Genomic DNA, 57,671 nt, shown 5'->3' on the forward strand with positions numbered 1-57,671 from the left:
ACATTTAGCAGCAGTAATTGCTGGTAAATGGGTGGACCATAGCTGGCAAGGTGAGCGAAAAGCAGTCGATTTCTTCGTGTTAAAAGGAGTTGTCGAAGGATTAATGGAACTCCTTGGACTATCAAAAGAACTTACTTTTGAGCGTGCTATCGTGGACGGATTACATCCAGGACGTACTGCTTCTATAAAACTTGCAGGTGAAGAAATTGGTCTAATCGGTCAATTGCATCCATCTGAGCAAAAAACACGCGACTTGAAAGATACGTATGTAGTGGAATTAAACTTAGCCAAAGTATTGAATAAAGAAGTCGAAGTATTGTATCATGAACCGGTTTCTAAATTCCCTTCGATCTCACGTGATATTGCATTAGTAGTAGATAGCGAAAAAGAAGCTGGCGAACTTCAAGCAATAATCCAGTTATCGGGTGGTAGACTATTAAAAGGTGTGCATCTTTTCGATTTATACGAAGGAGAAAAAATGGAGCCAGGCAAAAAATCGGTTGCTTTCTCTCTAACTTATTTCGATCCAGAGCGTACATTAACAGACGAAGAAGTTGTAAACGCACATAACAAAGTATTAAAAGCACTTGCAGAACAAGCAGGGGCAGAGTTACGCGGATAAGAATATGGAGCAGCACCAATAATGGTGTTGCTCCATTTTTTCTTTTCAACGATTTATTGTTGATTATTATTCTTAGTGATAATAAGTGTTGTCCATATGAAAAGAATGATTTTGTCTATTGAATAATTAGGATAAAAAATGAAACTAATGTAATAGGAATACCTACTCGTTTATTAAATCATATGACAGGTGGATTAGAAAATATTGTAGTTAATATTGGTATAATAGGAGACATAATAAGAGACCGATATTGTATGTATTGGGTGCAAAGAATTTACCTAATAGATATGACAGTAACTTTGCGGACTCAAAAATAAACGAAGCTATGAAACTTGTGTATGAAGAATATTTAAAGCAACAGTATAAAGGAGAATTATCAAATTCTTCTATTAAAAAAGGAAACTTCTAGATTTAGTGAGTTTCCTTTTTTTCGTTATATATTATTTATAGAAAGTTGGCTTTTCAAGATCATGCTTTTTTATATGGTATTGCAAACTTTGGCGAGTAATGCCAAGCTTTTTGGCAGCTTGTGAAACATTCCAATTTGCTAGTTTTAAAGTCGCTTCAATTAGTTGTTTTTCTGTATTATTAAATATTTTTTTTAGTGGCCTTTGTATAATGTCTCCTTGTTCTAAGGAATTAGCAGGAAGAACAGTAACAATTTTTCCACGCATATAAGATGGAAGATGCTCTACTTCCATTTTTTCAGCAGTCTCAGGCACACGGATGATGAGGTTTTCAACCAAATGCTCTAGTTCACGTATGTTTCCTGGCCAAGGATATCGTAACAAACTTTCATGTAACGCATTGGAAATGTCGGGAACGTTTTTGGATAATTTTTCTTGATATGTTGTTAGGAAGTAGCTTATGAAAAAATGAACATCCTCTGTACGTTCTCTCAAAGGCGGGATATAAAGACTCGTATGAGCAATTCGATAAAACAAGTCAAGTCTCATCTTATTTTCTGCAATTAGTTTTTCAGGATCCTCGTTGCACGCACTAATAATCGTACATTTTATAGGTGCGACATCATTTGAGCCTACTTTGCGAACGAGCCGTTCTTGTAGTACCCGCATTAACTTGGATTGCAATGTGATTGGCATAGAGTTAATTTCATCTAAAAAAAGAGTGCCATCTTGAGCATATTCAAACAGTCCTATTTGGTCTGTTGCACCTGTAAATGCACCTTTTACTGTTCCGAATAATGTACTTTCTAGTAAAGTTTCTGGGATTGCAGCACAATTTATCGCTACGAATGGTTTATCTGCTCGAGGACTATGATTATGCATGCTTTGTGTAAACAACTCTTTTCCTGTACCCGTTTCTCCAACAATTAATGTATCTGCATTATGTATCGATACATTTTGTGCTTCTTTTATAAGGTCTAACAGTACTAAGCTTTTTCCCTTAATATCATTAAATGTATAAATGGTTCCATTTTTTGAATGGACTTTCTCTTGAGTTATAACATTTGCTTGCCTTTTTAACTCTATAGTTTGATGAAGACGGTCTTTAAGTCTTGATTCATTTGTACTTATAGAAAAGACAGAGATGGTTTTCCCGTCTTTTTGGATTGGGAATGTACTATAGTTCACATATTTCGGTATCCCGTTAATAGTAGAGTGTGCTCGATACCTTGAGTAAATTGGTTTGCCTGTTTTAAATGTATGTTTGTGCTCTGAATATTGTGGGTTGTAATTATAAACAGACCATAAATGTTTTCCGATAATGTCTTTGCTTGTTAAGCCTTCCATTTTCTCCTGTGCTTCATTGTATAAAGTTATTTCTCCTTCAGAGTTACTCATCATTACTCCTTCATCTAAAGAATCTATAATTTTTTCAAGACAATACAGCCGTTCCTCCGTAATTGATATTTCGTTTTCTCTAATACATAAAAAAATATAATCAACATCACTAGAAAGGACTTTGACTTCTACAGTAAAGTCTTTTTTATTTAAAGAGAGGGGAAATGTTTCGTTATGGATGAAACGAACATTATCACATTCAATGAAACTATTAATAGGAGTACCTTCGACCACTTTTAAAGGAACATCCTCATTTAAATCATGCCAGAGGATTTCATAATGCTCATTTAAGGCGATGACTCCATCCACAAAACTTCTTATGATTGATCCGAATGAAGAAACAGTCAAAGTACTCTTACTCCTTCCGATTATAAAATTATCCATAGTATAGCATAATTCTGATTATTTAGAAGAGTCTGCATGTAAAATTTATCTGCACCGTAAAAGAACCTTTTATCCAAAGGGATTCTATCGTTTTAGTTGAATATTTTGAAAAAATAGAAAATGTTATCTGCGATAATTATTTTTATGAACGTTTGAAAAATTGGTGAAATAGTTTCGTTGAAAATACAAAAACCCAACTAATTGTCGGTGTTACATAGATAATTCGAAAAAAAAGATTTTTCTACTTAATAATTATTAGAATTGGCACGACACTTGCATTATAGAAAAGTGTGAAACCAATTACATTATTTTAGGGGGAATTATCGATGACAACACCAGAAATTTTATATTCCGTAAAAGCGCAAAGAGGACCAGAGCTACGTTGTAAAGGTTGGAGACAAGAGTCAATACTACGAATGCTTGAAAACAATATGGAGAACGCAGAAAAACCGGAAGAGCTTGTAATCTACGGCGGTATCGGGAAAGCAGCACGTAACTGGGAGTCTTACCATGCCATTGTTAAATCGTTAAAAGAGTTAGAAGATGATGAAACATTGGTTGTGCAATCTGGAATGCCAGTAGCGATTTTCAAAACACATAAATACGCACCAACTGTAGTAATGGCGACAACAAATATTATGAAAGCAGACTGGCCGACATTTTATGATTTACAAGACAAAAACTTAACAATCTATGCAAACTATACAGCGGCACCTTGGGAGTATATCGGAACGCAAGGTGTTATCCAAGGAACATTTGAAACACTTTCGGCGATTGCGCGCTTACATTACAACGATTCGCTTGTTGGGAAAATCCTTTTGACTGCAGGTGCAGGAGGGATGGGTGGAAACCAAACACGCGCGATGACAATGCATGGTGGAGTAGCAATTCTTTGCGACTCGAATGTCGAAATCATTCAACGTCGAATTGATAAAGGCTTCATCGATGAGATAGCTGGTTCGTTAGATGAAGCGATTGCAAAAGCGAAAGAATATGCAGCAGCAGGAAAGCCACTTGGAATTGCCGTTGTAGGAAACGCGGCCGACATTTACGAGGAAGTTTTAGAAAAAGGGTGGTTACCTGATATTTCTACTTCGATGACGCCTGGTCATGACCCAATTTCGTACTTGCCAGCTGGATACACAGTGCAAGAAGCAGAAGAACTTCGAGATACGAATCGTGAGTTGTATTTAGAAAAAGCGCGTGAAACGATGGTGCGTGAATTAGAAGCGCTTATTAAATTCATGGATTTAGGGGTTCATTCGTTTGAATACGGCACAAGTCATCGGAAAGAATGTATCGATGCGGGCATGGATGCAACAGAAGCGAAGCGTCTTCCAGGTTTCGTAGCGGAATACATCCGTCCACTATTCTGTGAAGGCCGCGGACCGTTCCGTTGGGTTTGCTTATCAGGAGATGCGGAAGATTTACGAAAAATTGACGATATGATTTTAGAAAAATTCAGCGATGATCACCTTGTAACACGATGGATCAAATTAGCGAAAGAGCATATTCCAATTGAAGCACTTCCTGCACGTATTTGTTATATGGGATTCGGACAGCGTAAAGCATTTGCCCTAGAAGTAAATGACATGATTCGTCGTGGGGAACTATCTGGCCCTGTTGCTTTTTCCCGTGATAACTTAGATTCTGGTTCTATTGTGAACCCAACATTTGAATCAGAAAACATGAAAGATGGCAGTGATTTAATCTCTGACTGGCCGATGTTGAATGGACTTCTGAACGCAGTTGGTATGTGTGACTTGATCGCAATTCAAGCGAACTATTCGATGGGAGAAGCGGTTCATACAGGCGTAACAATGGTTGCGGATGGAACAGCGGAATCCGATATGAGATTAGAAGTAGCCATGACAGTAGACTCCGGAATTGGGGTAGTTCGTCATGCACAAGCGGGCTATGAAACTGCCCAGGACGTTGCAAATGGGAAAGGTAAGCTAACGAAGGAAAGCATCAAAATCCCATTATGGTGGAAGCCGGAAGCTACATTTGGTCCAAAAGATGTGAAGAAAGAAGTTAATGCTTAATTTAGCAATAAAATGACTTAGGAAAGCAGTAGTTTTCAGTTTTTACCAATTTAGATTTCCAATAGTATGGAAAAAATATTAACTATAAGGGGACAATGGAATGAAAAAATTTTCACTTCTAATTATTGTCATGATTCTCTCATTAATTCTAGCAGCTTGTGGTACTAGCAACACTAATGCAGAAGCCGATGGATCAAATGGAGAAAAGAAAAAGTTGAAGATCGCGACAGAAGCAAACTATGCACCTTTTGTCTTTTTGGATCAAGGGAAGATGAAAGGCTTTGACGTTGACTTTATGAATGCAGTGGCAAAAGAAGCAGGTTATGAAATTGAGCTTGTCAATGTAGGTTGGGATCCTTTATTTGTTGAAGTGAAAGATAAGCTTTCTGATTTAGGGATCTGTGCAATTACTATTAATGACGTACGAGAACAAACCTATGATTTTTCCGTTCCATACTATTTATCAACAAACGAAATTTTAGTTCCCGAAGGTAGTGATATTAAAAGTGCTGCTGATTTAAAAGATAAAGTTGTTGCAGTTCTAGGTGGTACGACAGGACAAGAAGCAGTGGAAAGCATTCTTGGAGTAAATCATCCTAATATTAAAAAATTCGACAATAATAATCTAGCTATTTTAGAAATGCTTAACGGTGGAGCAGACGCAGTTGTAGCTGATAATGCAGTTGTGGAAGAATACGCAAAAAATAATGCAGACAAAAAACTTGCAGTGATTAAAGATGATGAAGGATTTGAGAAAGAATTTTACGGCCTTATGTTTCCAAAAGGCAGTGAGTTGAAAGCTGAATTTGATGTGGCTGTTACAAAAGTTCTGGAAAATGGAACATATGCGAAAATCTATGAAGAGTGGTTCGGTTCAGAACCAGATGTAGCAACAATACTTGCGCAACAAAAATAAGTGAATAAATCATATTGCGTAACTCCTATAAAGTAGTTACGCAATTTTGGTTAAGGGGGGAAATCAATGGATTTTAGACTAGACATCTTGGTAGAATATATTCCTTTCTTCTTAAAGGGAACTTTACTAACAATTGGGTTGTCGATAGCAGGAATTATTATAGGAACAGTATTAGGTTTGCTAATCGGACTTGGGAAAATGATGCGTAACAAGCCTATTGCTTTTCTATTTAACTGCTATATTACTTTTTTTCGTGGTACTCCATTATTCGTGCAAATCTTATTAATCCATTTTGGCGTTGTACCTATGTTAATAGGACATACAAACGGCATAGTTGCTAGTATTATTGCGCTGTCATTAATTGCAGGGGCATATATCGCAGAAATTTTCAGGGCAGGGATACAGTCAATTGATAAGGGGCAAATGGAAGCATCACGTTCTTTAGGTATGAATCATGTTCAATCTATGAAAGATGTTATTTTACCCCAAGCTTTTAAAAGAATGATTCCACCTTTGGGAAATGAGTTCATTGTACTTATAAAAGAATCCTCACTGGCAGCAATAGTTGCTACTCCTGAACTTATGTATTATGGGCGAGCGCTTGCAAGCCAGTATTACCGAGTGTGGGAGCCGTACCTTACGGCAGCGCTAATATATCTAGTGTTAACAACTTCTTTAAGCTTCTTATTAAATCGTCTTGAAAGAAGGTTGGCAACTGAATGATCCATGTAAAAAACTTAAAAAAGTCATTTGGCACTAACGAGGTTTTAAAGGATATTAATGCAGTCATTAAACCTCGAGAAGTCGTGGTTGTGATTGGACCATCAGGGTCGGGGAAATCTACATTTCTTAGATGTCTAAATTTACTTGAAACGATTACTGGTGGAAATGTAACTATTGAAGGTACTGATATTACGGACAAAAAAACGGATATTAATAAAGTAAGAACAGAAGTAGGGATGGTGTTTCAACAATTTAATCTATTTCCACATAAAACGGTGATGGAAAATATAATGCTTGCACCTATGAGGGTAAGAAAACTTTCAAATGAAGAAGCAAGGTCAAAAGGTTTGGATCTTCTTCGGAAGGTTGGCCTTGAAGAAAAGGCAAGTGCATATCCTGAATCGTTATCGGGTGGTCAAAAACAGCGGGTTGCCATCGCGAGAGCATTAGCAATGGAACCGAAAATTATGCTTTTTGATGAACCGACCTCTGCACTAGATCCAGAGATGGTAGGAGAAGTGTTGGAAGTTATGAAACAATTAGCCAAAGAAGGAATGACAATGGTTGTCGTAACACATGAGATGGGATTTGCTCGTGAAGTTGGAGACCGAGTTTTGTTTATGGATGGTGGTTATATTGTAGAAGAAAATGAACCGAAAGAATTGTTTGAAAATCCACAGCAAGAAAGAACAAAATCCTTCTTAAGTAAGGTTTTGTAAAAAAACAAGATATGGTGTATTGTTCCACTTTATAAAACAGAAAATTATGTATAATCAGAAATAGATAATCTAATCTTTGAGGTGAAAGAATGAATAATGTTCAGGAAACGATTGATAATCACCAAATTGTCATGGGAGAAAATCAAAGAATTTATCAGTTTCGTAATATATTTAGATTTTTCTTTTTCAGTGCGATCGGAATCTTCATGTTTTTTATTCCAATTGAAATAAACGACAAAAATTCCATTCCGTTAGACCATCTTGTGACGTGGATTCGATCGTTGTCTAGTACGGCGAGTGCCTATTACGCGATGATTCTTGTCATATTAGGAGCAGCTTATCCATTTTATACGAAAAGTTGGAAGAAAAGTAAAGTTGAAATGGTGTTATCCGGATTCAAAATATTAGGTGCAATAGCAGCATTTCTTGTCTTGTTTGAAATCGGTCCATCCTGGTTAATGGCAGAAGATATGGGGCCGTATTGGTTTTACAGTTTGGTTATTCCGATTGGTGTCCTTGTTCCAATTGGTGCCATTTTTTTAGCGATGCTTGTGGGATATGGATTGCTTGAATTTATCGGTATTTTCATGCAACCGATTATGAGACCTATTTGGAAAACTCCAGGACGATCTGCAATTGATGCAGTGGCCTCTTTTGTAGGTAGTTATTCAATAGGTTTGCTAATAACGAACCGTATATATAAAGAAGGAAAGTACACAAAGAAAGAAGCTATTATAATCGCAACAGGTTTTTCGACAGTGTCAGCTACATTTATGATTGTTGTAGCGAAGACGTTAGATTTAATGCATATTTGGAATCTATATTTTTGGCTGACTTTTTTAGTTACATTTCTCGTGACAGCTATTACAGTGAGAATTTGGCCAATTAATAAAATAAGTGATGATTATTACTCAGAAGAAGGTTTTCCAGAAGAAATTATTAAAGAGAAACGAATAAGGCATGCGTGGGAGCAAGCTATGACTACTGCCCATAATGCACCAAAATTAAAAGCTAATATATTCGAGAACGTTAAAGACGGTTTAGTGATGGCTATGGGTATTTTACCTTCCATTATGTCAATTGGTTTACTGGGGCTAATACTTGCCAATCATACACCGGTGTTTGATTATCTTGGCTATATTTTCTATCCGTTAACATGGATACTTCAAATTCCGGAACCACTTTTAGCTGCAAAAGCTGCATCTATTAACTTGATCGATATGTTCTTACCGTCATTAGTCGTACTTAAAGCAAGTTTAGAAACTAGATTTATTATTGGTTCACTTTCGATTTCTACCATATTATTCTTTTCGGCGTTGATACCTTGTATTCTATCAACGGAAATACCGATCAAGATGGGGCATATAATCGTAATCTGGTTTTGGAGAACAGTGTTCACGCTAATTATTGTTACTCCTTTAGCATTTTTGTTCCTTTAAGAGTTACTATGTAAAGTTTCGACATGGAGTCTAGCAATCTTTTAAATGGAGGTATAGGAATGAACGTGGAAACAAAAGTGAAAACAACAGTAGATTTAGTCATATATAATGCTGCAGAAACTATTACTTGTGTTGGAGAAGGTATGACGGAGATAGGGGTCATAGAAAATGCGTGGATTGCAATTAAGGATGACAAAATTGTTGGGGTTGGACCTGAAGAAGAGATAACGAACAAATTCGACTTAGAGAAATCGGTAAGTATTAATGCAACTGGAAAAGTTGTTGCACCGGGGTTTGTCGATTGTCATACACACCTCGTTTTTAATGGATCACGTGTAGAAGAATATGCTGCAAAACTGTCAGGTAATGTAGATGAAAACTTGGAAGAATTAGGAATTACAACTGGACCTAATCGAACAATTGAGTTAACTCGTCATGCATCGGAAGAAGAATTGTTTCAACAAGCGAAAAAAAGAATGTTATCTATGTTAGATTATGGGATTACCACAATAGAGAGTAAGAGTGGCTACGGATTGACGACTGAAAGTGAGATAAAAATACTAGAAGTAGGAAGAAGGCTAGGCAAGGAAACTCCTGTGGATGTATTAAATACATTTTTAGGTGCACATGGTATTCCAAATGGAATGTCGAAAAGCGAATACATTGAAATTCTTATTAAGGAAATGATTCCGGAAGTTGGTGAGCGGAAGCTGGCAGAGTTTTGCGATGCATGGTGTGATGAAGGATACTTTACAGCGGAAGAATCAAAGCAAATCTTACAAGCAGGACTACAATATGGGATGAAATCCAAATTACATGCAGATGCGTATTCATACATCGGGGGTTCTGATTTAGCAGTGGAGATGAACATGGTTTCTGTAGACCATCTGAATTTCACGCCTGTTGAAGTGATGGAAAAGCTTGCAAAATCGGAAGTAACAGGTGTGTTAATGCCAGCATTGGACTTTGCAGTTGGTCATAAGCAACCGTTTGAAGCAAGAAGAATGCTCGATTTAGGAATGAACATAGCACTTGCGACTGACCTTTGCCCTGCATGCTACACAGAGTCTATGCAGTTTGTTATTAACCTTGCTTGTCGATTATATAAATTTACAGTAGAAGAAGCGATAAAAGCTGCCACTTTTGGTGGAGCACGTGCACTGGATTTAGATGATCGTGGAATTATTCAAACTGGTAAACTGGCAGACTTACAGATATGGGATATACCTACGTATAAGCATATAGCATATGAACTTGGAACAAATATTGTAGAGACGGTTATTAAAGATGGGAAAGTAGTAGTTAGTCGATAATTACTCAATAATAGGAGGTTTTACAATGACAAAGAATCAATTGTACAGTACTGCTGTTGAACGATTAAATGAAGAACGCTTGTTAAGCTTATTTCTAGAGCTAGCAAAAATAAATGGTCCGAGTACTAAAGAACAACCTGTAGCTGATTATTTAGTAAATGTATTAACGGAACTTGGATTCACATTCGAATTTGACGAAGCACATAAAAATTTCAATGGAGAAGTAGGTAATTTAATCGCTTGGCGTGAAGGGACAGATTCGTCGATTCCTCCACTGTTCTTTTCCACGCATATGGATACTGTGCTACCAACTGAAGGTTTACAACCAGTTATAAAAGATGGTGTTATCTATTCTGATGGTACAACAATATTAGGTGCTGATGACCGAGCGGCATTGGCAGCCTATTTAGAAGCGGTTCGTGCAATTATTGAAAGTGAAGTTCCGCATGGACCAGTTGAGCTTGTTTTAACGGTTAATGAACAACCAGGTCTTGTTGGAGCTACATATATGGATTATAGCAAAGCCAAAAGTAAAGTTGGCTACATTTTCGATAGTAGCGGAGATGTTGGACAAATAATCTTAAAAGGTCCTTTTAGTAGTAGGATTTGGATGGAAGTTGAGGGAAACGCTGCGCATATCGCGCTAAATGCAGAAGAAGGAAATAGCGCATTTCTTATAGCTGCCGAGGGATTATTGAACATGAATCTTGGCACTATTGATAAAGAGACACTTGCCAATATTGGAATTATCGAAGGCGGTGAATTAACATCGATAATTCCTGGTTCAGTGACGGTTGCAGGTGAAGTTCGTAGTTTTTCGAAAGAAAAAATGGAAAAGCAACTTAAGCATATGGAGGAAGCAATGCAGAAAGCTGCTGAGAGAAAAGGCGGTAAAGTGAATGTTAGAATCGAAAAAAAATATAGTGGATTTGATATTCCAAAAGATCATATTTTAACAAAAACGGTCGAATCAGCAGCTCACAATATTAACGTAAAACCTTTTCTTACAGAAACACTTGGTGGAGCAGATACGAATGTGTTAAATGAAAATGGTTTAACATGTCTTACTTTAGGTAATGGCTTCCAAAATATCCATTCATTTAGAGAATGCATAAGCGTAGAAAATTTAATAAACACAGGTAGACTAACGGTTGGTTTGATCGAACAATGGTATGAAAATCATAAACAAGCTTAACAAATAAAAGGAGTGGTAATAATTGAAGGGTGAAAGAACAGTCGAATTGGATAGACCTCTAGTAAACAACCAAGTTGCACTAGATGGGCTTACTTTAGATAGGTACAAAATAGAAAGTGTAGTTTATGGAAATGCAAAAGTGGTTGTTCCTGAAGATAGTCTATTACGAGTTCGCGCAAGTCGTGAACGCATAGAAAAACAGCTTAAAGATGGAAAGGTCATCTATGGTGTAAATACAGGATTCGGTAAGTTAAGTGATATTGAAATTGAAAAAGAAGATATAGCAAAACTGCAATTGAATTTACTGCGTGCAGATGCAGTAGGTGTTGGAGATCCGTTGCCAAAACCAGTTGTTAGAGCAATGATGGTTCTCCGTGCAAATGCACTGGCAAAAGGATTCTCGGGAATAAAAGAAGATACACTTTTGCTGTTGGTAGAGATGATTAATAAAGGTGTTCATCCAATTGTTCCTTGTAAAGGATCTGTTGGTGCAAGTGGTGATTTAGCACCGTTATCTCATATTGCAATTGTACTAATAGGGGAAGGGAAAGCTGAATATGATGGGGAAATTCTTTCGGGTGGAGAAGCACTGAAACGAGCGGGTTTAAAACCGGTTGTATTGGAAGCAAAAGAAGGTCTTGCCTTAATTAATGGAACACAGGCAATGACTGCGGTGGGGGTAGTAGCTCTAAATGAAGCAGAACGTGTTGGACTAGCTGCAGATATGGCTGCTTGTTTAACGATGGAAGCGTTACAAGGAATTATTTCTGCTTTTGACAGTGAATTATTAGCTGTCCGTCCACATCCTGAACTAGAATTTGTTGCTTCCAGAATGAGAAACTGGTTGGAAGGAAGTAAGCGGATTACACACCAAGGGGAAATTCGAATGCAGGATGCCTATTCAATACGTTGCATACCTCAAGTACACGGAGCATCTTGGCAAGCGTTTAATTACGTAGAAGAAAGACTGAAGATTGAAATTAATTCAGCGACAGACAACCCGATTATTTTAGAAAGCGGAGAAATTATCTCAGGCGGACATTTCCATGGCCAACCGATTGCACTAGCAATGGATTTCTTAAAAGTAGGAGCGGCAGAATGGGCAAATATTTCGGAACGAAGAACGGAACGACTTGTTAATCCACAATTAAGTGGATTGTCGCCTTTCTTAGCAGTAGACCCAGGCTTAGAATGTGGTTTGATGGTAGCACAATATGCAGCAGCTGCACTTGTTTCAGAGAATAAAGTACTTGCACATCCAGCGAGTGTTGACTCCATTCCGACATCTGCAAACCAAGAAGATCATGTTAGTATGGGAACAATCGGATCTCGCCAAGCACGAGAAATTATTCATAACAGTGCGAGAGTAATAGCTATAGAGTTAATATGTGCTTCACAAGCCATTTACTTAGAAAAAGCTGAAAACCAATTGGCTCCAGCGACAAGAGACTATTTAGAAAGAGTAAGAAAAATATGCCCGCCGTTAGAAAGTGACCGAGCTATTTCAGAACAAATGGAAGAACTGGCACAATATATTTTACGTGAAGACGTTTTACAATAGATAGCGATAGGCAGGAGGAATCGAGTAGTGTAATTGAAGTGAGACTTTGATCTTTTCTTATTCAAATTATCTAACGGCTTTAAACTTAAACTAAAGAGGGAAATGGGAAAGGAGGCTATGGAGTGAAATCCATAGCCTCTTTTTTATTTAGCTTAAACACTTATCTCTTTCCGGAGACTGGAAGCAGGAATATTTAGTTCCTCTCGATACTTACTAATCGTTCTTCTAGATATTGTAATTCCTTTTTCCTTATTAAAATAATCTGCAATTTTTTGGTCCGATAAAGGTTTGTATTTGTTTTCTTTCTCGATAAAGCTTTGTAAGAGTTCTTTCACCTCGCTTTGTGATATGGAGTTTCCGTCAACGGTTTCTAGTTTGGATGTAAACAACATTCTAAGATCAAAAGTGCCTCGTGGAGTTTGAATAACTTTATTCATCGTTGCTCTACTTACAGTTGATTCATGCAAATCAATTTCAGCTGCGACTTCTTTTAAAGTTAATGGCTTCAGAGATCCTTCTCTAAAAAATAATTCTTGTTTTGCGACTAGTACTTCTACTATTTTCAATATGGTAATACGCCTTTGTTCAATACTACTTAACAGCCATTTATAGTTAGTGAATTGATTGTTAATATATTTTGATGTTTCATCCTTTTCTTTTAGTAGATTTGAATACTTAGAATTAAAATGGATATCCGGTAAATAGCTTTCATTTAAGAAATAAACTAGATTTCCATCCTTATATTCCACAATGATATCCGGATTTAAATATTCTATTGAAGAATCCGTAATACCAAACCATGGTTTAGGATGAAGGGTCTGAATAAAATCATACAACTCTTTTACTTTCGCTAATGAAATTTTCATGCAACGAGCAATTTCGTTCCACTTTCTATTTGCTAATAAGTCTAGGTGGTTTTCTATTAGATTTTTTGCTAATTTTTCGTCTGGATAATCGTAATTTACTTGTAAAAGCAAACATTCTTTCAAATTTCTTGAGCCGATTCCGATAGGTCCAATCTGTTGAAGAAGATGGATTCCTCTCTCAATATCCGTATTATCAAATGGTTCATATTCTTTTAATTGTAAGTAGCCACTGTCATCCAAATTATGTATAAGGTAGTTAAGCAGTTTTAGATCTCGTTTATCTCTGTATAGAAACTTAGCTTCTTCGAATAATTTTTCTCTCATTCCTATGTCATTACTTTTAACAAAGTCAATGAGCTGCTGAGATGAATTGGTTGATGTTGTTTTTCCACGCATTCTTTCTTCATCAAGAGGTCGTTCTTTCAGTTCTATTAAGGGGTTTTCTAACTCTTGATCTTTTATATATTGGTAAAGATCGTAAGTCGAGTACTGTAGTAATTCAATGGCCTGTCTTAATTGAAAAGTCATGATTAAACTTAGTTCTTGACTTTGCTTGAGAACGAGCTCCATAGTTTTCCTCCTCATTAAACCTTCTAGTTAACTGAAAACGTTTACAAATGATTTTTATTTCCTATTATACTACGTATTTTTATACTTATCGATATAAAGATAGAATATTTAGAATAGAGTGAATTAGGAATTTTTGATATTTTTTTGAATTACTAGAACTTTTAGCCTATGCTTTATTTTTAATAAAATTTATTTATGATACAATGACGTGATTACTATAATACAATTCTACAGAATATGTGAGGAAGAAAACTTTATATGAAAGAACAAAATTCGTTAAAAAGCTTTAATTTTTTGTACTTTGGACTACTTGCTATGTTTATCCCCTTTCTTCCAATATATCTTGCTGAACAGGGATTGGATCCAGGGCAAATTGGCTTTATTATTGGTACTGGAGGTTTTGTGACAATTATTGCACAGCCTTTATGGGGGATGATTAGTGATAAGATTAGGACAATACGTAAAGTATTATTAGTACTACTATTTTTCTCAACTGTAATGGGTTATTTTCTATATGACTCGAGTGGTTATCTCCAACTTATCATATTCGCAATGCTGCTTTATTTCTTTTTAATGCCAATTGATCCTTTAACGGAAAGTCTTAATTTTTCTATATCAGAGGCAAATAAAATTAGTTATGGATCTATTCGTACATACGGTGCATTAGGCTATGCAGTAGTTTCATTACTTACTGGATATGTAATATCTTATTTCGGTGCACATAGTATGGCGTATCTGTTTGTAGGTATTGGAATTGTTAGCCTAATTGTGTGTTGGATGATGCCTGACGCACCAGTTACAGGTAAACCAGTTACATTAAGTAGTCTTAAACAATTTTTAAGAAATAAAGAGACACTTCTATTTTTACTGTTAGTCTTTATCTGTTCTGTACCAGCTAGAATGAATGATGTTTTCCTTGGAGTATATATTCGTGAGCTCGGCGGAGGGGCAGAGTTGTTAGGTCAAGCATGGTTCCTTGCCGCTGGAAGTGAAATTATAGTGTTTGCCCTAAGCTATTGGTGGCTTCGAAAAGGAAAAGAACTAATCATTATTTCATTCGCAACAACGTTTTATTTTATTCGTTTTTTCATTTCCGCTTGGATTACTGATCCTAATCTCCTAGCATATTTGCAAATCATGCAATTGTTAACCTTTCCTATTTTTTACTCAGCTGCTATTCAGTATCTATATCGGATAGTTCCTGTCGAATGGCGAGCTACAGGGCAAACCGTTTTGGCACTATTGTTCTTTGGAGTATCTGGTATCTTTGCGTCGTATTTAGGAGGAGCTGTATACGAATCTTTTGGTGGAAAAATTTTGTATTTATCTATTTCTTCGATGTCTTTTCTCGGATTGATAGTTGGTTTGATTCTATATGGGATATATGGAAGAAAGTCTGTAGATTGAATGCGAATCGCTGTCAAAATAATGTTATTTATCAAGCAATGCCGATGTCTGGTATTGCTTTTTTTAAGCTGATTTTTGGATTTTAACAGCTTTCTTCTAGCGCTTTAGTTCTTTTCCTTAAAAGAAAAAAGGAGATTTCCAACACAAAAGAGAAATTTTAAAAAGATATAATAGGTGGAGGTTGTTTTATGGATAATATTGATAAAAGAAAACGCTTAGAAGATAACCCATTTAGTTATCAAATTACAAAAAATAAGACGGTTTTTCTTGAGTATCATGGAAAGCAAATAAAAATTTTGAAAGGGAAAGATGCGGAGAAATTTTTAGAAAGAATAGAAGAGGCGGAAAATGAAAAAGAAGTACAGTTAATTTTGGCGAAAATAACAGGGAATTTTAAAAGAGGAAATGAACGTAGGAAATAGAGGTTGGGGGGACAAGGATGTTTAGGAGATATGGGGATCGTTCAGAGTGGAAGAGGATTGTTAAAAGAGAGTACGCACAAACTTTCATAGAGTCAAAAGAGTTTACTGGATATATTACACTATTAAAACTAATTCAAGTTACGGAACCGCTATGGGTACTGTACGGAGAAAAAAGGGTTTGTATCGTAGATAATGGTTTTATGTGGCTACAGCATTTCCCAATAGGTAAAAATTATTCGGTAACTACTATGTTTAATGCCAAGGGAGAAATTGTCCAATGGTATATCGATATATGTTACGCAATTGGAATCGAAAACAATATACCTTGGGTGGATGACTTGATACTTGATATTGTGGTGTTGCCTTCAGGAGAAATTATACATTTGGATGAAGATGAGCTGGAGGAGGCACTTGAAAAAGGTAGCATTGATCAGGCGATGTATGATCTAGCTTGGAATGAATCAAATAGAATTACTGCTTGTATTATGGAAGGGAAATTCAATTTGCTTCACTTTTCAAAAGAGCATAAGAATTCTTTAGTAGAAAAACTTCAGTAAAAATTTTAGGAGGATATGGATGCGTAAAGTAGAAGTAGTGGCATTTACAAATGATTGGAAGAAAAGCTTTCTTGAAGAAGTAATTCGGCTTCAAAAGATTTTTGACACAGAGGTAATAGCTATTCACCATATAGGGAGTACTTCTGTAAATGACTTATGTGCAAAGCCGATTATTGATATGTTACCAGTTGTTCGTGATATTCATAAGGTGGATACATTTAACGATGCAATGATTGCTATCGGGTATGAACCAAAAGGAGAAAATGGACTTCCTGGACGTAGGTATTTCCAAAAAGGAGGAGACAAAAGAACACATCATGTGCATATATATGAGGAAGGTAATACAGAAATTGAACGTCATCTTGCCTTTCGGGACTACTTACGAGCACATATGGATGTTGCAAAAGAGTATGGAGAATTGAAAAAAGCATTATCCAAGAAGTTTCCGTTTGATATTGAATCGTATATCAATGGTAAAGAACAATTAGCTTCAGAGATAGAACTAAAAGCAATCGAATGGTATAAAAATCTCGCAAAAGATAAAAAATTTCATCGTGCATTTGGCGTCTATGGTATTTGTGTACAAAACAGCAAGTTACTCGTAGTTAACAAAAACGGTGGTCCTTATATAAATCGGTATGATCTCCCAGGAGGTAGTTTAGAAGATAATGAAAGTTTGGAAACAGGTATAAAAAGAGAGTTTTTGGAGGAGACAGGTTTTGAAGTGGAAGTTGTTAATAAAATTGGGGTAGCTGATTTCATGGTTTCGTCGGACTGGAGGGGTTTAACTGATGTTCATCATATTGCTGTGTACTATTTTGTAAAGCAAACAGGTGGTTCAATAACAGAACCTCTTCAGTTCGAAGGGCAGGACTCACTTGGAGCAGATTGGGTATCAGCAGAAGAAGTTTCTGAAGAAAATGCTTCTCCAATAGTGTTGAAAGCATTTGAATGGTTAAAAACAAATGAATTAGGATTATATGCCGACTATTATTTCGAGTGGAAGGTTAAGAAGAATAAAGAGTGTATATTAACTGAATTGTAAAAATGTAATTATTAAATGTAATGAAAGAGGTGGCGTGAATGCCCGTAAATGCAATGTTAAAAAATATGAAACTGGAAATCCCGATTATTCAAGCCCCAATGGCTGGAGGTATAACAACTTCTAATTTAGTAGCTGCCGTTTCCAATAACGGAGCTCTCGGAATGATTGCAGCTGGTTATATGAGTCCAATTCAATTAAGGGAACAAATCAGAGAAGTGAAGCTGTTAACGACCAATAATTTTGGTGTAAATTTATTTGTTCCAAATGAATTTCATCTTAGCAATACCGAAATGGAATTAGCAAACCAGTTATTGTTACCATATCGGGATGCTTTACATATACACAACGAAAATATGTCCCTACCAAATGTAGATGATGCATTTCAAACTTTCAAAGAGCAAATACAAGTTCTTATAGAAGAAAAAGTTCCTATCTGTTCATTTACATTTGGTGTCCCTACTTTAGATATGATTCAACAGTTAAAACAACAAGGCATTATATTAATAGGAACTGCTACAACAGTTGCAGAAGCAATAGCTATAGAAGACTTAGCAATGGATGCTGTAGTAGTGCAAGGAAGTGAAGCAGGAGGTCATAGAGGAAACTTCCTTGGTAACCATGAGGAAAGTTTAATCGGTTTAATGTCGCTAATCCCACAAGTTGCAAATAATGTTACTATTCCAGTTATTGCAGCAGGTGGGATTATGGATGGAAGAGGACTAATGGCTGCTTTATGTTTAGGAGCAAGTGCTGTCCAAATGGGTACAGCTTTTTTAACTTGTGAAGAAAGCGGAGCACATTCCCTTCATAAAAAGTCTATTATGGAGTCAAAAGGAAATGACACAGTATTAACTAAGGCTTTTTCTGGTAAATGGGCGAGAGGAATTACAAATAAATTTATAGAAGAAATGAAACAACACGAAGAATCTTTTCCAAATTTTCCGGTTCAAAACACTCTTACCCAATCGATTCGAAAAGCCGCTTCAGAGCAAAATAATAAAGATTTCATGTCACTTTGGTCGGGCCAGAGCACAACTCTTGCTAAAAGAGAGACTGTACAATCACTCATTAAGCGAGTTATGGATGAAGCTAGAAATATTAATATACGTGTATAAAGGCAAGGGAGGCCACTGAAAAACTCAAAATTATTATTTTTATAGGAACTATGTGCTGTATTTCATTTAAAGAATTTAGCGCGACGCATGAGACTCCTGCGGGAAAGCGAGACAGACGAGACCCCGCACGAAGCAGAGATGGGCACTGAAAAACTGTCTATTTTAGAATAAATACTTTTTCATTTCTAGAAAATCGTTGAAAAAGGCGACACTCCAGCGGGAATAGTGTTAGTCGAAGACCTCGTAGCGAAGCGAGGAGACTGAGGCAACGCCCGCGGAAAGGGAGGCCACTGAAAAAGTCACTTTTTTTCAAAAAATAAAAACGAAATCCCATAATTCCTTCACTTTTTAGGGTGTTTATGGGGACGTCATGCCAATTTTGATACAAATATACTTCTCAAGTGGTGACTTTATTTTCTGAATTTTTGTTTTTCAGTGGCCTCCGGAAAGGGAGCCGTTTCAACGATTTTCTTATTTATAGGGTAATGTATAGCTCCGTATAGCAAAGCAAATTATAGAGACTTTTTCAGTGCCTTCAAGCAGAGCGAAGGAGGAGGCTCGTCGCTCGCCCGCGGAAAGCGAATGCCAAAGCGCTAAATTCTCTTAGGACTATTTGATAGATAATTTATTTGAATGACACTTTTTCAGTGCCCTTGAAGTGGGGAGGCTGCGGCAACGCCCGCGGAAAGGGAGCCACTTCAACGATTTTCTTATCTATTTGGTTATTGTAGAACTCCATCTGAAAAGCTGATTATAGGGACTTTTCCAGTGCCCTCGAAAAAAGGGTGTAGGGGCGTGAAAGAGTCACGCCCCTACACCCTTAAGTTACGAAAACGATGCAGTGAACCTTTCGTCCAAAGCGAACCGAAAACGTACAAGAACAAAAGCCTCGATTATTCTTAATTATTTTTAATCCATTAACCGTTAAATTGTGTACTCATAATATGGTTCCTCTTGTTCTGTATCATCGAACCATTTCATTCCTTTATATGAAAAACCAATTTTCTCTAAAATCTTTAAAGATCCTTCATTTTCGAGGCTTGCAGAAGCTGTTACAATCTGTACTAATCCATTGTTCTTAGCTAAATCTAAGCAAGCATTTGCAGCTTCTGTTGCAAAGCCTTTTCCCCAAGAACTCTTACGAAAATGATAGATTAACTCGACTTCCTTTAATGGACCAACTATGTTGAACCCTGATGCACCAATAATTTCATCCGTTTCTTTGTCTTTCACTGCATAGACAGATAATCCGTTTATTTCATGACATTTGCGATATGCCTGAATAACTTTAAGTAATACATCATGTGGAGATGCTCCATTGCACTGTACCATAACTTCTTCATTACCCCAAAACTGTTTAGAAGACTCTAAATGAGATTCTTCAAACACACATAAACATAGACGTTCTGTTTCATAAACAATTACCATTTACTTCACTCCGATCATCAAAATCTTTTCTTATCCGCAAGTTTCATAGCTTTTTGTGTGTTGGCAAAATGCCATTTTGTGATGGATTTTAAAAATTCTGCTCCATGTTTTAAATAAATTTTTGCTGCGATTTCATCAACTTTTGAGCTTGCCCCTTTAGGAATGGTTGTATTAGCTATTTCACTAAGACGATCCATTTCTTTTAAAAATGCATATCTTGCAATAATGGAAGCTGCCGCAACAGATACATGTAATTGTTCAGCTTTTGTAGAAAATAACACATTTTCTCGAATGATTTCTTTTTCAGCTTTAATATGATTGTAATAAATACCACGCTCAGCAAATTGGTCAATTAATATATAGTCAGGTTTTTGTGGTATCAATTTCTTCAGAACATGTCTAAGTGCTTGATTGTGCATGAGTGCTTTTATTTTCCCTTGAGACCACCCACGTGACTGAATATCATTGTATTTCTCGTTTTTCAATACAAGAACACTATGTGTTAAAATAGCCATTAAATCTGGTGCCATTTTACGCATAATATCATCCGTTAACATCTTGGAATCTTTCACACCGAGCTCTGTAAGGAGTTTAATTTGATCTGCTCGAACAAAACAAGCTGCAACTGTAATTGGCCCAAAATAATCACCAGTTCCAGTTTCATCTGAACCAATCACAGATAAAGAGGCAAAGTTAGGTGGTAATGTATCACCTTTTGTATTTGAACTAACGATTTTTTGAACAGAATTGTCGGAAGATCTCCACAATGATGCCTCTCGAGTAGCACCGTTTCCTTGAAACATTACTTTACCAGATTTGTAAATTGTAACAGCGGTATCTACTAGTTTAGCAGCGAAAACTACCCCAGGAGCAGACCTTTCTACTCTAAATTTTGAATAATGATCTTTTACTTTTTCTATTTCTGTTGGTTGTAATAATAATACTTCGTTGGACATTCGTATGTTCCTTTCTTCACATCATAATCTATTTCGTGTTATTATTAGAAATAGGATTTTTCTGGGGAGGGTATGGCTTTGTCAGAACAACAAAAAACAAAAATTTCTGTTGATATATATGGACAGAATTATATAATGGTAGGTTCCGAAACTTCTGGCCATATGAGACTTGTTGCCTCCATGGTGGATGATAAAATGAGAGAAATTCATTCCCATAATGGTCATTTAGATATTGCAAAATTGGCGGTTCTTACAGCTGTTAATGCGGTTAATGATTACATAAAAGTAAAAGAGCAATTAGAGCTTCTAGAAGAAGAATTAAAAAGGTTAAAGGACTGAAAAAATGTTAGATATTCTTATTTTGATACTACTTGTAGCTGGATTAATAACAGGTGCAAGACGTGGATTAATCGTCCAGCTTATTCATATGACTGGTTTTATTATTGCACTCATCGTATCTTATACTTATTATAAACCACTAGCAGAAAAATTTGTTTTATGGATTCCGTTTCCAGCAGTAACTGCTAGTTCAAAACTAACGATCGCTGTAGAAAGTTTGGAATTAGATCAGACTTTTTATCGAATTATTGCATTTGCACTTATATTTATTGTAGTGAAATTTGCTCTGCAATTATTAGCATCTATGTTTGACTTTTTAAAGTATTTACCAATACTTGGATTTGTCAGTAATATGGTTGGAGCAGTGTTAGGATTCATCGAATTTTACTTTATTATATTTGTTCTGCTATACGTACTTGCCTTATTACCTATCGAATTTATTCAAAATTTAATATCCAGTTCGATTTTAACTGATTGGATGCTTGACCATACGCCAATCCTATCTGAAACGGTGAAAAATTGGTGGTATATATATATAGAAAAGTGACTTCTCTCAGTAGAGGGAAGTTTTTTTTGAATGAAGGGAGTTCTTATCTTGGATAAAAAGACAATCATTAAAACGTTAGAGAAAATTGCATTATACATGGAGTTGCAAGGAGAAAATCCATTTAAAGTTTCTGCGTTTCGCAAGGCTGCACAAGTTTTAGAGTTAGATGCTCGTAGTCTTACGGAAATGGATAATATTTTAACTTTAAAGGGGATAGGTGCCGCAACTGGTGCAGTTATCGAAGATTTAATAAACCACGGAGAGTCCTCCTTGTTAATAGAACTCCAAAACAAGGTACCGAGTGGTTTGCTACCCTTATTAAAATTACCGGGACTTGGTGGTAAGAAAATTGCGAAACTCTATAAAGAATTACAAATTGACTCAATTGAATCGCTAAAAGAAGCGTGTGAAGCAAAGAAAGTTCAAACATTGGCTGGATTTGCTGCGAAAACAGAGGAAAAAATATTACTTGAGATTGAAGCATTGCAAACAAAACCAGAACGAACTGCAGTATGGCAATTGGAACCAATTGTTGAGATGATAGAGAGAAAGCTAAAGACAATAACTAAGATTGCGAAATTTTCCGTAGCAGGTTCTTATCGAAGAATAAAAGAAGCTAGTAAAGATATAGATTTTATTATTGCTACCAGTTCACCAAAAGAAGTCCGTGATGAGCTATTAAATGAATTGCCTATTTTAAAAACTATTGCAGCTGGTGATACGAAGGTTTCAGTGACGTTGGATGTAGAAAACGAAGTAGATGTCGATTTCAGACTAGTTGAGTTGCATCAATATGCTTCTGCACTTAATCATTTCACAGGTTCGAAAGACCATAATATTAAAATGAGACAAATCGCAAAAGAACAAGGGAAGAAAATAAGTGAGTATGGTGTTGAGTTAGAAGATGGGAATATGCAGCATTTTCACTCAGAGGAAGATTTCTATGCTTATTTCGATTTGCCATTTATTCCACCAACTGTTCGAGAAGACGGTTCTGAATTCACTAAACTCGATCAACTTCCATTTCTTGTAGAATTGGATGATATAAAAGGTGACTTCCATATGCATACGACTTGGTCGGATGGGGCTCATTCAATCGAAGAGATGGTGGAAGCTTGCCGTCAAAAAGGATATTCGCATGTTGTGATTACTGATCACTCCGATTATTTAAAAGTAGCAAATGGTCTTTCTAAAGAGAGATTATTACACCAAATAGAAATAATACGCAGCTTAAATGAAAAATATAAAGATATAGAAATACTTGCAGGTACCGAAATGGATATACTTCCAGATGGATCGCTTGATTTTGAAGATGAAGTATTACAGCAATTGGATTTTGTTATTGCTTCCATCCACTCGAGTTTTAGTCAGCCACAAGAAAAAATAATGGAGCGCTTATTCCATGCTATCAAAAACCCAAACGTGGATATGATTGCTCATCCAACGGGTAGAATTATTGAACAACGAAATGGGTATAATCCGGATGTACCAACGCTTATTGAGTGGGCAAAAGAGTATGGGAAAATTTTAGAATTAAATGCAAATCCATATCGTCTTGATCTACAAACTGAATACTTAAAATTAGCGAAGGAAAAAGGCGTGCCAATTGCAATCAATACGGATGCACACCATATAAATCAACTAAAATACATGGATATTGGCGTTCGTTATGCGCAAAAAGCATGGTTACACAAAGAAAACGTTGTGAATACTTGGACACTAGAGAAGTTCATGCATTATATAACGAAATAATTAGGAGGTGCTACAGTGATAGCTGAAAGAGCACTGAAAACATTAGAATATTATAAAATACGAGAAGAAATTGAGAAATACTGTACTTCTTCTGTTGGAAAAACGCATATAGAGAAACTAGTTCCTTCCGTGGATTTAGAGGAAGTGACAAAGCTTTTGGAAGAAATGGACGAAGGACTAACTGTACTCCGACTAAGAGGAAATGTGCCAATGGGTGGTATTACAGATATTCGCCCCCACGCAAAACGCGCACAAATAGGCGGGATGCTAAGTCCTTTAGAATTAATGGAAACAGCAAGTACTATTCGAGCAAGTAAAATTTTACGACAGTTTTTAGAAAATGTTGCAGAAACAGAAGATGTAGGGATTCCTCATTTTCTAGAGAAAAAGGATGCCATGCCAATATTAACTGCACTTGAGCATGAAATAAATGATTGTATTGATGAAAATGGAGCAGTTTTAGATAGCGCAAGCCCTACTTTACGTTCGATTCGTCAACAACTTCGTATTCAAGTTAGCAGAGTTCGTGAAAAATTAGAAAGTTATACTCGTGGTGCAAATGCATCCAAAATGCTTTCTGATTCTATTATTACCATCCGAAACGATCGATATGTAATTCCGGTGAAGTCTGAATACCGAAGCCATTATGGTGGGATTATTCACGATCAATCATCTTCAGGTCAAACATTATTCATAGAACCTTCTGCTGTTGTCCAACTGAATAATGATATTCGTGGTTTAAAAGTAAAAGAACAAGAAGAAATAGAACGTATATTAATCAAACTAACTGCAGAAGTAGAACTAGTTGGACATGAGATTTTCTTATTAGTAAATATTTTAGGTGAAATGGACGCTATTTTAGCCAAAGCAAAATATGGACAAGCTGAGAAATGTACAATGCCTAGAATTAATAATGCTGGCTATATTCGTTTGGTAAAAGCAAGACACCCTCTAATTCCAATGGATATTGCTGTAACGAATACAATCGAATTCGGAAAGGACATCACTGCCATCGTAATTACTGGCCCAAATACAGGTGGTAAAACAGTGACACTTAAAACCGTGGGCTTATGTACTTTAATGGCCCAAAGTGGAATACCTATTCCTGCACTGGATGGATCAGAAGTTGCCTTATTTGAGTCAGTATTTGCAGATATCGGAGACGAACAATCTATCGAGCAAAGCTTAAGTACATTTTCATCCCATATGGTTAATATTGTTGATATTTTAAAGAAGTATGATGAAAAATCATTAATAATATTTGATGAGCTTGGTGCTGGAACAGATCCACAAGAAGGAGCAGCACTTGCCATTTCTATTTTAGATGCAGTTCATGGAACCGGTGCGCGAGTTATGGCTACAACCCACTATCCTGAGCTAAAAGCCTACGGATATAATCGTCCGGGAGTTGCAAATGCAAGTGTAGAGTTTGATATAGAAACTTTGAGTCCAACATACAAATTACTAATCGGAGTACCTGGACGAAGTAATGCATTTGAAATATCTGAGCGCCTTGGTCTTCCAGGACATATTATATCGCAAGCTCAATCTTTCACTGGAACAGATCGTGGAGAAGTAAATTCAATGATTGCTTCTTTAGAAGAAAGTAGAAGACGTGCAGAAAAAGATGCAGAAGAAACAGAAGATCAATTAGAAGAAGCACGTAAAGTTAAAGAAGAACTCGAACAAAAACTTGCACAACTTGAATTGAAAAAAGAACAATTAGAGCAAAAAGCGAAGGAAAAAGCGAAGAAAATAGTAGAGGAAGCAAGACGTGAGGCAGATGAAATAATTAGCGAGTTACGCAAAATGCAGTCTAATACGCATAAGCTCATAAAAGATCATGAGCTTATTGATGCAAAGAAACGTTTAGATGAGGCTCTTCCGAGCAATCCAGTATTGAAAAAACAGAAGAAATTGAATGAACTTACAAAAGAACTCAAAGCAGGCGATGAAGTTAAAGTATTGAGTTTTGGTCAAAAAGGTACATTGCTTGAGAAACTCTCTAAGTCCGAATGGTCAGTCCAAATTGGTATGTTGAAAATGAAATTAGACGAAGCAGACTTAGAATTTATTAAACCTGAAAAGCAAAAACAAACAGTATCCGTAAATGCTGTAAGAGGAAGAGATTCTCATGTTAAGTTAGAGCTCGACCTCCGTGGGGAAAGATATGAAGATGCACTAATACGGGCAGAGAAATATTTAGATGATGCAATTCTTGCAAACTATCCGCGCGTATCCATAATTCATGGTAAAGGCACTGGGGTACTAAGACAAGCAATTCAACAATATTTGAAAAACCATTCTCGTGTGAAAAGTTATCGATTTGGAGAAGCAGGAGAAGGAGGATATGGAGTAACTGTTGTTGAATTAAAATAAAAATGGAATCTTGAAACCTTATTTGATTATATACGTAAAGTTAGAAAAATTTAAAAGGGGTTTTTGGAATGATACTTTCTAGTTTTTGGTCGAACCCACTCGTGGAGTCTGCTGGTTATTTTAGCGTAGTGTTATTATGCTTAGTTGTTTCCATGGTTTTATTTGAAATCGTTACAAAATATAAAAACTGGGTCGAAATCAAAAACGGTAATATAGCTGTTGCTATGGCAACAGGAGGGAAGATATTTGGTGTATGTAATATTTTCCGCTATTCCATTGAACAGCATAATTCGTTCTTTGAAATGATTGGTTGGGGGCTTTTTGGTTTTTCGCTCCTTATCATTGCTTATTGGTTATTCGAATTTTTAACACCTACCTTTAATGTAGACAAGGAAATCGAAAATGACAATCGATCTGTTGGGTTTATTTCGCTTATTCTTTCAGTAGGTTTATCGTTTGTTATAGGTGCAAGTATATCGTAGGAGAGAAAAGTATGGAGAAACTTTCAAAAGTTTTAATCGCTGTAGGCATATGTTTTGTATTAATAGGAATAGTATATTTAGTAATGAATTAAAGGAATGAGTTTTCTGCTCATTCCTTTTTTTAAACAAAATTGTTAACTCTCCAAGCATTTGTCTATCTAATTTTGCTTTTCTAAACAAGGAATTGAATTGTCATTCATTATTCATTATAATTAAAAATAGGAATATTCACGCAATTATAAAACAAAGGGGGTTTTTATAATGACTGAAAAACGTTGGCTTTCCAATTATCCACCGGAAATTCCTCATACGCTTAACTATGAAGCTATTCCAGTTCAAGAGTATTTAACACGAGCGTTTAAAAAATTTCCGTCAAAAGTTGCGATACATTTCATGGGCAGAGATGTTACGTACAAAGAGCTATATGAATCATCGTTAAAGTTCGCTAATTACTTGAGGTCAATTGGTATTCGAAAAGGGGATCGAGTAGCAATCATGCTGCCAAACTGTCCACAAGGGGTTATTGGGTACTATGGTGCATTGTATGCAGGGGCTATTGTAGTACAAACAAATCCATTGTACACTGAAAGAGAAATATCATATCAAATGAAAGATTCCGGTGCTAAAGTAATTTTAGCTTTAGATATATTATTTCCAAGAATATCTAAAGTATTGAAGGAAACAGAATTAGAAAACATTATAGTAACAGGTATTAAAGATTACTTACCTTTCCCGAAGAATTTAGTATATCCATTTATTCAGAAGAAGCAGTATGGATTTACAGTGAAAGTAGAACATCGTGGAATGAATCATTTATTCTTGGAAATTATGAAAGTAGCAAACGTTACTCCTATTGAACAAGCATTTGATTTTGATGAGGATGTTGCACTTTTGCAATATACAGGTGGAACAACTGGTTTTCCAAAAGGTGTCATGCTTACTCATAAAAACCTAATAGCCAACGCATCTATGTGTGATGCATGGCTTTATAAATGTAAAAAAGGTGAAGAAAGTATTTTAGGAATTCTACCATTCTTTCATGTATATGGGATGACTGCTGTTTTAATATTATCTGTTATGCTAGGAAATAGAATGATATTATTACCTAAGTTTGATGTTGAGACAGCACTCAAAACTATTGATAAGCAAAAACCAACATTGTTCCCAGGAGCTCCAACAATTTATATAGGTATATTAAATCATCCAGATGTCCAAAAATATGATTTATCCTCTATAGTTGCTTGTCTTAGTGGTTCAGCTGCGTTACCAGTAGAAATTCAAGAAAAATTTGAGAATGTAACAGGTGGTAGATTAGTAGAAGGATATGGATTAACAGAAACCTCACCCGTTACACATGCCAACTTAATTTATAGTGATGAACGAGTGAAAGGATCTGTTGGGATTCCTTGGCCAGATACAGATGCCGCAATTTTTAGTATCGATTCTACCACGCCGCTTCCTCCAGGTGAGATTGGAGAAATAGCTGTAAAAGGCCCTCAAGTAATGAAAGGTTATTGGAATCGTCCGGAAGATACGGAGATGACAATGCGAGAAGGATGGCTATTAACTGGTGATTTAGGATACATGGATGAAAGCGGTTTCTTTTACGTGGTAGACCGTAAGAAAGATATGATTATTGCAGGTGGATTTAATATTTACCCTCGTGATGTAGAGGAAGTTTTATATGAGCATCCAGCAATACAAGAATGTGTAGTTGCAGGTGTACCAGACCCATACCGTGGTGAAACTGTTAAGGCGTTTATAGTATTAAAAGATGGTGCAACCGTTACAGAAGAGGAGTTAAATAAATTTAGCCGTGACAATTTAGCTTCGTTTAAAGTTCCAAGAATTTATGAATTCAGAGCTGAGCTTCCAAAAACAGCTGTCGGAAAAATATTAAGAAGAACACTTATAGAAGAAGAAAAAGAAAAGTTAAAACAAGTAGCAGAAGGTTAAATGAATATTGACATTAGTATAAATTAAATATAATATAAAAATATGAATGAATCATCATTCATATTTTTATTTTTTTGGTGGTGAATTCATTGAAAAAGGACAAACCAAAATATAGGCAAATTATCGATGCTGCGATTATTGTCATTGCTGAAAATGGCTATCATCAATCACAAGTTTCCAAAATTGCTAAACAAGCTGGCGTAGCAGATGGTACAATTTACTTATATTTTAAAAACAAAGAAGATATATTAATATCTGTATTTGAAGAAAAAATGGACATGTTTGCTGACAATTTAAAAGAAATAGTAAAAGAAGATGCAAGTGCCTCTGAAAAATTATATAAAATGATCGAGAATCATTTTACTGTATTATCTAGCAATCATCATTTAGCAACTGTTACTCAACTGGAATTACGCCAATCAAATCTTGCTTTGCGACAAAAAATTAATGCCGTATTGAAGAATTATTTAATATTTCTAGATGAAATTTTAACAGAAGGTATTGAAAATGGGGAATTAGACAATAGAATTGATATTCGCTTAGCAAGACAGATGGTTTTTGGTACAATTGATGAGACGACTACTACTTGGGTGATGAACGAGTATAAATACGACTTAGTCAATTTAACCGAGAAAGTACATCGTCTACTATTTAATGGGTTAAAAGCTTAACAAAGGGGAAGTGGGAAAGATGGAATTTTTATCATGGACTATTGAAGATGGAGTAGCCATTGCTACTATCAATCGTCCTCCAGCTAATGCATTGTCACGAGGGGTAATTTTAGAAATTAACGACTTGCTTGACGCTGTGGAAAATGATGACGCAGTTAGAGTAATTTTATTAAAAGGGGAAGGGAAGTTCTTTTCTGCAGGAGCCGATATTAAAGAGTTTACTTCTATTTCCTCAGGAGTTGAATTTTCCGAACTTTCAGCTAGTGGTCAAACAATTTTTGAACGACTGGAGAAATTTTCGAAGCCGGTTATCGCTGCGATTCATGGAGCGGCACTTGGTGGTGGTTTAGAGCTTGCGATGAGCTGTCATATTCGCTTAGTCTCTGAAAATGCTAAGCTAGGTTTACCAGAATTACAATTAGGTTTAATACCTGGATTTGCTGGAACACAAAGATTACCACGCTATGTTGGATTCGCAAAAGCAGCTGAAATGCTGTTAACAAGTGATCCAATTAGTGGGAAAGAAGCCGCATATTATGGACTTGCAAATCATGCATATCCTGAAGAAGAATTATTCGATCGAGCACAACAACTTGCTTCCAAAATTGCGAAGAAAAGTCCAGTAGCAATGAAGGCTGCATTAGAAATGCTTCAATATGTTAAAGCAGAATCTTATTATGAAGGTGTGAAAGCAGAAGCAAGTTCTTTTGGAACAGTTTTTGTTTCAGAGGACGCAAAAGAAGGTATTTCAGCATTTATAGAAAAAAGAGCGCCTATATTTAAGGGGAAATAAGGCTTCTTAGTAAGAAACCAAAAACTAGATAATAGATTCGTTGAAAAATATTGTTTTATCAAATCAATTGGCTGATTTATAAAGGGAAATAATCAAACGCTATGGGAGGATTTCTAAATGAATATTTATGTATTAGTTAAACGTACATTTGACACAGAAGAAAAAATTGCAGTAAGTGGCGGTAAGATTCAAGAGGACGGAGCAGAATTCATCATCAATCCTTACGATGAATACGCAATCGAAGAAGCAATTCAAGTTCGTGACGCTCATGGTGGAGAAGTAACTGTTCTAACAATGGGTGGAGAAGATGCCGAAAAACAATTACGCACAGCATTAGCAATGGGAGCTGATAAAGCAGTTCTTATAAACATAGAAGATGATGTGGAAGAAATGGATCAATTCACAGCAGCATATATTATCTCTGAATATTTAAAAGATAAAAATCCAGATTTAATACTAGCAGGAAACGTAGCAATCGATGGAGGTTCTGGGCAAGTAGGACCGCGTGTTGCAGAATTGCTAGGGATAAACTATGTAACTACTATTACAAATTTAGAGATTAACGGAACTTCAGTTTCGATTAAACGTGATGTTGAAGGAGATACAGAGGTTTTAGAAACTTCTTTACCACTATTAGTAACTGCTCAACAAGGCTTAAATGAGCCACGTTATCCTTCTTTACCAGGTATTATGAAAGCGAAGAAAAAACCTCTAGAAGAAGTGGAATTAGATGATTTAGATATCGACGAAGATGATGTAGAAGCAAAAACAGAAACTATCGAAATCTATTTACCTCCTAAAAAGGAAGCAGGCAAAGTATTAGAGGGCGAGTTAGCTGAACAAGTGAAAGAGTTAGTTCACTTACTACATTCGGAAGCAAAAGTCATTTAATCGAATTATTTTTATAATGGGAGGAAAATAATATGTCTAAAAAAGTATTAGTATTAGGGGAAGCACGTGAAGGGGCTTTACGTAATGTATCTTATGAAGCAATTGCTGCAGCTAAACAAATTTCTGAGGGTGGAGAAATTGTTAGTGTTCTTTTAGGAGATTCAGTGAAAGAGTTAGCAACTGAGTTAGTTAAGTATGGTGCTGACCGAGTAATCACTGTAGAACATCCTCATTTAAAACAATATACGTCCGATGGTTATGGCCAAGCGTTGCTTGCTGTTATTGATCAAGAAAAACCAGAAGCAATTGTATTTGGACATACAGCACTGGGTAAAGATTTGTCACCAAAGATTGCAAGTAAATTACAAGTTGGATTAGTATCTGACGTAACAGCAATTGAAGGAGAAGGCGATGCAGCTGTTTATGTTCGTCCAATCTACTCTGGTAAAGCTTTTGAAAAAGTTAAGGTTAAAGACGGTATAAAATTCATAACAATTCGTCCGAATAATATTGCACCTCTTGTAAAAGATGATGGAAAAACAGGGGATGTCTCTTCTTTGTCAGTAGAGATTACAAATCTACGTACAATTATTAAAGAAGTTGTTCGTAAGTCTTCTGAAGGAGTAGATTTATCAGAAGCAAAAGTTGTTATTGCTGGAGGACGTGGCGTAAAAAGTGAGGAAGGTTTTGCTCCTCTAAAAGAGCTTGCAGATGTACTTGGTGGAGCGGTTGGTGCTTCACGTGGAGCTTGCGACGCTGACTACTGTGATTATTCATTACAAATTGGGCAAACTGGTAAAGTAGTAACTCCAGATCTTTATATTGCAGCTGGTATTTCTGGTGCTATTCAACATTTAGCAGGAATGTCAAACTCGAAAATTATTGTTGCAATCAACAAAGATCCAGAGGCTAATATTTTCAAAGTTGCAGACTACGGAATTGTTGGAGATCTATTTGAAGTTATTCCAATGCTTACAGAGGAATTCAAAAAACTTAAAGTAAATGCTTAATCATAATTAGTACTCTGCTCTAGCAATAGAGCAGAGTTTTTTTAAAGATTAGAAAGTATTACAAAATAAGTATGCAGTGTGCACCTCGGTTTTTGCCTATTATTCCAATAAAATAGCTATCAAATAGCCGCTACGAGAATTTAGCGCTTTGGCATTCGCTTTCCGCGGGCGAGCGACGAGCCTCCTCCTTCGCTTCGCTCCGTGCGGGGTCTCGTCTGTCTCGCTTTCCCGCAGGAGTCTCATACCGCCGCGCTAAATTCTCCTATATAAAATGGATACAGTAAATAGTTCCTACTCTCGTTTTTGTTCATATGTTTTCGACATTAATACTTGAAAAAATAAGCAGCATTTCTAAATTGAGAAGTGAAGAGCGCCCGAAATTGTATCTTCGGGTGACGCTCTCCAGATAGAAAGTATCTATTCTTTCATTAACCTAAAGCAAAAGCCACTTGACTCCAACCGTTTCAAGCGGGCGACGGACAAAAGACAGCCATAGGATACCGAAAAAGAGGGACTGGAAGTGGTTTGCCACTTCCAGTCCCTCTTAAAAATTATCCGGTAAAAGATGGCCGACATTCTGTCCAAAGCACGCTAGATACGATGAAGACAACATGCACTTAAAGGGAGCTCTGCGCTTTTCTTGAGGGTAATAGAGTGTTACTTTTTTTCAGAAATGGTCTGGTTCTGTTCCTAGGTTCTCGAGAATATATGAAAATTACTTTCTTCTGAGCACAGCTGATTGCAGTCAAGAAACGGTATCGGGCCTTACATTGACGCTTGCACTTTTTTTAACTTAATCATGTAAGCTAAATGGTAGATGAACCTATATTAGTCTGCTATAATCAATTTATAGTTAACCGAAGGAGGAATTTTTAATGGCAATTGTGCATGGAACAGATCAAAGCTTCTCTCAAGAAGTAGAAGAAGGATTAGTATTAGTAGATTTTTGGGCAACATGGTGTGGGCCTTGTAAAATGATTGCTCCAGTCCTAGAAGAAATTGACGCTGAAATGAGCGATAAAGTTAAAATCGTAAAAGTAGATGTTGATGAAAACCAAGCAACTGCAAGTCAATTTGGAATTATGTCCATCCCAACATTAGTATTATTCAAAGATGGTCAACCAGTAGACAAAGCTGTTGGTTTCCAACCAAAAGAAGCATTAGTTCAATTCGTAGAAAAAAATGTATAATCTAAAACCGGGTCCGCTAAGGTGCCCGGTTTTTTTAAACAGGTGATAGAATGAACGATTTAATACAACAAAAGTGTGCAATATTACCAGATCAACCAGGCTGTTATTTAATGAAGGATCGTCAAGGGACGATTATTTACGTAGGTAAAGCGAAAATATTAAAAAACCGGGTTCGTTCTTACTTTACTGGATCGCATGATGGAAAAACACAACGGCTTGTACAGGAAATAAATGATTTCGAATATATCGTTACATCGTCCGATTTGGAAGCATTAATATTGGAGCTAAATTTAATTAAGAAGCATGATCCAAAGTATAATATTATGCTCAAGGACGATAAAACGTATCCATACATTAAAATTACTGCTGAAAAAAATCCAAAACTGATTATCACACGACAAGTTAAAAAGGACAAAGGGAAGTATTTTGGGCCATATCCAAATGTACATGCTGCTAATGAAACTAAGAAACTATTGGATCGCTTGTACCCTTTAAGAAAATGCGAAAAATTGCCTGATCGAGTATGCTTGTACTACCATTTAGGTCAATGTCTTGCGCCATGTGTAAAAGAAATAGAAGATTCTACTTATAAGAAAATGACCGATGAAATTACAAGCTTTTTAAACGGCGGCTACACACATGTAAAGAAAGAGTTATCAGAAAAAATGCAAGAAGCTGCTGAGAACTTAGAATTCGAACGTGCAAAAGAGTATCGCGATCAAATATCAAATATTGAAATGGTCATGGAAAAACAGAAGATGACGCTCAATGATTATACGAACAGAGATATATTTGGCTACACTGTTGATAAAGGATGGATGTGTGTACAAGTATTTTTTATTCGACAAGGAAAGCTAATCGAACGGGACGTATCTCTTTTTCCAATTTACCGTGATCCTGAAGAAGAATTTTTAACTTTCTTAGGTCAATTTTATGCAAAGTCGGAACATATTAAACCTAATGAAATATTAGTTCCTAAACATACTGATCTGCATTTGGCTTCTGAACTTTTACAGGTGAAAGTACTCTCGCCTCAAAAAGGAACAAAGAAAAACCTAGTTGATTTAGCAGAAAAAAATGCTGTTTTAGCGTTGAGTGAAAAATTCCATCTTATCGAGAGACAGGAAGAACGAACAATAGGTGCTGTGGAAGAATTAGGGACACTAATAGGAATTGCTACTCCGAATCGAATAGAAGCTTTTGATAATTCCCATATTCATGGAACGGATGCAGTTTCTGCGATGGTAGTTTTTGTCGATGGTAAAGCCTACAAAAAAGATTACCGAAAATATAAAACGAAGACCGCTGCTAAACATGATGATTATGGGGCTATGCGCGAAGTTGTTCGTAGAAGATATACACGCGTATTAAAAGAGAATTTGCCTTTACCGGATTTAATAATTATAGATGGTGGAAAAGGGCAAATAGAAGCTGCTCGAGAAATTATAGAAGATGAGTTGGGATTAGAAATACCGATATCTGGTTTAGCGAAAGACGGGAAACATCAAACTTCGCAGCTTTTATATGGTGATCCAATAAGTATTATTCCAATGAAACGTACGAGTGAAGCTTTTTATTTATTGCAACGTATTCAAGATGAAGTGCATCGTTTTGCTATTACATTCCACCGTCAACAACGGGGCAAGCATACTATTGCATCCTCTTTAGATGGTATTGAAGGAATTGGTCCAAAGCGAAAGAAACTATTGCTAAAACATTTTGGTTCCTTAAAAAAAATGCAAATTGCAACAAAAGAAGAGTTTATAGTAGCAGGTCTTTCAGAAAAATTAGCAGAGGCAATGGTTAATAATTTTCAGAAAAATTTATTGTCTTCTGAATAATCTTGTGGTATGGTTGTAACAATTTAATATTCACTTTTATGGTGAAGATAGAGGTGCGAATAGATAAGAGTACTCAGCAGGAGGATGAAAAGATCCTATAATCGTTGAGGAAAGGGTCTTTCGCCGAAACATAGAGATGCTTTTCCTTTTCTATGTTGGTCCTGCATTTAATAAGTGTAGGATTGTCAGAATTCAATATTCTGGAGGGCTATCTCACATGGACAATACTTTTTTGACCGTGTATGAGACAATGCTTTTCACATATTGTGAAAAGCATTTTTTATTACCCTTGCAGACAAGAAACTAAGGGAGAAGATGTTCATGAGCAAAATAGTAATGAAGTTTGGTGGTACTTCTGTTGCCACGACAGAAAAAATCGTCAATGTTGCAAAGCGGATAAGAAACGTAAAAGATAAAGGTCATGAGATTGTCGTTGTTGTTTCTGCTATGGGGAAAACAACAGATGAATTAGCCAGCTTGGCGAATGATTTATCTGAGAATCCAACAAAACGTGAAATGGATATGCTTCTTTCTACTGGGGAGCAAGTTACAATGGCCCTGCTTGCTATAAAGTTGAATGCATTAGGTATAGATTCCATTTCTTTAACAGGCTGGCAGGCTGGTTTACAGACGGATGAAGTACATAGGAATGCAAGAGTTGATAATATGGATGCTTCTAAGGTATTAAAACTACTAGCTGAAAACAAAGTAGTCATCGTTGCAGGGTTTCAAGGTGTAACTAGTGACAATGAAATTACGACACTAGGTAGAGGTGGTTCTGATACGACTGCAGTAGCTATTGCTGCTTCTATCGAAGCAGAAATTTGCGATATTTACACGGATGTAGATGGAGTGTTTACTTCCGATCCTCGTTTCGTTACAAATGCTAGGAAATTAGAACAGTTAGAATACGATGAAATGCTAGAATTAGCAAACTTAGGAGCGGGTGTATTACATCCACGAGCAGTAGAATTTGCTAAAAACTATAAAATACCATTACGAGTACGTTCGAGTTACAACGATGAAGAAGGTACGATTTTGAAGGAGGAAGTAGATTTGGAAAATAATTTAGTTGTTCGAGGAGTAGCGTTTGAATCAGATATCGTACGTTTAACTATAGAGTATGATATCCCGTTTAATGGTTCTCTAGCTTCAATATTTACAACACTTGCTGCAAATCATATAAATGTTGATATCATTGTACAATCTATTGTGGACGGAGTAAGACCTGCAGTTTCTTTTTCTATTAAAAAAGAATCTTTAGCAGAGGCAATTACAGTCTTAGAATCGAATAAACAAGTGTTAGGGTTTACTTTTGCAGATTTTGAAGTAGGATTAGCGAAAGTATCCATTGTTGGATCTGGCATGGTATCCAATCCTGGAGTTGCTGCACAAATGTTTGATCGTCTTAGAAAAGAAAATATTCCAGTAAAAATGGTTAGTACTTCCGAAATAAAAGTTTCTGTTGTAGTACCACAAAATGAAATGATTCATGCTGCAAATGCATTACATGATGAATTTGGGTTAGCATTAATATAAATAGTGAATGGTTAGAACCTAACTACTAACATTCAAGTTATTCGAAGGTCACCCTATTATTTCCTGGAAAATAAAAAACAATATATGGAAAAGAAGATATACATTCGTGAATTAAATAGAAAATTAACATTTAATGATTTGGGGAAGCGTCCACTCGCCTCCTTCGGAAAAAGCGAGACAGAGAAGAGAGTGTAGCGAGAGCACTGGAATACTGTAAATGTTTTATGATTTCTAGGAAATCGTTGAAAAAGGCGACACTCCTGCGGGAATAGTGTTAGTCGAAGACCCCGCTAGCTACGCGAGGAGACTGAGGCAACGCCCGCGGAAAGGGAACCGTTTCAACGATTTTCTTATTTTATGGAATATTGGACAGACCCATGTGGCAATCATTACTCCACTTTAAATAAAAAACAATGTATGGAAAGAACCCATACATTGTTTTTTAGTAGTGTGTTAGTTTAGATTTTTGTTTTCAAATCCCACTTTACTTGGAAAGTTACAATCCCATTTTTCTTCAGTTGTTCGTCATAGCATTCAGTCAGGTATCCACTAATTTTCTGCTGTTGTTCAGCTAAAAAACCTGCCTCTAAGCGATGGCTTCTACTAAGTCCACTTTGTGGTAGATTAAGAGTTTGTAATGTATAGTGTGCAGTGTCCTTTGCCGTTTTTTCTAAAAGTAATTCTCCCCAACCAGCTTCTTGGAAGAAAGTTATAGCTTCTTCCATCGAGTATAGTGGAAACTTGCGGGCAAGATCTTTTCCGGCCCAGTATAAAATATCTTTTTCATGTTTTCCGAGAATAGAAGCAAGAACGTGATCTCTAATTAATTCGTATCCAAAGGAAGTTACATGTGAATGTTCCTTTTCATTCAAGTAGCAACCCTTCTTTCTTATGAAAATATCATTTAACCTTGTCTATTTTATCATAAAAAAAATTCAGATTGTAAAGGAATAGTTTGTGAAATAATAAAGTAATAATTATAGAATAATGGGTGGTTAAAGATTCTAGAAAAAAAAGAATCATGCCTTGACGCTCCAAAATGTTGAGAGTACAATGGATATGTCATAAATTCGTAACGTGATGATGTGAATTAGAAATGATTACAAATGCTCTATTACAATAGTAAACATTTCTGTCAAATGTAAACCTGAGGGGGGTAACTGTTTTGTCGAAAGATCGCGAATTTTACTTGCGCCGATTACATTCTTTACTTGGAATTATTCCTGTTGGTTTGTTTTTGACGCAACATTTAATCATTAACCATTTTGCTACTAAAGGAGCAGAAGCGTTTAATGGAGCAACACATTTTATGGAGAGTCTTCCATTCCTAATTTTCTTGGAAATATTTGTGATTTACTTACCGTTAATGTTCCATGCATTTTACGGAATTTACATTGCATTTACTGCAAAAAATAATCCGAAAAACTTTGGAACTCTTCGTAACTACTTATTCATTTTGCAACGTTTTACTGGAATTTTTCTTGTTGTATTCATCGCTTGGCATGTGTTCGAAACTAGATTCCAAGTTGCAATTGGTGCGAAAGAAGTTAATTTCAACATGATGGTTGATATTTTATCAAACCCATGGATGTTAGGCTTTTATATCGTAGGAGTAATTTCTGCTACATTCCATTTAGCTAACGGTATTTGGTCATTCTTAGTTAGCTGGGGAATTACCCAATCTCCAAAATCACAACAAGTTGCTACATATGTAACATTAGCAATCTTCTTAGCATTATCTGTAGTTGGTGTACAAGCTCTATTAGCATTCGTTTAAGAATTTTTTATACATTCAACTACCATAAAATCGAGGAGTGAGAATAGCATGGCAAAAAGTAAACTTATTGTTGTCGGCGGTGGTTTAGCTGGATTAATGGCAACAATGAAAGCAGCCGAAGATGGCACGCACGTAGACCTATTTTCATTAGTTCCTGTAAAACGCTCACACTCTGTTTGTGCACAAGGCGGTATTAACGGGGCTGTAAATACAAAAGGGGAAGGCGATTCACCGGCAGTACACTTAGATGATACTGTATATGGTGGAGACTTCTTAGCAAACCAAAGACCAGTAAAAGCGATGACTGACGCTGCTCCTGGAATTATTAGCTTATTTGACCGTATGGGTGTTATGTTCAACCGTACGCCGGAAGGATTATTAGATTTCCGTCGTTTTGGTGGTACTTTAATGCACCGTACAGCATTTTCTGGTGCGACGACTGGCCAACAATTACTGTACGCTTTAGACGAACAAGTTCGTCGTTTCGAAGTAGATGGTCTAGTGACGAAGTTCGAAGGATGGGAATTCCTTGGAATTATCAAAGATAGCGAAGGTGTTTGTCGCGGTATTAAAGCGCAAAATCTTCAAACAATGGAAATTCGTGCTTTCCGCGGGGATGCTGTTATTATGGCAACTGGTGGACCTGGAATTATTTTCGGTAAAACGACTAACTCTATCATAAATACTGGTTCTGCAGCTTCAATTGTATATCAACAAGGTGCACTTTATGCAAATGGAGAATTTATTCAAATTCACCCAACTGCAATCCCTGGTGACGATAAACTACGTTTAATGTCAGAATCAGCACGTGGTGAAGGTGGACGTATTTGGACATACAAAGATGGAAAACCTTGGTATTTCCTAGAAGAGAAATATCCAGCGTACGGTAACCTAGTACCACGTGATATTGCAACACGTGAAATTTTCGACGTATGTGTTAACCAAAAACTTGGTATCAACGGAGAAAACATGGTGTATCTAGATCTTTCTCACAAAGATCCACATGAACTAGACGTTAAGCTTGGTGGAATTATCGAAATTTATGAGAAATTTACTGGTGATGACCCTCGTAAAGTTCCGATGAAGATTTTCCCGGCAGTTCATTATTCAATGGGCGGACTTTGGGTAGATGAAGATCAAATGACGAACATTCCAGGGTTATTCGCTGCAGGTGAATGTGATTACTCTCAACATGGTGCGAACCGTTTAGGAGCAAACTCCTTATTATCAGCTGTATTCGGTGGAAGCGTTGCTGGACCAAATGCAGTTAAATATATGAGTGAATTAAAGACTCATGCAATTGATATGGACGATGCTATCTTTGAAGCTGAAGTGACACTTGAGCAAGAGAAGTGGGACAAAACGTTAGCAATGAAAGGTACGGAAAATGCTTACTTAATTCATAAAGAATTAGGAGAGCTAATGACGGATAATGTTACTGTAGTTCGTTATAACGACAGACTTGAGGCTACGGATAAGAAAATTCAAGAGTTACAGGAAAGATACGAAAACATTAATATGGATGATACACAAAAATGGTCTAACCAAGGTGCGTCCTTTACACGTCAGTTGAAAAATATGTTGTATTTAGCACGTGTTATTACGATTGGTGCACTACAACGTAACGAAAGCCGTGGGGCGCACTACAAACCGGATTTCCCAGAACGTAATGATGAAGAATTCATGAAAACAACAATGGCGAAATTCGATCCTGCAACTGGGGCTCCAGTTATTTATTATGAAGAAATCGATGTATCGCTTGTTCCACCTCGTAAACGTGATTATTCTACGAAAGGAGAAAATTAATCATGGTAACAGCAACAGAAACTAAAAAAGTTCAAATTGAAGTTTTTCGTCAAGATACTCCAGAATCTACTCCATATTGGGAAAAGTTCGAAGTTAACTATCGACCTAATATGAACGTAATTTCTGCTTTAATGGAAATTCGTCAAAATCCTGTCAATACGGACGGGAAAGCAACGACTCCAGTAGCATGGGATATGAGCTGTTTAGAAGAAGTATGTGGAGCTTGTTCGATGGTTATCAATGGTAAACCACGCCAATCTTGTTCTGCATTAATCGATCAATTGACGCAACCGATTCAATTAGCACCAATGAAAACATTCCCTGTAGTTCGTGACCTTCAAGTAGACAGAACTCGTATGTTTGACTCATTGAAAAAAGTTAAGGCATGGGTTCCAATCGATGGATCATATGATCTTGGTGAAGGACCACGTATGCCAGAGCGTAAACGTCAATGGGCTTATGAATTATCTAAATGTATGACTTGTGGTGTTTGTTTGGAAGCATGTCCAAACGTAAATAGTGGCGCATCCTTCATGGGACCTGCTCCACTTTCACAAGTACGTCTATTTAACGCACATCCAACTGGTTCGATGAATAAAGATGAACGTTTAAACGCAATTATGGGAGACGGAGGCCTTGCAAACTGTGGTAACGCACAAAACTGTGTTGTTGCATGTCCAAAAGGTATTCCTTTAACAACTTCTATCGCTGCATTAAACCGCGATACAACTGTACAAATGTTTAAAAACTTCTTCGGAAGCGATCACATGGTTGATTAATTTTAACGTGGGAGCGTAAACATTTTTACGGAATGTATTCGTCTTCATAAAAATCTGTGTAGAATCTTTATTTCTATACAGATTTTTTATTTCTGTTACAATAAATGAATAACTATTCATTTATTGGGGGTATTCACATGAGAGCAAATTACATAGAAGATTTAAGTTCTTGGGAAAAGGGATTTACATTTTACTCAGAGGTTAATATTCGTTTTTCCGAAACGGATATGTATGGACATTTAAACAATACGGTTACATTTGCTTATTTTGAATATGCACGTATTGAATATTTTAAACATATTAAATTGATGAATGATTGGCTAAATCCAAAGGGAGAAAAAATTCCAGTAGTAGCTGATTTACAATGTGATTATTTGAAACAAGTATTTTTTGATGAAAAGCTTCGTATTTATGTAAAATCCAATTCAATTGGTTCATCTTCTGTAGATTTGCACTACATGGCAAAAAATGAGAACGAGGAAATCGTTTTTACTGGAAGAGGAACAATTGTACAGATTGACAAGAAAACAGGTAAAGGTTCGAAATGGTCAGAAAAAGAAAAAGAAGTTTTTCGAAAGTATGCATAACTAGCCGTCACCTACTTTCCCAATGCTACATACGTTAGTAGAAGAGTGGATAGGGGGGCTATGGCATTGTATGATAGTAATCAGCATCGATCAATACTGACGAGCAGGGAACGTCAAATTTTTCAATTATTAGTAGAAGATCATTCTACGAAAGAAATATCGATTCAGTTATCTATTAGTGAAAAAACTGTCAGAAATCACATTTCTAACACGATACAGAAATTAGGAGTATCAGGTAGATCGCAAGCAATTGTAGAATTATTACGATTAGGTGAACTATCGTTGAATTAATTAGAATCCTTGCCATTTTCCTCAGAACACGTCACAATGATAAATAATATGTATATTGTTTTGAGGAGTGAAGGATTAAATGACAGATGAGATAAACAACGTGGAACATAAACACGAAGATGTTGCTTTTTTAGAAAAAGAACTTAGGCATATATCAGGTATTATAAAACAAAAAGGGCGTCAAATGTTAAATGCCTATACAATTACTCCCCCACAGTTCGTGGCACTACAATGGCTTTTAGAGCATGGAGATATGACAATTGGCGATTTATCAAATAAAATGTACTTAGCTTTTAGTACAACGACAGATTTAATTGATCGTATGGAAAAGAGTGAGCTTGTTCAGAGAGTTAGAGATGAACAAGATCGAAGAGTAGTTCGAATACATTTATTAAAAGAAGGCGAACGTATCATAGAAGAAGTGATTGATAAGAGGCAGCAATATTTGAAGGATATTCTAGGTCAATTTAATACAGACGAAGTAGCAAATCTATCTACATTATTAGAAAAATTGCATCAAGAGATGAAAAAGAACTGAGGAATTTACGTGAAAGCCCCAATTGGTGTTATAGACTCTGGAGTTGGTGGGTTAACAGTTGCAAAAGAAATTTTGCGACTGTTGCCAAACGAAGAAATTATTTATATAGGTGATACGGCAAGATGTCCATATGGACCTCGTTCTGGGGGAGAAGTGCGTAAATTTACATGGCAACTGGCTATGGCACTTTCTAAGATGAAAATTAAGATGCTTGTTATTGCGTGCAATACTGCCACAGCAGTAGCATTAGAATCATTGAGTAAAAAAATGCCGTTTCCAGTAATTGGCGTCATATTTCCTGGGGCGAGAGCAGCAATGAAAGCAACGAAAAAAAATGAAGTTGTGGTCTTAGGTACAAGCGGTACGATAAAAAGTGGGGCATATGAAACAGCAATTGCGGCTTTAAACTCATCTAGTAAAGTTATTCCGCTAGCATGCCCTACTTTCGTTCCGTTAGTGGAGAGTAATGAATATGAAGGTGAATTTGCAAGAAACATGGTGTACAATACTCTCTTACCGTTAAAAAACGAACAATTTGATACGGTCATTCTTGGTTGTACACATTATCCATTATTACAAACGTATATTGAAGAAGCAGTTGGTGATAATGTGAAGGTACTTTCTTCCGCAGAAGAGACAGCACAAGAAGTGTTGGAGTACTTAGATTTTCATCAAATGCATAATCCAGTAGAAGGGTATAAAAAACCTGTGTTTTATACGACTGGATCTATTCCGATATTTAGGACAATCGTAGAGAAGTGGCTAGAGTTACCGAATGCAGATATTAGAACAATATCATTTACATGACCCTGTTAACTTGAGAATCCTCGAATAGCGGGGTTTTCTTTTGCTTACTGGTTATTACGAAAAAGGAGAAATTTATGATTAGAACAGATGGTAGAGATGTAAAACAATTAAGAGATATTCAGATTGAAACGGATTATTTAATGCATCCAGAAGGATCTGTATTAATAACAGTTGGCCGAACAAAAGTCATTTGTAATGCAACGATAGAAGACCGAGTACCACCTTTTTTAAGAGGACAAGGTAAAGGTTGGATTACAGCAGAATATTCCATGCTTCCGCGTGCAACAGAATCTCGCACACCTCGTGAAGCATCAAAGGGAAAAGTGACAGGTCGCACGATGGAAATTCAGCGTCTAATAGGACGAGCGTTACGTTCCGTTGTAGATTTAGAAAGTATCGGGGAAAAAACAATTTGGATAGATTGTGATGTTATTCAAGCAGATGGTGGTACTCGAACAGCAAGTATTACAGGAGCTTTTGTCGCGTTAACAATTGCACTCGGAAAATTATCTGAAGATAAGAAGCTACCATTATTTCCAGTTCGTGAGTTTTTAGCGGCGACAAGTGTTGGAGTATTAGAAAATGTAGGAGTCGTATTAGATTTAAACTATGAAGAGGATTCCTCTGCTTCTGTAGATATGAATATTGTGCAGACAAGCAGTGGGGAATACGTAGAACTTCAAGGTACAGGTGAAGAAGCGACTTTCTCTAAGAAACAGTTATTAGAGCTATTAGAGTTCGGGGAAGCTGGCATTCAACAATTAATGGACGTTCAACGTGCAGTACTTGGGGACTTAGCTAACAAAATCGGTGAGAGAGGCATGGAATTAGAATGAAAAAAATAATTATTGCTACAAAAAATAAGGGAAAAGCAAAAGATTTTGAAGCACTATTTAATCCTCTAGGATACGATGTCTTAACATTGCATGACGTTGCAGAAGAAATGGATATCGAAGAAACAGGAATTACTTTTGAAGAAAATGCATTACTTAAGGCGACAGCACTTGCAAATCATTTGCAGACAATTGTGATTGCTGATGATAGTGGGCTTGAAATTGATGCATTGGATGGACGTCCAGGTATTTATTCTGCTAGATATGCTGGAGAAGAAAAAAGTGATGATGCAAACATCGATAAAGTATTAGAAGAACTAGAAAATGTAGAAGAACCAAATCGAACAGCGAGATTTGTTTGTGCAATTGCAATCGCATCTCCAACTCAAAAAACGATTACTGTAAGAGGTACTTGTGAAGGTGTTATTGCAAAAGAAAGAAGAGGAAACAATGGATTCGGATATGATCCGATATTTTATGTTCCTTCCGAAAATAAAATGATGGCTGAATTATCCGCGGATGAAAAAGGAGCAATTTCTCATCGAGGAAATGCTATTAAAAAACTTTCTGCAAATCTTGCGGAGTTATTAAGTGACAAATAGGGAAATGATAAAGCTATTAATAATAAGTGATACACACAAAGATATTGAAACAATGGAAAAAGTCCTTCTGCAACATCAAGATGTAGATGCTATGATTCATTGTGGAGATAGCGAACTGGACTCCTCCTATTTTAAACAAATATCTGTACATGTAGTACGAGGAAATTGTGATTCGGATACTAATTATCCGAACGAAATCATTACTCAATTGAATGATGATATTGTTTATGTGACGCACGGTCATTTACATCAAGTAAAATCGACGCTTATGCCACTTAGCTATCGAGCTCAAGAAGTACAAGCGTCCATTGTATGCTTTGGACATTCCCATTTGCTCGGAGCAGAAATTAATAACGGCATTCTTTTTGTGAATCCAGGTAGCCTTCATAAGCCTCGTGGGAGAAAAGAAAAAAGTTATGCAATAGTAGAAAAACTTATCAATGGATGGAGTGTTCTATTTTTTTCTTCTGAACATAAAATAATAGAAGAATTAAATTTTAAAATTTAATGAAATAGCGTTGACTTAACTTGAATATGATTATATAATAAATCTTGTCTTTCCTATCTGTGTGGTGGGGGAGTACTTGTCTCAGTAGCTCAGCTGGATAGAGCAACGCCCTTCTAAGGCGTCGGTCGGGAGTTCGAATCTCTCCTGGGACGTTCATTCTATACATAGTAAAAAAACCTTCCAATCATTTGATTGGAAGGTTTTTTTTATATGACTTTGCTAGATTTCATTATACTTCTAATATGTTACTTCTGTTTTCCGATATTATCTATTTCCATTAGTTGATTTCGATTATTTCATTCTAGAACTTATAATATATCGTGTTATTGTCAAAACTAAACAATATCAACAAATGATAGAGGGTTTTATAGTGAGAGGAACAGGTGTCGGACCAATTAGTATATTGCACGTAATTTTTCTATCGATGACTGTTATTGGTTTAAAGAATCATGTGACAATTATTCCTCCGATATTGCAAGTTGTAGGCAGAGATGGGTGGGCTGCAATATTGCTTGCTGCGATCTTCATGTTTCCCTGGTTATTTCTTTTATTGTATGTTCATCACAAATCACATCAGTTGCCATTGAAAGATTGGCTAAAACAAAGGATTGGAAAAGTCGGATATACCATTATCCTTTATATTATTGGATTTTATTTAATCGTCCTTAGTGCGTTTACAATAAGAGAAACATTGCAATGGGTGAAGACGACATTTTTACCAAATACTCCAATGGTACTTCTGTTGACCATTTTTACAATACTTTGCATCCTACTTATATCAACAAATATTCAAACGATTGCAATGGTGAATGTACTTGTTTTATTCGGAGTGATTGTTTTAGGATTTTTTGTGGCATTTGTCAATATACAAGTAAAAGATTATGAATTGTTAAGACCTTTTTTTGAACATGGTTTTAAACCGATTGTTACAGGAGCGGTATATCCTGCATCTGGATTTGTTGAACTGCTCCTGCTTCTATTCCTTCAGCATCACTATAAGGGAAGGATTCGTTGGTACCATTTTGCTATTATGCTATTTATTTTAATGGGATTGACGATGGGGCCACTTATCGGAGCAATTACTGAGTTCGGGCCAATAGAAGCTGCTAAACAAAGTTATCCAGCTTATGAAGAATGGGGACTTGCAACGATTGGAAGATTTATAGAACATATGGATTTTTTCTCAGTGTATCAATGGTTAACAGGTGCATTTATTAGAGTTGGATTTTTGTTGTTTATAGTAGTAGATCTATTCAATTTGAATGAGAATAGGAAACGGATATGGACGATGATCGCACCACCTTTCTTCTTCCTTAGCTTATCATTATCACTGTTGAATGATGATCTATTTTTAGAAATCAAAGGAAATTATTTCTTAATATGTACTTTTGTATTCTTAATCGTACTATCACTCTTTTTAACCATAGTTGCATTCGCTTCCAGAAAAACTGTCAAAAACGTGTAATTATAATATTGCTTAGAAAGAAGTGAAAAGACAATGCAATCGGCTGAAAGTACAATGGATTTGCTAAAATTGCAGCAGCTATTTCAATATTCCGCGGATGTTAAATTTCAGGAATACTCATTCCATCGACATAAAGTACAGTTTCTCATTTGTGAGGCGATGGTTGACCAGCAGTTATTAAATGAAGTCATTGTACATCGGGTTCAGTCAGTTTGCGACAACATAACGGAGCAATCACTCGAAGAAGTAATTATTGAGAAGTTACACATACCCGACTTAAAAAAAGTGGAGAATCAAGAGGAAGCAATATCTTTAATATACGAGGGACATTTGTTACTTTACTTCGAGGAAGGCAATCTTTTATTTTCAAGTAATATTTGTAAAAAGCCAAATAGGAGTCCTGAAGAATCGAGAATGGAGGTACTCATTAAAGGTCCGAGGGACAACTTTATTGAAGATATCACTGTGAATATCGCATTAATACGTAAGAGATTGCCTACGAATTCGTTGTGCGTAGAAAAACTTCAGCTAGGAAAGCGTTCCAAAACTGTAGTAGCCATTCTATATTTTAGCGATATAGCCAATAAAGAAATATTAAATGAGATTAAAGACCAGTTGAATAAAGTAGACACAGATATAGTATTCAGTGGTGAGTTTTTAATGGAAGAAGTGAATAAGAATTCTAAAATCTTTCCGAGAACTGATTATACAGGAAGGCCAGATTTCGCTGTTGAATCACTCGTCAGAGGAAGGTTTATCATATTAGTTGATGGAGTTTCTTACGCTGTTATTACCCCTGTGAATTTATTTTTACTTTTAAAGTCAGGTGAGGATACAGAATATCCTGTTGCGTTTAGTTCATTGGAAAGGACACTACGTATTTCAGGTATTCTAATCGGCGTACTTCTTCCTTCATTTTGGCTTGCATTGACTACTTTTCATCAAAATCAACTGCCTTTTCAATTACTTACAACTGTAGTTCAAGCGAGTACAGGTTTACCTCTTCCATCCGCACTTGAAATGCTTTTAATGCTCTTAATGTTTGAACTTTTTCGTGAAGCAGGCTTACGTCTTCCGAGTGTAATTGGTGGGACTATAAGTGTTGTAGGGGGACTCATAATTGGGGACGCTGCTATACGAGCGGGTTTAACTAGTCCGGCGATGATAGTTATTATTGCGATTTCTACCATATCGACATTTACACTAGTTAACCAATCTCTAGTGTCAGCTGTGAGTATTACGCGTGTTATATTTATTTTAATCACTGCAATTTTAGGGTTATTCGGATTTTTTATGGCGCTGTATTTCCTGTTGCTATATTTAGCGAATATCCGAATATTTGGGGTTCCTTATATGAATATTGCCACTGATTTAAGCTGGACAACTATTAAAAAATCGTTATTTAGAGTGTCTCCGAAGAATTATAAGAAGCGTCCGAATGTGCTAGATCCACAAGATAAGACTCGGACAAAAGAGGCTGAGAAATGAAAAGGATAAAAATGATTATCCTCTTTATATTAGTGACATTTATATCAGGCTGTTGGGATGTGACGGAACCTGAAAGAATGCTCTACATTTATGGAGTAGGTGTGGATTATAAAGATAATAAATATGAGGTATATGCTCAAATCGTTAATTTTGTAAATATTGCTAAGTCAGAACAACCAAATCTTGAATCAAATCAGGTAGAGGTGGGTCATGGCTCTGGAAAAACTATTGATGATGCAATTTTTAGCTTGTATCGATCAATGGATTTAAAGCTTTTTTGGGGGCATTTTAGTTATCTTATTTTTTCGGAAGAAGTATTAAAGAATGGGAATGCAAATCCGGTAATTAATGCGTTTATTCGATATAGAGAAACGAGATATCAAACATGGGTCTATACAACGTCAGATCCAATAAAAGATGTATTACTCCTTACGCCGATATTCAATAAAGCGATGACGCTGTCTAAGATTTCAGATCCTGAGAACTCTTACAAGCAAGATTCATTAATAGAGCCTATTGATTTACGAGAGCTAATTATTATGTTAAACGAGCCAAGTTACGAAGTGAAAATCCCGTTAATTACCATTAAAGAAAATTGGGAGACGGAAAAAGAATTAGATAAGGCTGCTTCTATATTAGGAATAGGTGTGATTTCCCCGACCGATTTTAAGGGTTTTATTAAAGGAGATAAAATAAGAGGATTGCAATGGATGACGGAAGAAACAGTTAGATCGGAATTAACGTTCAAAATAGATTCTCATGAAGAAAGTTATATGACTGTAATTTTAGATAATCTTGATGTTAAAGTAAAACCGATAGTTACGAGTGATAATGTCAATTTTGATATCGATGTAAGATTGAATGTTTTAGTTAGCGAGTTTCAGGGAAAAATAACACCCGATGAAATACGGAAAGGTGTTATCAAACAAGTGAAGAAAGAGATTGAAGACACGTATAAAGAAGGGTTAAAAAACGATATTGATATTTATCGATTGTCGGAGTATGTGTATCGCCAAAAAGTGGAGACGTGGAAAAAACAACAAACAGATGGAAAGATAAGGTTGAGCGATGATTCTATAAGGGATCTTAATGTAGTTGTAGGTAAGATTTATTCAGGTAGAAAATCATTTGAAGAAACAATTAAATAAAAAATGATAATATATCTTGACAAATTACTGAGAAAATTAGACAATAGATATTGTCTTTGGTAAGACAGGTGCATTGTCTCAGTAGCTCAGCTGGATAGAGCAACGCCCTTCTAAGGCGTCGGTCGGGAGTTCGAATCTCTCCTGGGACGTACATAAAAAACCTTCTTTTTCAAATGAGAAAGAAGGTTTTTTTATAATTATGACAGATGAAACAAGAATGTAAATGCAATGCCCATACTATATATAATGCTGAAGGTAGGAGATCGTGAATGAAGAAAAAACATAAAAAGATTCAAAAGGTCGATAATCTGATTATTTTCCCAGGAATGATTGAGAACCTTTTAGCAGATGGTCTTGCATACGCGGAAGAACATAATTATGTCAAAGCAGCTCTCTGTTTTGATGAAGCGAAAAAATATGTTGAACTCGATGAAATGATTTTGAGTGTTTATGTCCTGACATTATTAGAGACAAGACGCCAACAAGAAGCGAAAGAAATTTGTGAGAATCTATTAGAGGAAAATTCCCCGATTTTTGAGCAGATAGTAGAATTATATTTGACAATCTTACTTGATTTGAAGGAATATAAAGAAGTAGAAAGTTTATTGGAGAATTTAGTATCAGATAATCGATTTTCTGATGATCGAAAGAAAAACTTTAAACAATTAAAAGAACTCAACTCACGACTTTCATCTGAACAAAAGGATTCTACCAACATGGATGATGAAACAATTATAGACCATGTCGATAAAGAAAAATTTCAAATGGATGTATTTACAAAACTAACTTTGATGGAACAAGAACAATTATTGCATGATTCATTTTATAAAAATATTTCAGATGTAGTACAAGAAATAATAGAGATTGTAGAAAGCAATAAGGTTTCTTTACCAGTCCAAACACTCGCTTTAATACTATTAGGTGGGAGTGGTGTTACTGCAAGCGTAACTGTTGAAAAGTTTGGTTTTAAAGAAAAAGTAAATCCAATGGCTCTTCCAAGCCCGAATGCTGTAGAACGAATAGATCTAGTTAATCAACATGTGCAAGAGATTTTAGAGAAAGATCCTTCTAAGTTGGAGTTGACAACAGGTTTAGTTCATCGTCATGCGTATGCATTATTTCCTTTCGATTGGACTGAATTTTGCGATGTAAAAGTTGCTGAAGCCTATGTTCATTTTGTGAATACTCTATTCGGAGAAGAAAATCTGAAGTCAGATAAATTGTATGATTTGATAAAATTATTGGAAGACTCGGCACAAGTAGTAGATAATGATTAATGTTGAAAGTCTATTCATCTATGCTATAATATACAAGTTGTCAATTTAATTAGTGAAAACCTGTCCTGTCACTTAAAAGACAGGCTGCTAAATTATTGTAATTTATTTTTTGGAGGTAGAATATATGTCAGTTAAATGGGAAAAACAAGAGGGAAATAACGGTCTATTAACAGTTGAAGTAACTGCAGATGTAGTAACGAATGGTTTAGATCAAGCATTTAAAAAAGTAGTTAAACAAATTAATGTACCTGGTTTCCGAAAAGGGAAAATGCCACGTCCAATGTTTGAAAAAATGTATGGTGTAGAATCACTTTATCAAGATGCACTTGATTATATTCTTCCACATGCATACGCATCAGCTGTTGAAGAAGCTGGTATCGATCCAGTAGATCGTCCAGAAATCGACATCGTAACAATGGAAAAAGGACAACCTTTAGTATTCACTGCTAAAGTAGTTGTAAAACCAGAAGTTACACTAGGCGAATACAAAGGTTTAGAAGTAACAAAACTGGAAACAGAAGTTACGGAAGAAGAAATCGAAGAACAACTAAAAAGCCAACAAGCTCGTTTAGCAGAGCTAGTTGTAAAAGAAGATGCAATCGTTGAAGGCGATACTGCTGTAATCGACTTTGAAGGATTTGTTGACGGAGTAGCTTTTGAAGGTGGAAAAGGAACAGATTACCCATTAGAAATCGGGTCAAACTCTTTTATCCCAGGATTTGAAGCACAATTAGTAGGTTTGAAAACTGGTGAAGAAAAAGATGTTGAAGTATCTTTCCCAGAAGAATATCATGCAACTGAACTAGCTGGTAAACCAGCAGTATTTAAAGTAACTGTAAAAGAAGTAAAAGGGAAAGAACTTCCTGAACTAAATGACGATTTTGCTAAAGAAGTAGATGCTGAAGTAGAAGGAATCGAAGGTCTTCGTGCAAAATTGAAAGAAGTAACTGCTTCAGAGAAAAAACAATTATCAGAACAAAGTCTTCGTGATGATTTAGTAGAAGCTGCTGCTGCAAATGCAACGATGGATGTTCCTGATGCAATGGTAAATTCAGAAACTGATCGTATGCTACAAGAGTTTGGTCAACGTTTACAACAACAAGGGATGAATTTAGACCTTTACTATCAATTCTCAGGTCAAGATGAAGCTGCCCTACGCGGTCAAATGGAAGAAGATGCTAAGAAACGCGTACAAGTTTCATTAACACTTGAAGCAATTGCTGAAAAAGAAGGAATTCAAGTTACAGAAGCAGAAGCTACTGCAGAACTTGAAAAAATGGGTGCACAATTCAATATGTCTGCTGAAGATATTAAAAACGCACTTGGTGGAACAGAAGTACTTGAAAATGACTTACGTTTCCAAAAAACAATTGAATTCTTAGTAGAGAACGCTAAAATTTCATAATTTTTGTTTAAAGCGTTATAATATAAAGCAAGGTACAGTAAATTGTCTGTGCCTTGCTTTATCTAATACATAGTTTTTTAATCATTAATATCATACTTAAACTTATTATTTGATTCCTGGAAAAGAATCTTGTAAGATAATTGCTTGAATAGGGGTGAATATTTTGTTCAAATTCAATGATGAAAAAGGGAACTTAAAATGTTCTTTTTGTGGTAAGCCACAAGAGCAAGTTCGTAAGCTAGTTGCGGGACCAGGCGTATATATTTGTGATGAATGTATCGATTTGTGTTCTGAAATTGTAGAAGAAGAACTTGGGGTAGAAGAAGAAGTAGAATTTAAAGAAGTTCCTAAGCCAAAAGAAATTTTAGCTATTTTAGATGATTATGTAATTGGTCAAGAGAGAGCAAAAAAATCACTTGCTGTAGCTGTTTACAATCATTACAAACGTATTAATTCAAATAGTGTAATTGATGAAGTAGAATTATCGAAATCTAATATAGTTCTAATTGGGCCTACTGGAAGCGGGAAAACATTACTCGCGCAAACTTTAGCTCGAATTCTGAATGTTCCATTTGCGATTGCAGATGCTACTTCATTAACAGAAGCGGGTTATGTTGGAGAAGATGTAGAAAATATTCTTTTAAAACTTATTCAATCTGCAGACTATGATATAGAAAGAGCAGAAAAAGGTATTATTTATATCGATGAAATAGATAAAGTTGCACGTAAATCTGAGAATCCTTCGATTACTCGAGACGTTTCAGGTGAAGGTGTACAGCAAGCATTATTAAAAATTCTTGAAGGTACTGTTGCAAGTGTTCCACCTCAAGGGGGACGTAAACATCCGCATCAAGAATTTATACAAATCGATACAACAAATATTCTATTCATTGTGGGTGGAGCGTTTGATGGAATCGAAACGATTATTAAACGTCGTTTAGGCGACAAAGTAATTGGATTTGGAGCGGATCCAAATAAAGTGGAAGTAGAAGCAGGCTCTATACTTGCTCAATTAATACCGGAAGATCTATTGAAATTCGGCTTAATCCCTGAATTTATTGGACGTTTACCAGTACTTGCCAGTCTTGAGCAATTGGATGATAAAGCGCTTGTACAAATATTAACAGAGCCAAAAAATGCGCTTGTGAAACAATATCAAAAAATGATTGAACTAGATAATGTTAAGTTAACATTTGAAGATGATGCATTAGTTGAAATTGCTAAGCAAGCAATCGAGCGTAAAACAGGTGCTCGTGGACTTCGATCGATTATCGAGAATATTATGCTTGATGTAATGTATGAGCTTCCATCTCGTGAGGATATTGTAGAATGTATTGTTACTAAAGAAACAATTACAGAACAAGCAAGTCCGAAGTTATTATTAGAAGATGGAACTGAAGTAGGAAAAGATAACGAAAAAACATCGGCTTAATAGGCCATTGAAATAAGCTGGCTTCCAATATGCGCTTGCTAAGTGCAATCAAGGATGTCAGCTTTTTCTCCTTATGTTTAATGTAGAAGAAAAGCGTGTTTCTAATCTTAGCAGTAATTGACTAAAAGTTGAGCTGTTTAATTAGTGAATAAATCGGACAGAATTAAACGGAGGTGACTTTCCAAAATGGCGAAAAATAATATGACATATTATCCGGTATTACCACTTAGAGGTCTTTTAGTATTTCCAACGATGGTGCTTCACTTAGATGTAGGACGAGAACGGTCTCTTGCTGCTTTAAACGAGGCAATGTTGCGTGATGAAAAAGTATTTCTTGCAGCTCAGCGAGATATGAATTTAGAGAATCCAAAGGCTGAAGATTTATATGATGTTGGAATATTAGCGTATATCAAACAAATGGTTAAACTACCTAATGGAACAATGCGCGTCTTAGTAGAAGGATTACAAAGAGCAATTTGGGATGAATACAAAGTAAGAGATACGTATGATGAAGTAGCTGTGACTGCCTTTATAGAGCCTGAAAAAGCAGATCAAGAAGACGAAGCGCTAATGCGAACTTTAGTACATAATTTTGAAAAGTATTCAAAGGCATCGAAGAGCGTATCAGAAGAAACGTATAAATCCGTTCTAGATATAGAAGAGCCAGGTAGACTTGCAGATATGGTTGCTTCTCATTTACCATTAAAAATTTCTGGAAAGCAAGAAATTTTAGAAATTATGGATGTTAAAGAACGTTTAGAAGCGTTAATAAGTCGCTTGTATAATGAACAAGAGATTTTAGATTTAGAAAAGAAAATTAATACACGTGTTAAACATGCAATGGAACGAACTCAAAAAGAATTCTATCTTCGAGAACAGATGAAAGCTATTCAAACTGAACTTGGTGATAAAGAAGGTAAGACTGGTGAAGTTGCAGAGCTGAAAAAAAGAATAGATAATGCAGGTCTTCCTGAAACAACGAAAAAGAACGTGTTAAAAGAATTGGATCGCTATGAAAAACTTCCGACTCAAGCACCTGAAAGTGGAGTCATACGGAATTATATCGATTGGATCGTATCCATTCCTTGGTCCAAGTCAACAGCAGATCAATTAGATATTAAGCGCTCTGAAAAAATCTTAAACCGTGACCATGAAGGTTTGGAGACAGTAAAAGAAAGAGTATTAGAATATTTAGCTGTACGTCAATTAACAAAATCTCTTCGAGGACCAATTCTTTGTTTAGCTGGACCACCTGGAGTAGGTAAAACCTCTTTAGCAAAATCAATAGCAGAATCATTAGGAAGAAATTTTGTTCGAATTTCTCTTGGTGGGGTTCGTGATGAATCAGAAATACGAGGGCATCGAAGAACGTATGTAGGTGCAATGCCTGGACGTATTATTCAAGGAATGAAAAAAGCAGGAACGATCAATCCATTATTTTTATTAGACGAAATCGATAAAATGTCAAATGATTTTAGAGGAGATCCTTCCGCTGCAATGCTAGAAGTATTAGATCCGGAACAAAATAATACTTTTAGTGATCATTATATTGAAGAAACATACGATTTATCGAATGTTTTATTTATCGCAACAGCAAATGATTTAAGTACAATTCCAGGTCCACTAAGAGATCGAATGGAAATTATTTCGATTGCTGGATATACGGAACTAGAGAAGCTCTCCATCGCTAAAAATCATTTACTACCTAAGCAAATGAAAGAACATGGCCTAACGAAATCACAACTTCAAGTAAAAGACGAAGTGATTGTGGATGTATTACGTCATTACACTCGAGAGGCAGGTGTAAGGAGCCTAGAGCGAGTGCTTGCGAATATTTGTCGAAAAGCGGCTTTACAAATCGTTTCAGGTAGTAAAAAACGTGTAACTATTACATCGAATAACTTGGAAGAAACAATTGGAAAGAAAAGATTCCGTTATGGACAAGCAGAAACAGAAAACCAAATAGGTGTTGCAACTGGACTAGCCTATACTTCAGTTGGCGGTGATACTTTGCAAATTGAAGTTTCCTTATCACCGGGTAGTGGAAAGCTTCAGTTAACAGGTAAGCTTGGTGATGTGATGAAAGAGTCAGCGCAAACAGCATTGTCGTTTGTACGCTCAAAAGCAGAAACAATTGGAATTGATCCAAACTTCCATGAAAAATTTGATATTCATATTCATGTTCCAGAAGGAGCGGTACCAAAGGATGGTCCATCTGCTGGTATTACAATTGTTACTGCATTAGTTTCCGCTTTATCCAAACGTCCAATTCGCCGAGAAGTTGGAATGACTGGGGAAGTGACACTAAGAGGAAGAGTATTACCAATCGGTGGTTTGAAAGAAAAAACATTAAGTGCACATCGCGCTGGATTAACGACAATAATTTGTCCAAAAGATAATGAGCGCGATATTGAAGATATACCAGAGAGTGTTAGAGAGGTCTTAACTTTTAAGCTTGTTTCCGATGCTGAAGAGGTACTTCAAATAGCATTAGAGGAGTGAAAAGCGTGAAAGTGAATAATGTAGAATTACTAATAAGTGCTGTAAGACCCGCTCAATATCCAGAAGGAGATTTACCTGAATTTGCTTTAGCAGGCAGATCCAATGTTGGGAAATCTTCTTTCATCAATAAAATGATAGGTCGAAAAAGCATGGCACGAATCTCATCTAAACCTGGGAAAACGCAAACGTTAAATTTTTATAAACTAGAAGAAGATTTACTATTTGTCGATGTTCCTGGTTACGGTTATGCCAAAGTGTCGAAAACAGAAAGAGCAGCATGGGGGAAAATGATTGAGACGTACTTTACATCTCGAGGAGTTTTAAAAGCGGTAATTCTAATAGTCGATTTAAGACATCCGCCTACTGCAGACGATTGTATGATGTACGATTTTTTAAAGCATTATAATATCCCATGCATTATCATTGCTACAAAGGCAGATAAAATACCAAAAGGTAAATGGGACAAGCATAAGAAAATTGTGAAAGATGAATTACAAATGGAAGCAGGCGATCCTCTAATCGTATTTTCATCCGAAACAGGATTAGGTTTTGATGCGGCTTGGGAAGAAATCGAGAGTAGATTCTAATAATTGTTTAGAGTACCTCATGTAAAATAGGATTAAGACTGGTCATTTAGGGAATAATTTTCTTAGATGATCAGTTTTTTATTGAATAAATTATTAGAATAATGTGTTTATTGTGTATATAATCAGATGTCTTGTTTTGCGGCGTATAGTTTGTTAAAATTATTTTATAATAATTCTAATCTAGATGCATGTTATTTCATGACTTGTTCACAAATGCTTAATTTCATTAAGACAAGCTATGTTATAATTGGATTTATGAAATGAACGTGAAAGGGTGACATGATTCCATGCATACAATCGTGGTTGGTGTCAATTATCGTACTGCTCCAGTGGAAATTCGAGAAAAGCTTTCGTTTGTCGAAACAGAGCTTCCAAAAGCCATGCAAGCATTACAAAATAAAAAAAGCATATTAGAAAATGTCATAGTATCTACTTGTAATCGTACAGAAATCTACGCGACAGTAGACCAATTACATACAGGTAAATATTATGTGAAGCAGTTTTTAGCGAACTGGTTTGATATCCCATTAGAAGACATTTCAAAATACTTGTTTATTCATGAAGATGATCAAGCGAATAGTCATCTGTTCCAAGTAACAGCTGGCATCGATTCGATGGTACTTGGTGAAACACAAATATTAGGTCAGGTGAAAAAGAGCTTTCTTAATGGTCAAGAAAACGGTACAACAGGAACAGTTTTCAACCAGTTATTCAAACAAGCAGTTACATTTGCAAAACGTGCTCATGCTGAAACGTCAATTGGTGAAAATGCTGTTTCAGTATCTTATGCTGCAGTTGAGCTTGGGAAGAAAATCTTTGGTTCTTTAAATCATAAACATGTGGTAATTGTTGGTGCTGGTAAAATGGGCGAGCTTGCAATTCAAAACCTGTATGGTAGTGGAGCAGGGAAAGTGACGGTCATTAACCGTACATTTGAAAAAGCAGAAGCGTTAGCCTCTAAGTTTGATGGAACAGCAAAACCGATGGATGAATTACAATGTGCACTATTAGAGGCGGATATTTTAATAAGTTCAACTGGTGCAACAGAATACGTAATTGACTACGAATTAATGCAATTTGTAGAGCGACTTCGAAAAGGGAAACCATTATTTATGGTAGACATCGCTGTACCGAGAGACTTAGATCCCCGCATTGGTGATTTGCCAAATGTATTTCTTTATGATATCGATGATTTACAAGGCATTGTGGAAGCGAATTTGGCGGAACGTGAACGTGCTGCTGAACAAATTAATACAATGATTCACACAGAAATAGAGCAGTTTAATGATTGGGTTACAACTTTAGGAGTTGTGCCGATAATTTCTGCACTTAGACAAAAAGCAAATCGTATTCAATCAGAA

The 57,671-nt window shown here is 36.1% G+C and carries 51 protein-coding genes, 2 tRNA genes, 1 pseudogene and 1 riboswitch (2 of these 55 cut by a window edge); of the genes and pseudogenes, 49 read left to right on the plus strand and 5 right to left on the minus strand.

Features of this window, described 5'->3' with window-relative positions:
- On the plus strand, positions 1–622 hold the end of the coding sequence (gene pheT, locus FG384_RS10400) for a phenylalanine--tRNA ligase subunit beta (protein WP_142642533.1). Its footprint begins 1,790 nt before the window's first position; only the last 622 of its 2,412 coding nucleotides appear in the window; its start codon lies beyond the left edge, outside the window; it ends in the stop codon at positions 620–622.
- Positions 623–1,062: 440 nt separating this feature from the next.
- On the opposite strand, the gene FG384_RS10405 is transcribed toward pheT, so the two are convergent.
- Positions 1,063–2,775, minus strand: a complete 1,713-nt coding sequence (locus FG384_RS10405; RefSeq protein WP_166462427.1) for a sigma-54 interaction domain-containing protein — start codon at positions 2,773–2,775, stop codon at positions 1,063–1,065.
- Between the two features lie 362 nt (positions 2,776–3,137).
- On the opposite strand from FG384_RS10405, the gene hutU reads away from it, so the two are divergent.
- The 8 genes from hutU (at position 3,138) to hutH (ending at position 12,722) form a co-directional block, all read left to right on the plus strand.
- On the plus strand, positions 3,138–4,856 hold the full coding sequence (gene hutU, locus FG384_RS10410; protein ID WP_142642535.1) for a urocanate hydratase: 1,719 nt from the start codon (positions 3,138–3,140) through the stop codon (positions 4,854–4,856).
- A 100-nt stretch (positions 4,857–4,956) separates the two neighbouring features.
- A complete protein-coding gene (locus FG384_RS10415) occupies positions 4,957–5,772 on the plus strand; it encodes a basic amino acid ABC transporter substrate-binding protein (protein ID WP_142642536.1) in 816 nt (271 codons plus the stop codon).
- A gap of 66 nt (positions 5,773–5,838) precedes the next feature.
- Positions 5,839–6,495, plus strand: a complete 657-nt coding sequence (locus tag FG384_RS10420) for an amino acid ABC transporter permease (protein WP_142642537.1) — start codon at positions 5,839–5,841, stop codon at positions 6,493–6,495.
- A complete protein-coding gene (locus FG384_RS10425; protein WP_142642538.1) occupies positions 6,492–7,214 on the plus strand; it encodes an amino acid ABC transporter ATP-binding protein in 723 nt (240 codons plus the stop codon). The genes FG384_RS10420 and FG384_RS10425 overlap by 4 nt, the downstream gene beginning before the upstream one ends.
- A gap of 131 nt (positions 7,215–7,345) precedes the next feature.
- Positions 7,346–8,653 (plus strand): YjiH family protein, encoded by a 1,308-nt coding sequence (locus tag FG384_RS10430; protein WP_240793400.1) that lies wholly within the window; start codon positions 7,346–7,348, stop codon positions 8,651–8,653.
- Between the two features lie 59 nt (positions 8,654–8,712).
- Positions 8,713–9,966: an imidazolonepropionase gene (hutI, locus tag FG384_RS10435; protein ID WP_142642540.1), complete on the plus strand. Its 1,254-nt coding sequence runs from the start codon at positions 8,713–8,715 to the stop codon at positions 9,964–9,966.
- Positions 9,967–9,991: 25 nt separating this feature from the next.
- Positions 9,992–11,161 (plus strand): M20/M25/M40 family metallo-hydrolase, encoded by a 1,170-nt coding sequence (locus tag FG384_RS10440; RefSeq protein ID WP_142642541.1) that lies wholly within the window; start codon positions 9,992–9,994, stop codon positions 11,159–11,161.
- 22 nt (positions 11,162–11,183) lie between these two features.
- The gene (hutH, locus tag FG384_RS10445) at positions 11,184–12,722 is read left to right on the plus strand and encodes a histidine ammonia-lyase (protein ID WP_240793396.1); all 1,539 of its coding nucleotides are present in this window, start codon (positions 11,184–11,186) and stop codon (positions 12,720–12,722) included.
- Between the two features lie 152 nt (positions 12,723–12,874).
- Here hutH and rpoN read toward each other — a convergent pair whose 3' ends face one another.
- Entirely contained in the window at positions 12,875–14,158 is a 1,284-nt protein-coding gene (rpoN, locus tag FG384_RS10450) for an RNA polymerase factor sigma-54 (RefSeq protein ID WP_142642542.1), read from the minus strand.
- 258 nt (positions 14,159–14,416) lie between these two features.
- On the opposite strand from rpoN, the gene FG384_RS10455 reads away from it, so the two are divergent.
- The 6 genes and pseudogenes from FG384_RS10455 (at position 14,417) to FG384_RS10475 (ending at position 18,704) form a co-directional block, all read left to right on the plus strand.
- Entirely contained in the window at positions 14,417–15,565 is a 1,149-nt protein-coding gene (locus tag FG384_RS10455; protein WP_142642543.1) for an MFS transporter, read from the plus strand.
- Between the two features lie 188 nt (positions 15,566–15,753).
- The gene (locus FG384_RS10460; RefSeq protein ID WP_142642544.1) at positions 15,754–15,987 is read left to right on the plus strand and encodes a hypothetical protein; all 234 of its coding nucleotides are present in this window, start codon (positions 15,754–15,756) and stop codon (positions 15,985–15,987) included.
- A 17-nt stretch (positions 15,988–16,004) separates the two neighbouring features.
- Positions 16,005–16,544 carry a ribonuclease FAU-1 family protein gene (locus FG384_RS10465; RefSeq protein WP_142642545.1) on the plus strand — a complete coding sequence of 180 codons (540 nt, stop codon included), beginning with the start codon at positions 16,005–16,007 and terminating at the stop codon, positions 16,542–16,544.
- A gap of 19 nt (positions 16,545–16,563) precedes the next feature.
- Positions 16,564–17,034 (plus strand): annotated as a pseudogene (locus FG384_RS20025) (GrpB family protein); the annotation flags it as partial.
- A 21-nt stretch (positions 17,035–17,055) separates the two neighbouring features.
- Positions 17,056–17,589: an NUDIX hydrolase gene (locus tag FG384_RS20030; protein ID WP_205961779.1), complete on the plus strand. Its 534-nt coding sequence runs from the start codon at positions 17,056–17,058 to the stop codon at positions 17,587–17,589.
- A 38-nt stretch (positions 17,590–17,627) separates the two neighbouring features.
- Positions 17,628–18,704: an NAD(P)H-dependent flavin oxidoreductase gene (locus FG384_RS10475; RefSeq protein ID WP_142642547.1), complete on the plus strand. Its 1,077-nt coding sequence runs from the start codon at positions 17,628–17,630 to the stop codon at positions 18,702–18,704.
- A gap of 924 nt (positions 18,705–19,628) precedes the next feature.
- Here FG384_RS10475 and FG384_RS10480 read toward each other — a convergent pair.
- Both FG384_RS10480 and rnhC read right to left on the minus strand, forming a co-directional pair.
- Positions 19,629–20,132: a GNAT family N-acetyltransferase gene (locus FG384_RS10480; protein ID WP_142642548.1), complete on the minus strand. Its 504-nt coding sequence runs from the start codon at positions 20,130–20,132 to the stop codon at positions 19,629–19,631.
- A 17-nt stretch (positions 20,133–20,149) separates the two neighbouring features.
- Positions 20,150–21,088 (minus strand): ribonuclease HIII, encoded by a 939-nt coding sequence (gene rnhC, locus FG384_RS10485; protein ID WP_142642549.1) that lies wholly within the window; start codon positions 21,086–21,088, stop codon positions 20,150–20,152.
- Between the two features lie 78 nt (positions 21,089–21,166).
- Here rnhC and zapA point away from each other — a divergent pair, with 78 nt between their 5' ends.
- From zapA to FG384_RS10550, 13 genes are all read left to right on the plus strand, one after another.
- Complete coding sequence (gene zapA, locus FG384_RS10490; protein WP_142642550.1) at positions 21,167–21,427, plus strand: cell division protein ZapA; 261 nt, start codon at positions 21,167–21,169, stop codon at positions 21,425–21,427.
- 4 nt (positions 21,428–21,431) lie between these two features.
- Complete coding sequence (locus FG384_RS10495; protein ID WP_142642551.1) at positions 21,432–21,974, plus strand: CvpA family protein; 543 nt, start codon at positions 21,432–21,434, stop codon at positions 21,972–21,974.
- Between the two features lie 48 nt (positions 21,975–22,022).
- Positions 22,023–23,726, plus strand: a complete 1,704-nt coding sequence (polX, locus tag FG384_RS10500; RefSeq protein WP_142642552.1) for a DNA polymerase/3'-5' exonuclease PolX — start codon at positions 22,023–22,025, stop codon at positions 23,724–23,726.
- Positions 23,727–23,741: 15 nt separating this feature from the next.
- Positions 23,742–26,105, plus strand: a complete 2,364-nt coding sequence (locus FG384_RS10505; RefSeq protein ID WP_142642553.1) for an endonuclease MutS2 — start codon at positions 23,742–23,744, stop codon at positions 26,103–26,105.
- Positions 26,106–26,173: 68 nt separating this feature from the next.
- A complete protein-coding gene (locus FG384_RS10510) occupies positions 26,174–26,587 on the plus strand; it encodes a DUF350 domain-containing protein (protein WP_142642554.1) in 414 nt (137 codons plus the stop codon).
- 261 nt (positions 26,588–26,848) lie between these two features.
- A complete protein-coding gene (locus FG384_RS10515; protein WP_142642555.1) occupies positions 26,849–28,543 on the plus strand; it encodes a long-chain-fatty-acid--CoA ligase in 1,695 nt (564 codons plus the stop codon).
- Positions 28,544–28,632: 89 nt separating this feature from the next.
- Positions 28,633–29,214 (plus strand): TetR/AcrR family transcriptional regulator, encoded by a 582-nt coding sequence (locus FG384_RS10520; RefSeq protein ID WP_142642556.1) that lies wholly within the window; start codon positions 28,633–28,635, stop codon positions 29,212–29,214.
- Between the two features lie 19 nt (positions 29,215–29,233).
- A complete protein-coding gene (locus FG384_RS10525; protein ID WP_142642557.1) occupies positions 29,234–30,007 on the plus strand; it encodes an enoyl-CoA hydratase in 774 nt (257 codons plus the stop codon).
- Between the two features lie 117 nt (positions 30,008–30,124).
- Positions 30,125–30,898, plus strand: a complete 774-nt coding sequence (locus FG384_RS10530) for an electron transfer flavoprotein subunit beta/FixA family protein (protein WP_142642558.1) — start codon at positions 30,125–30,127, stop codon at positions 30,896–30,898.
- Between the two features lie 32 nt (positions 30,899–30,930).
- Positions 30,931–31,908, plus strand: coding sequence for an electron transfer flavoprotein subunit alpha/FixB family protein (locus FG384_RS10535; protein ID WP_142642559.1), 978 nt, complete (start codon positions 30,931–30,933; stop codon positions 31,906–31,908).
- Positions 31,909–32,783: 875 nt separating this feature from the next.
- The gene (trxA, locus tag FG384_RS10540) at positions 32,784–33,098 is read left to right on the plus strand and encodes a thioredoxin (protein WP_142642560.1); all 315 of its coding nucleotides are present in this window, start codon (positions 32,784–32,786) and stop codon (positions 33,096–33,098) included.
- A gap of 50 nt (positions 33,099–33,148) precedes the next feature.
- A complete protein-coding gene (uvrC, locus tag FG384_RS10545) occupies positions 33,149–34,939 on the plus strand; it encodes an excinuclease ABC subunit UvrC (RefSeq protein WP_142642561.1) in 1,791 nt (596 codons plus the stop codon).
- Between the two features lie 40 nt (positions 34,940–34,979).
- Positions 34,980–35,158, plus strand: a riboswitch (Lysine riboswitch).
- Positions 35,159–35,260: 102 nt separating this feature from the next.
- Positions 35,261–36,478, plus strand: a complete 1,218-nt coding sequence (locus FG384_RS10550) for an aspartate kinase (RefSeq protein ID WP_142642562.1) — start codon at positions 35,261–35,263, stop codon at positions 36,476–36,478.
- Positions 36,479–36,936: 458 nt separating this feature from the next.
- On the opposite strand, the gene FG384_RS10555 is transcribed toward FG384_RS10550, so the two are convergent.
- Positions 36,937–37,350, minus strand: a complete 414-nt coding sequence (locus tag FG384_RS10555; RefSeq protein ID WP_142642563.1) for a YslB family protein — start codon at positions 37,348–37,350, stop codon at positions 36,937–36,939.
- A 293-nt stretch (positions 37,351–37,643) separates the two neighbouring features.
- Between FG384_RS10555 and FG384_RS10560 the strand changes: the two genes are divergently transcribed.
- The 21 genes from FG384_RS10560 to hemA all read left to right on the plus strand — a co-directional run.
- Positions 37,644–38,255: a succinate dehydrogenase cytochrome b558 subunit gene (locus tag FG384_RS10560; protein ID WP_142642564.1), complete on the plus strand. Its 612-nt coding sequence runs from the start codon at positions 37,644–37,646 to the stop codon at positions 38,253–38,255.
- 48 nt (positions 38,256–38,303) lie between these two features.
- Positions 38,304–40,061 (plus strand): succinate dehydrogenase flavoprotein subunit, encoded by a 1,758-nt coding sequence (gene sdhA, locus FG384_RS10565; RefSeq protein WP_142642565.1) that lies wholly within the window; start codon positions 38,304–38,306, stop codon positions 40,059–40,061.
- 2 nt (positions 40,062–40,063) lie between these two features.
- Positions 40,064–40,840 carry a succinate dehydrogenase iron-sulfur subunit gene (sdhB, locus tag FG384_RS10570; protein WP_142642566.1) on the plus strand — a complete coding sequence of 259 codons (777 nt, stop codon included), beginning with the start codon at positions 40,064–40,066 and terminating at the stop codon, positions 40,838–40,840.
- A 137-nt stretch (positions 40,841–40,977) separates the two neighbouring features.
- The gene (locus FG384_RS10575) at positions 40,978–41,427 is read left to right on the plus strand and encodes an acyl-CoA thioesterase (RefSeq protein WP_142642567.1); all 450 of its coding nucleotides are present in this window, start codon (positions 40,978–40,980) and stop codon (positions 41,425–41,427) included.
- Positions 41,428–41,487: 60 nt separating this feature from the next.
- On the plus strand, positions 41,488–41,718 hold the full coding sequence (locus FG384_RS10580; protein WP_142642568.1) for a helix-turn-helix domain-containing protein: 231 nt from the start codon (positions 41,488–41,490) through the stop codon (positions 41,716–41,718).
- 79 nt (positions 41,719–41,797) lie between these two features.
- Positions 41,798–42,256, plus strand: a complete 459-nt coding sequence (locus tag FG384_RS10585; protein ID WP_142642569.1) for a MarR family winged helix-turn-helix transcriptional regulator — start codon at positions 41,798–41,800, stop codon at positions 42,254–42,256.
- 9 nt (positions 42,257–42,265) lie between these two features.
- On the plus strand, positions 42,266–43,063 hold the full coding sequence (racE, locus tag FG384_RS10590) for a glutamate racemase (RefSeq protein WP_142642570.1): 798 nt from the start codon (positions 42,266–42,268) through the stop codon (positions 43,061–43,063).
- A gap of 74 nt (positions 43,064–43,137) precedes the next feature.
- A complete protein-coding gene (gene rph, locus FG384_RS10595) occupies positions 43,138–43,899 on the plus strand; it encodes a ribonuclease PH (protein WP_142642571.1) in 762 nt (253 codons plus the stop codon).
- Positions 43,896–44,498 carry an XTP/dITP diphosphatase gene (locus tag FG384_RS10600; RefSeq protein ID WP_142642572.1) on the plus strand — a complete coding sequence of 201 codons (603 nt, stop codon included), beginning with the start codon at positions 43,896–43,898 and terminating at the stop codon, positions 44,496–44,498. The genes rph and FG384_RS10600 overlap by 4 nt, the downstream gene beginning before the upstream one ends.
- Positions 44,488–45,006, plus strand: a complete 519-nt coding sequence (locus FG384_RS10605; RefSeq protein ID WP_240793397.1) for a metallophosphoesterase family protein — start codon at positions 44,488–44,490, stop codon at positions 45,004–45,006. Before FG384_RS10600 ends, FG384_RS10605 begins: the two co-directional genes overlap by 11 nt.
- Before the next feature lie 78 nt (positions 45,007–45,084).
- Positions 45,085–45,158: transfer RNA gene (locus tag FG384_RS10610), tRNA-Arg, on the plus strand.
- A gap of 218 nt (positions 45,159–45,376) precedes the next feature.
- Positions 45,377–46,471, plus strand: a complete 1,095-nt coding sequence (locus tag FG384_RS10615; RefSeq protein ID WP_240793398.1) for an endospore germination permease — start codon at positions 45,377–45,379, stop codon at positions 46,469–46,471.
- A gap of 33 nt (positions 46,472–46,504) precedes the next feature.
- On the plus strand, positions 46,505–47,959 hold the full coding sequence (locus tag FG384_RS10620; RefSeq protein WP_142642574.1) for a spore germination protein: 1,455 nt from the start codon (positions 46,505–46,507) through the stop codon (positions 47,957–47,959).
- Positions 47,956–49,107 carry a Ger(x)C family spore germination protein gene (locus FG384_RS10625; RefSeq protein ID WP_142642575.1) on the plus strand — a complete coding sequence of 384 codons (1,152 nt, stop codon included), beginning with the start codon at positions 47,956–47,958 and terminating at the stop codon, positions 49,105–49,107. Before FG384_RS10620 ends, FG384_RS10625 begins: the two co-directional genes overlap by 4 nt.
- A 75-nt stretch (positions 49,108–49,182) precedes the next feature.
- Positions 49,183–49,256, plus strand: a tRNA-Arg gene (locus tag FG384_RS10630).
- 120 nt (positions 49,257–49,376) lie between these two features.
- A complete protein-coding gene (locus FG384_RS10635) occupies positions 49,377–50,384 on the plus strand; it encodes a hypothetical protein (protein WP_142642576.1) in 1,008 nt (335 codons plus the stop codon).
- A gap of 124 nt (positions 50,385–50,508) precedes the next feature.
- On the plus strand, positions 50,509–51,789 hold the full coding sequence (gene tig, locus FG384_RS10640) for a trigger factor (RefSeq protein ID WP_142642577.1): 1,281 nt from the start codon (positions 50,509–50,511) through the stop codon (positions 51,787–51,789).
- Between the two features lie 163 nt (positions 51,790–51,952).
- The gene (clpX, locus tag FG384_RS10645; protein ID WP_142642578.1) at positions 51,953–53,221 is read left to right on the plus strand and encodes an ATP-dependent protease ATP-binding subunit ClpX; all 1,269 of its coding nucleotides are present in this window, start codon (positions 51,953–51,955) and stop codon (positions 53,219–53,221) included.
- Positions 53,222–53,407: 186 nt separating this feature from the next.
- The gene (gene lon / locus FG384_RS10650) at positions 53,408–55,723 is read left to right on the plus strand and encodes an endopeptidase La (RefSeq protein ID WP_142642579.1); all 2,316 of its coding nucleotides are present in this window, start codon (positions 53,408–53,410) and stop codon (positions 55,721–55,723) included.
- 5 nt (positions 55,724–55,728) lie between these two features.
- Complete coding sequence (gene yihA / locus FG384_RS10655) at positions 55,729–56,310, plus strand: ribosome biogenesis GTP-binding protein YihA/YsxC (protein ID WP_142642580.1); 582 nt, start codon at positions 55,729–55,731, stop codon at positions 56,308–56,310.
- Positions 56,311–56,597: 287 nt separating this feature from the next.
- Positions 56,598–57,671 carry the 5' portion of a glutamyl-tRNA reductase gene (hemA, locus tag FG384_RS10660; RefSeq protein WP_142642581.1) on the plus strand. 291 nt of this gene lie beyond the right edge of the window, so only the first 1,074 of its 1,365 coding nucleotides appear in the window; it begins with the start codon at positions 56,598–56,600; the stop codon falls past the right edge of the window.

Source organism: Psychrobacillus vulpis, from assembly GCF_006861825.1.
GTDB lineage: Bacteria > Bacillota > Bacilli > Bacillales_A > Planococcaceae > Psychrobacillus > Psychrobacillus vulpis.

What these genes read in the sequence shown, in the direction of transcription:
- hutU (WP_142642535.1), top strand. Translation starts at nt 3,138, where the DNA reads ATGACAACACCAGAAATTTTATATTCCGTAAAAGCGCAAAGAGGACCA.
- FG384_RS10415 (WP_142642536.1), top strand. Translation starts at nt 4,957, where the DNA reads ATGAAAAAATTTTCACTTCTAATTATTGTCATGATTCTCTCATTAATT.
- FG384_RS10420 (WP_142642537.1), top strand. Translation starts at nt 5,839, where the DNA reads ATGGATTTTAGACTAGACATCTTGGTAGAATATATTCCTTTCTTCTTA.
- FG384_RS10425 (WP_142642538.1), top strand. Translation starts at nt 6,492, where the DNA reads ATGATCCATGTAAAAAACTTAAAAAAGTCATTTGGCACTAACGAGGTT.
- FG384_RS10430 (WP_240793400.1), top strand. Translation starts at nt 7,346, where the DNA reads ATGGGAGAAAATCAAAGAATTTATCAGTTTCGTAATATATTTAGATTT.
- hutI (WP_142642540.1), top strand. Translation starts at nt 8,713, where the DNA reads ATGAACGTGGAAACAAAAGTGAAAACAACAGTAGATTTAGTCATATAT.
- FG384_RS10440 (WP_142642541.1), top strand. Translation starts at nt 9,992, where the DNA reads ATGACAAAGAATCAATTGTACAGTACTGCTGTTGAACGATTAAATGAA.
- rpoN (WP_142642542.1), bottom strand. Translation starts at nt 14,158, where the DNA reads ATGGAGCTCGTTCTCAAGCAAAGTCAAGAACTAAGTTTAATCATGACT.
- FG384_RS10455 (WP_142642543.1), top strand. Translation starts at nt 14,417, where the DNA reads ATGAAAGAACAAAATTCGTTAAAAAGCTTTAATTTTTTGTACTTTGGA.
- FG384_RS10460 (WP_142642544.1), top strand. Translation starts at nt 15,754, where the DNA reads ATGGATAATATTGATAAAAGAAAACGCTTAGAAGATAACCCATTTAGT.
- FG384_RS10465 (WP_142642545.1), top strand. Translation starts at nt 16,005, where the DNA reads ATGTTTAGGAGATATGGGGATCGTTCAGAGTGGAAGAGGATTGTTAAA.
- FG384_RS10475 (WP_142642547.1), top strand. Translation starts at nt 17,628, where the DNA reads ATGCCCGTAAATGCAATGTTAAAAAATATGAAACTGGAAATCCCGATT.
- FG384_RS10480 (WP_142642548.1), bottom strand. Translation starts at nt 20,132, where the DNA reads ATGGTAATTGTTTATGAAACAGAACGTCTATGTTTATGTGTGTTTGAA.
- rnhC (WP_142642549.1), bottom strand. Translation starts at nt 21,088, where the DNA reads ATGTCCAACGAAGTATTATTATTACAACCAACAGAAATAGAAAAAGTA.
- FG384_RS10495 (WP_142642551.1), top strand. Translation starts at nt 21,432, where the DNA reads ATGTTAGATATTCTTATTTTGATACTACTTGTAGCTGGATTAATAACA.
- FG384_RS10510 (WP_142642554.1), top strand. Translation starts at nt 26,174, where the DNA reads ATGATACTTTCTAGTTTTTGGTCGAACCCACTCGTGGAGTCTGCTGGT.
- FG384_RS10515 (WP_142642555.1), top strand. Translation starts at nt 26,849, where the DNA reads ATGACTGAAAAACGTTGGCTTTCCAATTATCCACCGGAAATTCCTCAT.
- FG384_RS10525 (WP_142642557.1), top strand. Translation starts at nt 29,234, where the DNA reads ATGGAATTTTTATCATGGACTATTGAAGATGGAGTAGCCATTGCTACT.
- FG384_RS10530 (WP_142642558.1), top strand. Translation starts at nt 30,125, where the DNA reads ATGAATATTTATGTATTAGTTAAACGTACATTTGACACAGAAGAAAAA.
- FG384_RS10535 (WP_142642559.1), top strand. Translation starts at nt 30,931, where the DNA reads ATGTCTAAAAAAGTATTAGTATTAGGGGAAGCACGTGAAGGGGCTTTA.
- trxA (WP_142642560.1), top strand. Translation starts at nt 32,784, where the DNA reads ATGGCAATTGTGCATGGAACAGATCAAAGCTTCTCTCAAGAAGTAGAA.
- uvrC (WP_142642561.1), top strand. Translation starts at nt 33,149, where the DNA reads ATGAACGATTTAATACAACAAAAGTGTGCAATATTACCAGATCAACCA.
- FG384_RS10550 (WP_142642562.1), top strand. Translation starts at nt 35,261, where the DNA reads ATGAGCAAAATAGTAATGAAGTTTGGTGGTACTTCTGTTGCCACGACA.
- sdhA (WP_142642565.1), top strand. Translation starts at nt 38,304, where the DNA reads ATGGCAAAAAGTAAACTTATTGTTGTCGGCGGTGGTTTAGCTGGATTA.
- sdhB (WP_142642566.1), top strand. Translation starts at nt 40,064, where the DNA reads ATGGTAACAGCAACAGAAACTAAAAAAGTTCAAATTGAAGTTTTTCGT.
- FG384_RS10575 (WP_142642567.1), top strand. Translation starts at nt 40,978, where the DNA reads ATGAGAGCAAATTACATAGAAGATTTAAGTTCTTGGGAAAAGGGATTT.
- FG384_RS10580 (WP_142642568.1), top strand. Translation starts at nt 41,488, where the DNA reads ATGGCATTGTATGATAGTAATCAGCATCGATCAATACTGACGAGCAGG.
- FG384_RS10585 (WP_142642569.1), top strand. Translation starts at nt 41,798, where the DNA reads ATGACAGATGAGATAAACAACGTGGAACATAAACACGAAGATGTTGCT.
- rph (WP_142642571.1), top strand. Translation starts at nt 43,138, where the DNA reads ATGATTAGAACAGATGGTAGAGATGTAAAACAATTAAGAGATATTCAG.
- FG384_RS10600 (WP_142642572.1), top strand. Translation starts at nt 43,896, where the DNA reads ATGAAAAAAATAATTATTGCTACAAAAAATAAGGGAAAAGCAAAAGAT.
- FG384_RS10620 (WP_142642574.1), top strand. Translation starts at nt 46,505, where the DNA reads ATGCAATCGGCTGAAAGTACAATGGATTTGCTAAAATTGCAGCAGCTA.
- FG384_RS10625 (WP_142642575.1), top strand. Translation starts at nt 47,956, where the DNA reads ATGAAAAGGATAAAAATGATTATCCTCTTTATATTAGTGACATTTATA.
- FG384_RS10635 (WP_142642576.1), top strand. Translation starts at nt 49,377, where the DNA reads ATGAAGAAAAAACATAAAAAGATTCAAAAGGTCGATAATCTGATTATT.
- tig (WP_142642577.1), top strand. Translation starts at nt 50,509, where the DNA reads ATGTCAGTTAAATGGGAAAAACAAGAGGGAAATAACGGTCTATTAACA.
- lon (WP_142642579.1), top strand. Translation starts at nt 53,408, where the DNA reads ATGGCGAAAAATAATATGACATATTATCCGGTATTACCACTTAGAGGT.